The organism is Baekduia sp. (genome assembly GCF_035318805.1).
GTDB lineage: Bacteria > Actinomycetota > Thermoleophilia > Solirubrobacterales > Solirubrobacteraceae > Baekduia.
Map to the genome: position 1 here is coordinate 1 of NZ_DATHDY010000066.1, position 56,438 is coordinate 56,438.

Consider the following 56,438-nt stretch of genomic DNA (forward strand, 5'->3'; position numbering starts at 1 on the left):
CGGGCGCCGGCCTGGTCGGTCTGCCGCCGGCGCCGAGGGGGGATGGTTCGGGCATGAATCGCCACGCTTCGAGGTCCGGGTCGCCTCGTGCCTACATATTCCCCATGAATCGACCCGGACCCTCGACGGACCTCCCGCGCCCCGGCGCCGGCGGACGCCCCGGGGCGCCGGCGCCGCCCGGGCGCTCGCTCTCGTCAGTGCCCCCGAACCACGCGTCGCGGCACGACCAACGCCGGGGCTGAGCGCCATGAGCGCCAGCCCGCACGCCGAGGCCGGCGTCAGTCGTACGTGTAGAACCCGCGGCCGCTCTTGCGGCCCAGCGCGCCGTCGGCGACGAGGGCGACGATGGTGGCGGGCACGGTGGTCCCGATCGCCTCGCCGATTGCCTGGGCGACGTCGAGGCCGACGAAGTCCAGGAGCGCGAGGGGCCCCATCGGGTGGCCGGCGCCGAGCTGCATGCAGGTGTCGATCGCCTCGGCCGACAGGCCGGACTCCTCCTGGAACGCGACGGCGGAGAACAGGTAGGGGAACAGGAGGCGGTTGACGACGAAGCCGGGCGTGTCGGGGACGGTCACCGCGGTCTTGCCGAGGTCCTCGCACAGGCCGGCGGCGCGGGTGCGCGTGCTGACGGTCGCCTCGGCGGGGAAGGCGAGCTCCACGAGCTTCATCTTCGGCACCGGGTTGAAGACGTGCAGGCCGACGAAGCGCTCGGGCGCCCCGCTCGCGGTGGCCAGCTCCTGGACCGAGAGGGAGGACGTCGTCGAGCCGAGCAGCGCGTCCGAACCGACGACGTCGGCCAGCTCCGCCCACAGCGCGGCCTTGGCGCGGGCGTCCTCGACCACGGCCTCGACGACGGCGGTGGCGCCGCTCAGCGCGCCGAGGTCGCAGCCGACCCTCACGTGCGCGGCGTTGACCTCGCCGCTCAGGCGGCCGCACGCCTTCTCGACCACCGCCCGCGCCCGGTCGGCCGAGTCCTCCGAGCGCGCCCAGAGGACCACCTCGCCGTGGCGCGCGGCGGCCGCGGCCAGGCCGCAGGCGATGGCGCCGCTGCCGACGATCCCGAGTCGCTCGTTCATGGGCCGGAGTTCTATCGGGATGCGGTCCGCCGGGCTCCACCGCCTCGATGCGCGAGGGCCCGCGGGCCCTCGCCGTCCTTCGGGCTGGGGAGCCCGGTGGGGCCGCGACACGGCGCCGACGAGGCCGGTCCGCACGTCCCGCCGGCGTGCTCGCTATCCCCAGCGGAATCCGGTGGCGCTCGCCGCCACCGGCAGCGGGCTCTCCGGGAGCCCTTCGGCCGGCGTGACGTCGTTGTAGCCGCCCGGCGCGGTGTCGTTCGGACCGTCGGCGTGGAAGATCGAGGCGAGATGCTGGATCTGGCCGCGACCGACGCCGAGCTCGAACTGGCCGCCGCCGTACATGCCGATGCCGTGCTCCTCACAGTGCTCGTAGGCGGCCAGGAGCGGGCGCAGGCCGCCGAGGCGCGACGGCTTGACGTTGACCATCTTCGGCGGGAACGGCAGGCCGAGAACATCCTCGACGCTGTGGATGTTGGCGTCCCAGGTGATGCGGTCGCGGTGGGGCTCGAGGGCCGGCCACGTCGCGTCGGTGATCGCCGGGTCCTCGATCCACGCGTCCGGGAACGCCTCGGCGACGCGGCGGTAGAGCACGGGGTCGGGCGGGTTGTCGACCACCGAGCCGACGTACAGGCCCTTGAGGTCGACGCTCTCCACGGCGCCCGTGGCCGCCAGCTCGGCGACGAGCGCGTCGTTCCACGACGCCGTCGGGTCGAGCTTGAACTGCAGTGCCGGATACCGGTCGAGCCGCGCGCGCAGCGGCTCCATCGTCGCCGGCTCGCCCAGGCGCAGCGACACGACGAAGCGCACGGGGGAGAGCGGACGACCGAGTGCCTCGTGCAGCGGCACGCCGGCCTGGCGCAGCGCAAGGTCCAGCGCCGCCGACTCGTACGCCCACACGCGGTACTGCCGCGACGCGTCGTGGCGCGCCGGCTCCGGCCAGAGGTCGAGCGTGGCGAGGTGGTCGCAGAACGACTCCAGCGTCCAGGTGCCGGCCAGCGGCAGCGTCGGTCCCGCCGCCTGCAGCGCAGCCTGGTCCTCGGCGTCGTAGCTGACGTCCTCGCCCAGTCCCTCGTGTCCGTCGCCGCCGCGGAAGCGCAGCACGGTCGAGACGCGCGTGAAGTCCGACGACACGTCGCGCTGCAGCCGCTCGAGCGCGTAGTCCTCGATCTCCAGCGGCAGATCGGCGATGCGCTCCCAGAGGCGGCTCACGACGACGGCGCCGCGGCGTCCGCGACCGGCGCGGCCCCACCCGGGCGCTGCTCGAGGCGCGCCACGAGCTCGTCGAGGCGCAGCTCCTCGAGCCCGCGTCCGACGGCGTCCAGCTCGCCGGCGCAGAACTCGACCAGGCCACGGCCCTCCTGGCAGAGGTCCAGCGTCTCGCGCAGGCCCGCCTCCCCGGAGTCCAGCCGCTTGATGATCTCCTCCAGCCGCCCGGTGGCGGCCTCGTAGGTCTGGGTGCTCACGCGCCCTCCTCGGGGTTCTTGATGTCCTCAACATGGGCGCCGACGTCGCCGTCGGCGAAGAAGAGCCGCACGTCGCCCAGCTCGCGCGCCTGCACGGCCGAGGTGACGATCCCGCCCGCGCCGTCGTCGACGATCGCGTACCCGCGAGCGACGGTGCGCTCCGGGTCGTGCGCCGCCAGCGCGCTGGCCAGCGACTCCAGCGCGGTGCGCCGCGCGCGGTCCTCCGGCCCACCCGCCGCGGCGGCCTTGCGCGACAGCGCGAGCGCCCGCCGGCCGGCGCGCTCGGCGTCGTCGTCCAGACGCCGGCGGGCGCTGGCCCGCAGCTCGCGCAGCCGCTGGCGCAGCGCGACGCGATGGCGCTCGATCGCCTGCGCCGGGGCCCGCGACAGCGCCGCCAGGTGGCGCGCGCGGCCGACGACGGCGCGGCGCCCATGGGCCTCCAGCGCCGCGGCGCACCGCGCCAGCGCCTGCCGCGCCTCCAGCGGATGGCACGGCACCGCCGACTCCGCGGCGTGCGTCGGCGTCGAGCAGCTCACGGCCGCCACGTCGTCGATGAGCGTCCGGTCGGTGTGGTGGCCGACCGACGCGATCACCGGCACGCGCAGCATCGCGACCGTGCGGCACAGCGTCTCGTCGCAGAACGCGAAGAGGTCGGCCAGCGACCCGCCGCCGCGCGCGACGATCACGACCTCGACCTCCTCGATCGCCGCGAGGTCCTGGAGCGCCTGCGTGATGCGGGGCGCGGCGTGGCGGTCCTGGACGGGGGCGAAGGCCCAGACCAGCCGGCCCGCCCACCCGCGGCGCCGCAGCCCGGCGAGCACATCGTCGCGCGCTTTGCCGCCCTCACCGGTGACGACGCCGATGCAGCGCGGCAGCTCGGGCAGCGCGAGGGCCTTCTGGGCGGCGAACAGGCCCTCCGCGCCGAGCGCGCGCCGCAGCGCCTCCATCTGCGCGAGCAGGTCGCCCTCGCCGGCGATCCGCAGGCCGGTGACGTCGAAGGAGAACGACGGCGAGGACGTGCGCGACCCCGGGTAGTAGCCGGGCCCGCCGGCGGCCACGACCCGTGCGCCGTCGGTGAACGTGGTCGTCGCGAAGCCAAGCCGCTCGAAGTCGTTGCGCCACATCGAGCACGGCACGGCGCCGTCGCCGTCGCGCAGCTCGAAGTAGACCTTGGCCTTGGACGCGCGGAAGTTCCACACCTCGCCGAAGAGCTGCACCCGCGCGCGCTTGCGCAGCTCGTCGCGGAGCTTCTCGGCGTACGCGCCGACCGGGAACGGGCCGGCCAGGGACGATCCGGCGATGCCGTCGGGACGGGGCTGGACGCTCATGTCGACGCCTCCCCGGCCGCGGGAGCGAGCCCCTGGGCGAGCTGCCGGGTGGGCGGGTCGGCATGCGAGCCCCTGGGCGAGGTCGTCCGCCTCATCTCGTCACCGTCGCCGCCGCCAGGGCGCGTACCACGCCGGCCTTGTCCTCGCCGCACGGGACCGCGACGAGGGTCGTGACGCCGGCCCGCTCGTAGGTCGCCAGCCGCTCGTCGAGCCCGGACGGCGTCGTGGCGATCGCGCCCGCGTCGACCAGCGCGTCGGTCACCGCCGCCGCAGCGCCCGTGCGGTCGCCGCCGAGCATCAGCTCCTGGACCTCGCGAGCGGCGGCGCCGTGCCCGTGGCGCTCGGCGAGGTCGACGTAGAAGTTCTTCTCCTTGGCGCCCATCGCGCCGAGGTAGAACGCCAGCCACGGGCGGACCGCGTCGCGGGCGGCGCCCAGGTCCTCGTCGATCGCAACGGGCACGACCGGCGCCACGTCGATGTCGGCCAGCGAGCGCCCGGCCTCCTCGGCGCCCTCGCGCAGCGGGCCCATCAGCACCTCGGGCTCGGCCGGGTTCAGCAGGAACGGCAGCCAGCCGTCGGCGATCGCGCCGGCCTGGCGGACCGCGCGCGGACCGATCGCCCCGAGGTAGATCGGCAGCGTGTCCTGAACCGGGCGGGTCAGCAGCTTCAGCGGCTTGCCGAGCCCCGTCGGCGGGTGGTCGGGATCGTCGCCGCCCTCCAGCGGCACCTGGATCGGCTCGCGCGCGAGCGTCCGGCGCACGATGTCCACGTACTCGCGGGTGCGGGCGAGGTTGCGCGTGAACGGCACGCCGTACCAGCCCTCGCTGACCTGGGGGCCCGACAGCCCGAGCCCGAGCCGGAAGCGGCCGTCGCTGAGCACGTCGAGCGTCGCGGCGGCCATCGCGGTCGCGGTCGGCTTGCGCGCGGGGATCTGCAGCAGGCCCGAGCCCAGCCCGACGCGCTGCGTGCGGCCGGCCAGCAGCCCGAGGACCGACACCGCGTCCTGGCCCCACGCCTCGGCCACCCAGACGGAGTCCAGCCCCAGCTGGTCGGCGAGCACGGCCAGCTCGACCTGCTCGGTAGGCGAGAACCACGGCCAATAGGCGAGAAACACTCCAGCACGCATCGAGCGCCTCAGGGTAACCACGACGCCGGGCGGGTCGGACCGTCCAGCCGCGGGTGGACACCGCGTAAGCAGGAGCTCGCGTCCCGGTTGGCATCGGCACATGCGCCGTCTCACGCCCGTCCTCGCCCTCGTCGCCGTCCTGAGCCTGCCCAGCGCCGTCGCCCGGGCCGCGGAGCCCGGAACGCCCGGCTCCACGTTCCTGGTCTCCGCCGTCCCCGGCGGGCTCGATCCGCTGGCCACGCCGGTCAACGACTCCGATTTGGAGCGCTCCGGCGTCAGCGCGGACGGTCGCTACGTCGCGTTCAGCTCGGACTCCGACAGCCTCTCGCCCGACGACGACGACGCGGTCGAGCAGGTCTTCGTCCGTGACCTGGTCACCGGCGCCGTCACGCTCGCCAGCCGGGCCGCCGGGGCCGCCGGCGCTCCCGCGCACGTCACCTGCCGTGGGGCGACGATCTCCGACAACGGCCGCCGGGTCGCCTTCGAGTGCTACGGCGCCCTGGATCCCGCCGACACCAACGGCGTCAGCGACGTCTACGTGCGCGACCTCGACGCGCAGACGACCACGCTGGTGAGTCGCGCGGCCGGGCTGGGCGCCGTCGGCGACGCCTACTCCTACGACGCGGCGATCAGCGGCGACGGGCAGTACGTGGCCTTCGAGTCCAACGCCAAGAACTTCAGCGGCGTCGACCCCGACGGCGCGACCGACATCTTCCGCCGCCGCCTCGGCAGCGGCGACGGGATGGCGCTCATCACGGTCCCGCAGGGCGCCGGCGTGCCCCAGCGCTCCTACGGCGCCGCGATCTCCGACAACGGCGACGTCGTCGCGTACACCAGCGGCTCGACCGGGCTGTGGCTCCAGACCGGCGTCAACGACACCAACAACAACTCGGACGTCTACGCCCGGATCGTGTCGGTGGACGAGTCGGTGCTCGTCAGCACCGCCAACGCCGACGCCGCGGCCCTGACCCAGGGCGGAGCCAACAGCGCCAGCGTCAGCGGCGACGGGCTCTACGTCGCCTACGACACGTCGGCCAACAACACCAACACGGCCGACGTCGACTCGGCCTCTGACGTCTTCCGCCGCCGTCTCGACACCGCGGCCGTCGCGCTCATCAGCCGTCCGACCGGCGTCGCCGGCACCAGCGACGGCAACTCCTACTCGCCCAGCCTCGACCAGACCGGCGCCCGCGTGGCGTTCACCAGCTCGGCCACGAACCTCGGCGACGGCGACGCCGATGCCCGCTACGACGCCCACGTCCGCGACGTCGGCGCGGCGACGACCGCGCTCGCCACCCGCGCACCGGGCGCCGCCGGGGCCAAGAGCACCGCCGACAGCAGCATCCCGGCCATGAGCGACGACGCGAGCACGATCGCCTTCCCGATCGACGGCGACGGCGGCCTGCTGCCCGGCCTCGGCTCCGACGCCCGGCGCGTCTACGCCCGCCGCGGGACCGACACGCTGCTGGTCTCCGCCGCTCCCGGCGCCGCGCTGGCCAGCGCCGGCGGCGACAGCCGCGTCGCCGGCCAGGGCGCCATCAGCGCCGACGGCCGCCTGGTGGCGTTCACGTCGGTGGCCGACGGCCTCTCCGGCGAGGACGACGACCGCGTCGCGCAGGCCTTCGTCCGCGACACGGCGACCCGGACGACCGTGCTGGTCAGCCGCGCGAGCGGCGAGCACGGCGCGGCCGCCTCCGCCGACGCGGAGAACGTGGTGCTCAGCGCCGACGGCCGGCGCGCCGCCTTCGTCACGCGCGCCGCGCTCGATCCCGCCGACGTCAACGACCGCGACGACGTCTACGTGCGCGACCTCACGACCGCCACGACGACGCTGGCGTCGGTCGGCGAGGGCGGCGTGCTCGGCAACGGGAACGCCACGGAGCCGGTCCTCGACGCCGACGGCAGCCGCGTCGCGTTCGCGACCGGCGCGAGCAACCTCGGCGACGGCGACGTCACGCCCATGCTGGACGTCCACGTCCGCGACCTCGCCGCCGGCCACACCATCCTCGTCAGCGCGACGCCCGGCGGCGCGGCCGCCAACGGCGAGTCCGGCGCGGCGTCGATCTCGGCCGACGGGGGGCACGTCGCGTTCGAGTCCTACGCCTCCAACCTGGGCGACGGCGACGCCGACACCACCTACGACGTCCACGTCCGCGACCTCGCCGCGGGCACGACCGTGCTGGCCAGCCGCGCCGACGGCGCCGGCGGCGCCAAGGCGGGCGGCGCGGGCTCGCGCAGCCCGTCACTCAGCGGCGACGGCACGCGCGTGGCGTTCGACAGCGACGCCCAGGACCTCGATCCCGCCGTGCCCGACCCGGGCGGGTCGCGCGACGTCTTCGTCCGCGACCTCGTCGCCGGCACCACCGTCCTGGCGGACCGGGCCGACGGCGCCGCCGGCGGCAAGGCGAGCGGGGGCCAGGACCCGGTCCTGTCGGCCGACGGCCGCGTCGTGCTGTTCCACACGTACGACCCGACGTTCGCGCCGACGCTGATCAGCGACGAGCCCTACGCGACGTTCGCCCGCGACCTGGCGGCCGGCCGCACGCGTCTGGCCACGGCGCCGGACGGCGACGCCCCGCTCGGCAACCAGTACCTCGGCGCCGCGGCGGTCAGCGCCGACGGCGGCTGCGTCGCGTTCGTCGCCGCCGGACACGGCCTCGTGCCCAGCGTGAACACCGACAACAGCGAGATCTACGTCCACGTGCTCGGCGGCCGCTGTGGCCTGCCGCCCGTGGGCGAGACGTCCGGCGACACGCCTGCGGCGCCCGTGCCGCCGCTCGGCCCGCCCGCCGTGCGGCCCGACCGCACGGCGCCGCGGATCACCGGCCTCAAGACCACCAACAAGCGCTTCCGCGTGGCCAAGGGCGCGACCGCGGTCAGCGCTGCCGTGAAGGCCGCGAGCAAGCCGCGCGCGCCCGCCGGCACGACCTTCCGCTTCACGCTCTCGGAGGCGGCGACGACGCGGATGGCGATCGCCCGCGAGCTGCCCGGGCGGCGCAAGGGCAAGAGCTGCGTCAAGGCCACCAAGAAGCTCGCGCACGCCAAGCGCTGCACGCGCGCGGTCGCCGCCGGCACGCTGACGCGCAGGCTCCGGGCCGGCGCCGCGAAGGTGACGTTCACGGGCCGGGTCGGGCGCAAGGCCCTGGCGCGCGGCACCTACGTGGCGACGCTCACCGCCACCGACGCCGCCGGCAACCGCTCCACGTCGGCGCGCGTGCGGTTCGTCGTCGTGGCCGCGTGATCCGCGCTCAGCCTGTCGCGGCCAGCCGGCCGCCGACGAACTGCGCGAGGCCGGCGATCCGCTGGCGGACCTCCGCGTAGCCGCGGTCCTTGAGCCCCTCGACGATCTCGTCGGGCTCGAACAGGCGGATGCCGCTGCGGGCGCCGGCGAGGTCGTTCATCGCGCGCCCGGGCGCCGACTGCAACCGGCAGCTCGTCAGGATCGCGATGCGCCCGCCGGGCGTCAGCACGCGCGTCATGTGGTCGAGCGCCGCATCGGGGTCCTCGAACAGGTGGAGCGCCGCGAAGCAGCAGACGGCGTCGAAGCTCGCGTCGCGAAACGGCAGCCGCACGGCGTCCCCGCGGACGTAGGCCACGACCTCGCCCGCCCGCCCCGTGTCGGCCACCGCGCGTGCGAGCATCGTCGGCGAGGCGTCGATCCCGACGGCCAGGCCGCCGTCGCCGACGATCCCGGCGAACTCGCGCGTGAAGTTCCCGGGCCCGCAGGCGACGTCCAGCACGCCGTCGCCGGGCGTGAGCCCGAGCAGCAGCCGCGCGATCCGGTGCTCGTCGCGCATCCCGCTGCCGAACGCGCCCTTCAGCACGCGTCCCCAGGCGGGCCGCCACCAGCGCTCGTAGACCGCCGGCAGCGTGCGCGACAGCATCAGCCGCTGGGCCGGGGTGGACGGCATGGAGCCGCCGTCGCCGATCAGGTCGAGGTAGCCGTGGCGGACGTCGGGCGCGGCGGGCCGGGCCGCGGGATCGAGCAGCGGCAGCGCGCGCGCCACCGGATCGGGCAGCGCTGCGTCGCGCGCCGCCCGCACGGCGTCAGACGACCGTGGTGTGCGGCTCGGGGTCCTCGGACCCCGCGCCGCCGATCGCCGCATCGGGATCCGTGACCGACGGCAGCGGCTTCATGCCGGGCTCGGCGTGGTGCCCGCGGACCTCGCCGGTGACGCCCAGCGCGGTCAGGCGCCAGATCTCCCGCTCGCCGAGCACGCGCGCCGGATCGTCCTTCGGCAGGTCGACGATCAGCCGCGCGATGCGGTTGCGCAGCTGCAGCGCGAAGTGCGGCGTGGACGCGCCCATGAGCTGGCGGACGTCGTCGACGGTGACCTTGCGCGTGAGGCGCTCGGGGTTCTCGGCCTGGCTCATGGTTTGGGGGAGGGGCTCGCGCGCTCGTTGACGGGGACGATCTCGAGGAGTGCGTCGATGCGCGACTGGGAGTCCACGGACAGGGCTCCTTCGTCGCCGACGATCCAGCCGTGATTGTAGACGCCGCGCACCGGATCCCTGGTGTAGCCGGGCTGCACGTCCAGCAGGTAGCCCTGCAGCGCGGGCGGCAGCGCGGCCGGGTCGTCGCTGACCAGCAGCGGGCCGTAGGTGCCGCTGGCCGACAGCGGGGCGGCGGCGGCGGCGTCGCCGGGCCGCTTGGTGCTGGCGAACACGAACCCGTGGCCGGGGTCGACGACGCCCCAGCCGAAGTTGCCGTCCACGAACCGCGCGAACGCCACCGAGCTCGCGGCCGGGCTCGGGCCGGAGATGCGCGAGACGGTGCCCAGGCGCCGCAGCTGCGCCAGCGCCTTGTTGGACACGACGCTCTCGGGCCCGAGCACGTAGATCTTGGGCTGCTGGTGGGCGGCGATCGCGGCGCGCGTGTCGCGCGGCACGTCGTCCTTGTTGGTGAAGAGGATCGGGTCGCCCGCCTTGGCGGCCCAGGCGGCCGCGGGCATCGCGTACTCGGGCGAGTCGGCCGGGACGACGACGACGCGATCGCTGGTCGTCCCGCGCGCGGCGGCCTGGAAGGCGTCGATGGCGCGGGCGATCGCCGGGGCGTCGGCCCCGCGCAGGTCGGTGGTCCGCATGCCGTTGAGCTCCGGCACGTCGCCCACGCGCACGACCTGGGCGCCGCCGGCCTGCTTGGAGCCCGTCGGCGCCAGCGCGGCGAGCGCGCTCTTGGTGGCCGCGGGGAGCTCGTCGGGCCCGTGGGCGTAGAGCAGCGGCGCCCGGATGGGAGAGCTCATCAGCACCGAGGCGGCCAGGCCGACGCGCCAGTCGCGGTCGTCGGCGAGGACGACGGCGCGCGGGCGCGTGACCCGCGAGGAGCCGGAGTAGACCGCGCGCGCCACGGCGGCGGCGTCGGCGACCGGGTCGGCGCCGCCCACGCGCGTGGTGTTCTTGGTCGCGAAGACCGGGAAGCCGAGGTCCGCGGCGGCGGTCGTCTCGGTGCCCTTGGCGCCGATCTCGGGCTGCTTGGCCTTCGTGGTGGTGGAGTCGGCGCCGCGGCCGCAGCCGGCCGCGACGACGGCGAGCGCGAGCAGCGCCGCGGCGGTGGACCGTGGGGCACGCATGCGCGGCAGGCTACGACCTCGCGCCGCCGTCACGCGCCGCCGGCGGCCATCGTCGGTGTGTCCGCGCCCGAACGGTCGGGGTCGTGAACCTCATGCGGTAGGTCGACCCAAGAGCTTGCAACCGGTCATGCGGGACATGGATGTGCACGTTTCGTCCCAGTCGTGTAGGTTGCCGATCACGCCGAACCGCTGGTGAGGAGCCAGTGGGCGGGGGACCCAAGTTGTGTGGGGCGAATTGCACGGTGAATCCGTGCGAAGCGCAGGCTCTTTCCGCGCTAGCCCGTCAGCTAACCCCGTAGGCCGACGAAAGAGGAATCGACCTTGCGGGCATCTGCCGTTGTGCTGACGATCGTCGCATCGCTGGTCGCCGCACCTGCGGCGATGGCGCAGACGACGGCCGGCACGACCGACACGAGCAGCACGACCGCCCCGGCCCCCACGGCCCCGGTGGTTCCCACCGGCGGCGCCGCCTACGGCGAGCCGAACCCCGCCACGGTCCAGCTCACGCCCGAGCAGACCGCGACGATGCTGCCCAACGGCTACGCCGCCGCGCCCGTGAGCGCGCCGCAGGAGGTCAAGGACGCCATCGCGGCGGCCAACCTCATCATCGGCAAGCCGTACGTCTACGGCGGTGGCCACAACGCGCGGTTCACCTCGCGCGGCTACGACTGCTCCGGCACCGTCTCCTACGCGCTGCACGGCGCCGACCTGCTGACGAGCCCGCTCGACTCGAGCTCGTTCATGAAGTGGGGCGCCAAGGGCGCCGGCACCTGGATCACGGTCTACACGAACCCCGGTCACGCGTTCGCCGTCATCGCCGGCCTGCGCCTCGACACGAGCGCCGCCGGTGACTCGGCGGGCGGCAAGGGCCCCCGCTGGCGCCCCGCGCTGCGCAGCACCAAGGGCTTTACCGCCCGTCACCCCAACGGGTTCTAGGTCGTCTGGCCGCCGCGCCGGCGGCCAGGTCTGGACGCGGGCGGGGTAGGCTAGAGCTGACCCCGATCCTGCGATCAGTATGGAGGCCCGATGCCGGGCGTTAGTGGCCGTTTCTCGACGGTCGTCAAAGCGAAGATCTCGAAGCTGCTGGACCGCGCTGAGGACCCGGCGGAGACGCTCGACTACAGCTACCAGAAGCAGCTGGAGTCGCTGCAGAACGTCAAGAAGGGCATCGCGGACGTCGTCACCGCGAAGAAGCGGCTGCAGATGCAGTCGACCAAGCTCGAGCAGTCCGTGGTCAAGCTCGACACGCAGGCGCGTCAGGCGCTCTCGCAGGGCAACGAGGAGCTCGCCCGCGTCGCGCTGGAGAGAAAGAACGTCGCGCAGACCGAGCTGCAGGGGCTCGACCAGCAGGTCACCGAGCTGGAGGCCCAGCAGCAGAAGCTGGTCGACTCCCAGCAGAAGCTGACCACCAAGATCGAGACCTTCCGCACCAAGAAGGAAGTCATCAAGGCGCAGTACTCCGCCGCCGAGGCGCAGGTGCGCATCTCCGAGGCCGCCACCGGCGTCGGGGAGGAGATGGCCGACGTCGGTCTCGCGATGCAGCGCGCGGTCGACAAGACCGAGCAGATGAAGGCCCGCGCCGACGCGGTCGGCGAGCTCGAGGCCTCCGGCGCGTTCGACGACCTCACCCAGCTCGGCTCGGGCGAGGACGACATCGACCGTCAGCTCAAGGAGCTCTCGAGCACCGCCACGGTCGACGACGAGCTGGCCAAGATGAAGGCCGAGCTGGGTCCCGGCGCCGCCGGCGACTCCAAGCAGCTCGAAGAGGGCCAGGCATGATCGTCCGCATCTCCGAGGACGGCCAGTACGAGCTCGACGACGCGCACCACGCGAAGCTCAACGAGCTCGACGACGCGGCCGTCGCCGCGGTGGACCGCGACGACGAGGACGCGTTCCACTCGTTCTTCGAGGAGCTGCTGCAGTACGTGCGGACCAACGGCACCAGGATCGCCGACGACGACCTGCGCTCGTCGGAGATCATCTTCCCCCCGGCCGACCTGTCGTTCGTGGAGGCCGGGCAGGACTTCACGGGCGACGGCCTGGTGCCCGACCCGCCCAGCAGCACCACGGCCTAGGAGCAAGAGGTCCGGCCGGCGCGGCGTCCTTCGGGGAAGGGCGCCGCGCAGCCCGGCGTGCGCGGGCCCGCCCCGCATGGACGCGCGCCGCGTGGGTACCAGGACTGCACGCTCGCGGCCCGCCGCGGCGGTCGCAGCGCCCCTTGCCCGATGATGCGCGTCCAGGACATCCCCCGAGACTCCCTCGCCCCTGCCGTCGGGCGGCACATGCTCGACGACCTCGACGGCACGGTCGCGTCGCACGTCGCCGACCAAGCTCGTCTCCTCGTCTCCGAAGTCGTCACCAACGCCGTGCGTCACGGCGAGGGCGACATGGTGCGCGTGATGCTCGACGCCGACGGCGGGGGCGTGCTGCGGTGCGAGATCACCGACGACGGGCACGGCTTCGTCCCCGCCGCGCGCACCAAGGCGGCCACCGAGGTGGGAGGCTGGGGCCTGCACCTCGTGGAGGCCCTGTCGCGCGACTGGGGCGTCCGCGAAGGCCGTACCCACGTCTGGTTCGAGCTCGGCGCCGACTGACGCCGCCTCGGGCGCTCCCTAGATCGGGATGCCCCAGAGGGGGAACCAGCGCTCGAGCTCGGGCTCGACCGGGAGCTCGGTGCCCAGCTGCGCCTTGACCTGCAGCTCGCGCTCGGTGTCGCGCTGCTGGTCGCCGCGGGCGGGCACGAAGGGGTACCAGGTGCCGCGCTTGTAGTTGTAGATGAAGTAGACGGGCCGGCCGTCGGACTGCTCGAACGCGAAGACCGACGCCAGCACGCGGTTGCCGTAGCCGCCGATCGCCAGCGCGTCGGAGACCGCGTTGACGCCGACCGCGAGGTCCTCGATGTCGTCGTCGTGCAGGATCATCCAGCGGTAGCCGTAGCTGTCGTCGCTGGTCGTCAGCGTCGTGCCGGTCTCCTCGCCGGTGCCGCGCACGACCTCCTCCATCTCGGAGGCGATCTGCTGGAAGTCGCCGGTCGCCAGCGGCTGGAAGACGATCGCGGCCCGGCCCCGGTTCTTGATGCCGGGACCGGACTCGAGGGCCACCGCCGCGGTCGTGATCGCGAACAGCCGGTCGGGCGCGGGACCCTTGACCTTGCTGCGGCCCAGCAGCGCGTCGAAGAGGCCCATGGGCTAGGACGCCAGCGCGGTGCGCACGGGACCGCCGCCCTGCAGCTGGGACTCCAGCCGCGACAGCGCCGCGATGCGCTGCTCCATCGGCGGGTGGGTGGAGAAGATGTTGTAGATCGACTCCTTGACCTTCACCGGGACGATGTAGAACGCGTTCATCTCGGCGTGGGCGCGCAGGTCGTTCTGCGGGATGCGCTCGTTGATGCCGCTGATCTTCAGCAGGGCGGAGGACAGCGCGCTCGGGCGGCCGGTGATGACCGCGGCGCCGCGGTCGGCGGCGAACTCGCGGTAGCGCGACAGCGTCCGCATGAGGAAGAAGCTCACCACCCAGACGATGGCCGACACGAGGATGATCACCATGAAGCTCGGGCCGTCGTCATCGTCGTCGGAGTAGCCGCCCCCGCCGTACCCGCCGCCGAAGAGGAAGCCGAACTGGACGATCATCGACGCGACCGAGGCGAAGAAGCCCGCCAGCGTCATGATCATCACGTCGCGGTTGACGATGTGGGTGATCTCGTGGGCCATGACGCCCTCGAGCTCGGCGGGGGAGAGCAGGTCCATGATGCCCGTCGTCGCGCAGACCGTGGCGGCCTTGGGCGAACGGCCCATCGCGAACGCGTTGGGCACCGGCGTCGAGACGACCGCGATCTTCGGCTTCGGGATGTCGGCCTGCACGCACAGGCGCTCGATCATCGCGTGCAGCTCGGGAGCCTCCTGGGGGGAGACCTCCTTGGCGCCGACCGAGCGCAGCGCGAGCTTGTCGGAGGCGAAGAACTGGAACGCGAGCAGCGCGCCGCAGCCGATCGCGGCGACCGCACCACCGACGCTGGCGAACAGCACCGCGGCGAAGACGACGTAGACCAGCCCGAGCAGGAGCATCGTCACGAGCATCCGGATCTGCAGACCGGTGTCGCGACCGAACGAGGTGTTCATGCGGGGAATGGTAGTCCTGTTGCCTTAGGGAACCATGAAGGTCGTACGCACGGTGCCTTGCAGGTTCGACATGCGGGCCGCCTACCATGCCCGATCGCATGCGCCTGCGCCACGTGCTGGCCGGTGCTGTCCTACCGCTGGTGCTCTGCGCGTCGCTGTGGCTGGTCTTGCCGCTCGGCTCGGAGGCGTCTCCGCAGGGCCGCGCCGCCTCCCTCCAGAAGAAGATCGATACGACCCGCGGGAAGATCGGCCGCCGCAAGGGCACCGAGCACGTCCTGACGTCCGACATCCAGCGCTGGTCGACGCGCATCTCCAAGCTGCAGGGGTCGATCAGCACGCTGCAGACGCGCGAGCAGCGCATCCAGGCCGACCTCGACGCGCGTCGCAACGAGCTCGTGAGCACCCAGAAGCAGCTGCGCTCCGAGCGCGCGCGCCTGGCCCGGCTGCGCGCCCGGCTGGCCGAGGGCCGCAGGATCCTCTCGCGCCGGCTGGCCGAGCTCTACGAGGCCGACAAGCCCGACCTCGTCACCGTCGTCCTGAACTCGAAGGGCTTCGCCGACCTGCTGGAGCGCGGCGAGTTCCTCGGCCGCATCCAGGAGCAGGACAACAACGTCATCAAGCTCGTCCGCGACGCCAAGGCCGATGCGACCGCGACCGCCGCGCGCCTCGACAAGCTCGAGCGCCGCCAGCAGCAGCTGACGACGATCGTCCTGCAGCGCCGCGACCAGGTCGCCCAGGTCAAGCAGCAGCTGATCGACACGCGCGTCGGCTACCAGCAGACGCGCAACGACAAGAAGAACGCCCTCGGCAAGGTGCGCACGGAGCGCAAGTCGCTGGAGACCCACCTCGACGAGCTCCAGAAGGAGTCCGACAAGGTCCAGGCGCAGCTCCAGGGCGGCGGCAGCCTGCCCGCGGGCCCGATCAAGGGCGGCAGCGGCCGTTTCATCTGGCCGGTCAACGGCCCGCTCACCTCACCCTTCTGCGAGTCCCGCGCCTGGGAGTCCTGCCACCCGGGCATCGACATCGCCGTGCCCACCGGCACCCCGATCCGCGCCGCCGACGGCGGCCGCGTCGCGATCGCCGGCTGGGTCGGCGGCTACGGCAACTACACCTGCATCCAGCACACGGCCTCGCTGTCGACGTGCTACGGCCACCAGTCGGTGCTGAAGGTCAGCGTCGGCCAGTCGGTGTCCAAGGGCTCGGTGATCGGGCTTTCGGGCTCGACCGGGCACTCGACAGGGCCGCACCTGCACTTCGAGGTGCGCGTCAACGGCGCGGTGCAGAACCCGATGAACTACTTGTAGGACTTGGGTGGCCGGCGTTCCGCGCGGGCATGGGCCATCGAGGGACGAATGAATCTCGTACAGCGAGATTCATTCGTCCCTCGACGCTCCCGGCGCTCGGCCAAGCGCCGGCGGACGCTCGCTGACGCCCCGCCGAACGCCGGCGGAGGACACCAGGCGCCGACGCACCGTCCGCGCTCTTGTCGGTGATCCGGACCACGCCTCGCACGGCCGGCGCGCTCGCGCGGGACGCCACGAGCGCCGGCAGGCGGTGCCGCTACGCCCCCAGCGCCCGTCCCAGCCACCGCACCGCCATCCCCTGCAACTCCGGGTCGTGCTGGATCGAGCGGTGATGGCCGCCGCAGACGACGACCAGCTCCGAGCCCGGCGCCGCCGCGTGCAGTGCCCGCGACAGCTCCACCGGGACGACCTCGTCGCCCTCGGCGTGCAGCAGGAGCACCGGAACGGCCGCCGCGTCGAGCGCGCGCGCCGCATCCGTCTCGTCGTGCCGCCCCAGCAGCCCGACGACCGCGTCCCGATCCGCCGCGAAGCCGAACCGCTGCGCGCGCACGCCCACCGACAGCCCGACCGCCGACGCCGGGCAGATCGCCACGACGGCGCCGGCCCGCGCCCCCGTGGCCGCCACCAGCGCGAAGTACCCGCCCATCGACGACCCGCGCAGCCCGACGGCCGACACGCCGCCGCGCGCCCGCAGCACGTCGGCCATGAGCGCCACGTCGTCGACCGCGCGGCCGTCCAGCGCGCCGCCGGACTCCCCGTGCCCCCGCGCGTCGAACGCCAGCGCCGCCAGGCCACCCGCGGCACATGCGCGGGCGAAGTCGAAGTGGCTCTCCTTGCGCGAATCGGCGCCGTGGAGGACCACCACGCCGGCGGCGGCGACCCCCTGCGGAGCGAAGCGGGCCCAGGCCAGCCCGTCGGTCGTGCCGGTCTCCACCGGTGGCTCAGCTCGAACGGTGCGCATGGCGTGGCATCATGCCGCCCGCCGATGGCGACGACGCAGACCCCCATCTCCCACGTCTGGCCGCTGGGCACGACCCTCGACGCCGAGGGCGTGCTCCAACTGGGCGGATGCGATGCCCGCGAGCTCGCGCGCGAGTTCGGCACGCCGGCCTACATCGTCGCCGAGGACGACCTCCGCACGCGCGCCCGCCGCTTCCTCGCCGCGTTCGCGCAGCGCACCGACGACTTCGAGGTCCACTTCGCCTCCAAGTCGTTCCCCGCCACCGCGGTCCTGCGGCTCTTCGCCGAGGAGGGGCTGGCCTGCGACGTGGCGTCCGGCGGCGAGCTGCACCTCGCGCTCAACGCCGGCTTCGACCCGGCCAAGGTCCACCTGCACGGCAACGCCAAGAGCGTCGCCGAGCTGCAGATGGCCCTCGACGCGGGGATCGGCGACATCGTCGTCGACAACATGGACGAGCTCGAGCGCCTCCAGCGGCTGATCCCGCCCGGCCGCCGGCAGCGGATCCTGCTGCGCATCGCGCCCGGCGTCAGCCCCGACACGCACCCCAAGATCTCCACCGGCGGCCCGAACACCAAGTTCGGCTTCAACCCGGCCGACGCGCAGATCGCCATCGAGCGCGCGCAGGCCTCCGACAGGCTCGACCTCGACGGCCTGCACTTCCACATCGGATCGCAGATCCTCGACCTCGAGCCGTTCCGCGCCGCGCTGGAGGCGGTCGTCGCACTGGGCGACTTCAGGACCTACAACATGGGCGGCGGCCTCGGCGTCGCCTACACGCACGAGCAGTCGGCGCCCGGCATCGACGACTACGTCGCACGCAAGGTCGACCTGATCCGGGAGATCGCCGGCCCCGGCAAGCGCATCGCCGACGAGCCCGGGCGCGCGCTCGTCGCGCACTCGACGGTGACGCTGTACGAGGTGCAGTCGGTCAAGCACAACGTCGCGACCTGGGTCGCGGTCGACGGCGGCATGTCCGACAACCTGCGCCCGATGCTCTACGAGGCCCGCTACGAGGCGATGGTGGTGGGGAGGTCTGACCAGCACGGCACGATCTGCCACCTCGCCGGCAAGCACTGCGAGTCCAGCGACGTGCTGATCCACGACGCCGACCTGCCGGACCCGCGGCCGGGCGACCTGATCGCCATCCCGGTCACCGGCGCCTACGGCCACGCGATGGCCAACAACTACAACGGCCAGCCCCGGCCACCCATCGTCTTCGTCTCCGGAGGCAACGCCCGCGCGGTCGTGCGGCGTGAGACCTACGAGGACCTGACGCGGAGGGATGTACATGCCGAGGCATTCCCGAAGGAACGCAATGGCTGACTCATTCGCCGGTGGTCGGAATGCCTGAGCCCTTCCGGATCGGCCTGCTCGGCCGCGGCACCGTGGGCGGCGCGTTCGCCGACCTCGTGGCCGAGCGCGCCGACCACGTCGCCAACGTCACCGGCCTGCGCCCCGAGATCTCGGGCGTCCTGCGCCGCAGCGAGGGCGACTTCGACGAGATCGTCGCCAACTCCGACCTGATCGTCGAGCTGATCGGCGGCCTGGAGCCGGCGCGCGAGTACGTCCTGCGCGCGATGGCCGCGGGCAGGCACGTCGTCACCGCCAACAAGCAGCTGCTGGCCGAGCACGGCGAGGAGCTGTGGGCCGCCGCGCGCGAGCACGGCGTGCAGCTGCGCTTCGAGGCCGCGGTCGGCGGGGTCGTCCCGGTCGTCCGTGTGCTGCAGGAGTCGCTGGCCGCCGCCCACGTCGAGCGCCTGCACGGCATCGTCAACGGCACCACCAACTTCATCCTCAGCCGCATGGCCCAGACCGGCGCCAGCTACGAGGAGGCCCTCGCCGAGGCCCAGCAGCTGGGCTACGCCGAGGCCGACCCGACCGACGACGTCAGCGGCAAGGACGCCGCCGCGAAGATGGCGATCCTCGCGCGCCTGGCGTTCGACACGCCGGTCAGCCTGGCCGAGATCCCCTACGAGGGCATCGAGCACCTGACCGCCGATGACATGGAGTACGCGCGTGAGCTCGGCCTCGGCCTCAAGCTCATCGGCACCGCCGAGCGCGTGAACGGCGGCCTGAGCGTCCGCGTCCACCCGGCGTTCCTCTACGGCGCCCACCCGCTGGCGTCGATCAACGGCCCGTTCAACGCCGTGACGATCGAGTCGCCCGCGATCACCGAGATCACGCTCAGCGGCCCCGGTGCCGGCGGCCCGCAGACGGCCAGCGCCGTCCTCGGCGACGTGGTCAGCGCGATGATCCCGCCCGCCTCGGGGGTGGGCGGGACCGATTCCCAGCGCCTGGAGCTGATCTCCGACGTCACCGGCGCGTTCTACCTGCACGTCGACGTCGCGGACGAGCCGGGCGTGCTCGCGCAGCTCGCCCAGATCCTGGGCCTGCAGGGCATCAGCGTGAAGTCCTTCGTGCAGAAGGGGCTCGGCGCCGACGCCCGCCTCGTGATGGTGCTGCACCCCGTGCTGGAGTCCCGGCTGTTCGCGGCGGTCGACCTCATCGCCGGCCTGGACTTCGTCCGGGCCCGGCCGCGCGCGATCCGCGTCATCGACGAGGAGTTCTAGGACCCATCATGCCCGGCCTCATCGAGCGCTATCGCGACCGCCTGCCGTTCGCGCCCGGCGACCCCATCGTGTCGCTGCAGGAGGGATCGACGCCGCTGGTGCCCGCGCCCAAGCTGGGCGAGCGCGTCGGCGCCGAGGTCTTCCTGAAGATCGAGGGCGCCAATCCGACCGGCTCCTTCAAGGACCGCGGGATGACCTGCGCGGTCTCCGACGCCGTCCGCAACGGGTCCGAGGCGGTCCTGTGCGCCTCGACGGGCAACACGGCCGCGTCGCTGGCCGCCTACGCGGCGCGCGCCGGGCTGCGGGGCGCGGTCATCGTGCCCGAGGGCAAGATCGCCACCGGCAAGCTCGCCCAGGCACTCATGCACGGCGCGCGCGTCATCGCGCTGCGGGGGAACTTCGACGTGGCGCTCAAGCTCGTGCGCGAGGTCTGCGACCGCCAGCCGATCGGCCTGGTCAACAGCGTCAACCCGTTCCGGATCGAGGGGCAGAAGACCGCGTCGTTCGAGATCCACGACGCGATCGGCGAGATCGACGCGCTGTGCATCCCGGTCGGCAACGCGGGCAACGTCACCGCCTACTGGAAGGGCTTCCAGGAGATCGGTCAGTCGCCGCGGATGCTGGGCTTCCAGGCCGCGGGCTCGGCGCCGCTGGTCGAGGGGCGCGTGATCGAGGACCCGGAGACGATCGCCAGCGCGATCCGGATCGGCAACCCGGCGCGCTGGGAGGAGGCGATGGCGGCGATGACCTCGTCGCACGGCATGGTGCGCGCCGTCACCGACGACGAGATCCTCGACGCGTACCGCTTCCTGGCCGCCGGCGAGGGCGTGTTCTGCGAGCCGGCGAGCGCCGCAGGCGTCGCCGGCCTCTTGAAGTACGGCGCCCCCGAGGGCGTCGCGCGGATCGTGTGCATCCTGACCGGCCACGGGCTCAAGGACCCGCAGACGGCGCTCATGCAGGCCGGCTCGGTCGTGCCCTGCGAGCCGGAGCTGGACGCCGTCGAGCACGCGGTCCTGGGGTAAGCACGTCTCAGGCCGGGGGCGTCAGCCGCCTGACGCCGGCGTGTGATCTTCGGCGTGGACGTGTGTCCTGGGGATGGCCGCTCTGCGCGGCAGGTTCACCCATGCTGCCGCCCGAGGACTTCACCATCACGGTTGGACGCCATCGCGAGACCGTGACGGTCGCGCTGGCCGGCGAGCTCGATCTCGCCTCGGCGCCACTGCTGGGCGACCACCTCACGGCGGTGCGTGAGGAGCGGCCCGGCACGCTCATGCTCGATCTCGGCGAGGTGACGTTCATGGACTCCAGCGGGGTGGTCCTGCTGCTGTCGGCGTCGCGCCACTGCGAGCGCGACGGCGTCACGCTGGTGATCTCGCACGTGCCGCCGGCGGCCCGGCGGGTGCTGGAGGTCTGCGGCGTGGTCGCGGCGCTGCCGCTCGCGGAGTCGGAGGCTTCGGGCCCGCACGACCTGCGCGCCGGGTAGGGTTCCGGCGCTCATGGAGCGTCGTCGCCTCGTCCGCGTGCCCGCGTCCTCGGCGAACCTCGGCCCGGGCTTCGACGCGCTGGCCGCCGCCCTGTCGCTGCACACCGAGATCGAGGTCGTGGAGACCGGTCGGTTCGCCGTCGTCACGGACCTCGCGATCGCGAAGGACCGCCGCAACCTCGCGGTCCGCGGCTTCGAGCGCCTGCACCCGCCCGACGACTTCGAGTTCCGGATCCGCTCGTCGATCCCGCTGTCGGGCGGCCTGGGGACGAGCGCGGCGGCGTACGTCGGCGGCCTCATGGCGGCCGACCACCTCTTCGAGCTCGACGCCGACGTGTTCGCCCTGGCCAGCGAGCTCGAGGGCCATCCCGACAACGTCGCCGCGGCGCTCCACGGCGGCTTCGTCGTGTGCGCGGACGGCTCCACGACCCGCTTCGACGCCCCCGCGGGCCTGGAGGCCGTGCTGGTCGTGCCCCACGACCCGGTCCGCACCAAGGAGGCCCGGGCGGCGCTGCCGAAGGTCGTGCCGATGGCCGACGCCGTGGCGAACGTCGCCCACGCGTCGCTGCTCATGCTGGGGCTGTCACGGGGTGACTGGGACCTCGTGAGCCGGGGGCTGGCCGACCGGCTGCACCAGCCCTACCGCGCGCATCTGTTCCCGCGGTCGATGGAGGTCGTGGAGCGCGCGCCGGCGCTCGGCGCGCTGGGCGCGACGATCTCGGGCGCGGGCCCGACGGTGCTGGTCTGGTGCCACTACGAGCAGACGGGCGGGGTGATGGAGGGCCTGCGACGCGAGGTGGGCGGGTGGGCCCAGGTGCTGCGGGCGCCGTTCGAGCCGCACGGGGCGGACGTGCGCGAGTTGTAGGGGTTGGTCGTCCGGGGCCGGTGGCGTTCCGCTCGGCGCGCTGGCCGGGGCCGGTGGCCGGGGCTGGTGGCGTTCCGCTCGGCGCGGTGGCCGGGGTGCGGTGGCCGGGGCTGGTGGCGTTCCGCTCGGCGCGCTGGCCGTGGTGCGGTGCGTGGTCCGTCGGCGATGACGGGGAGGTTGGCAGTGGGCGCGGGCGCTCTCGGTCTGCCGCGGGCGCCGCGGTGCGGGAGATCGTTCGGGCGTGAATTGCCGCGCGGCGGTCCGGGTCGATCCGTGAGGGATAATCCAGCGTCCAGCGACCTGGGTCCCCGATGACGCCTTCGAGGGACGAATGAAACTCGTACAGCGAGATTCATTCGTCCCTCGACGCCCCGAGGCGCGCCGATCGACGCCCGCGGCGCGCCAATCGACGCCCGCGCCGCCCACCGAGGCACCTCCGGCCCCCGCGGAGGACAGACCAGCGCCGAGGCACCGGTCACGCACTCGTCATTGCCCCGGACCGCGCCCCGCACCCGCACGCCACGCCTCGAGCTGGGCGCCAACGACGCTCGCGCGCCCGCGGAGCACCGAGGCCCCAACGACGCCCGCGCCGCCCCTCACGCGTGGATCGTCACCGGCGTGCCGAGCCGCACCTGGCGCATCAGCCGGTGCAGCGCCTTGTTGCTCGCCCGCACGCATCCGTGCGACACGCGCTTGCCGATGACCGAGGTGTCCGGCGTCGCGTGGATCGCCACGCGGTCGCCGCCGCCCCAGCCCTGGGCGATCTTCGGCTGGTGGGCGGTCAACGCGAGGATGCAGCAGCCGTAGGGCGTGCCGGGCTTGACCGTGAGCCGGTCGGTGACCGCGAACTTCCCGCGGGGCGTCGGGGTCGCCGCGGTCCCGATCGCCACCTTGTAGGTGTCGGTCGCCTTGCCGCGGTGAAAGACCGTCAGCTGCCGCTCCGACAGGTCGATCACGAGCGTGCGCGGCTGGCTGAACAGCGCGCCGGCCTTCACCGGGAGCCAGCCGACGTGATGCTTGCGCACCGACGTCCGCACCATCACCCAGCCGGGCTTGCGCCCCGCGACCGCGAGGATCCGCGGTGACTTGAACTCCGTCCTGGTCCCCAGCGTCGCGACAACGCGCCCGCCGGGCTTCGTCCGCAGCTGGGTGCGGTGACGGACATGGAACGCCAGCGGCCCCTTGAGCTTGGGCGCCGCCGGCGCCTGCGCCGACGGCGTCGTGTCCGCCGGCGCCGGCGCGGGCGCGGGCGTCGCCTCGGCCGTCGGAGCCTGCGGCTCGGTGTCGGCGCCGCAGCCGGCGACGGTGGCGCCACCGAGGGCGAGCGCGGCGCCGCACGCCAGCACGGTCCGGCGAAGGGTCATCGCGCGGGGGAGACGACCTGCGCCGCGTCGAGCAGCGGCTTGAGCTGCTTGCGCGCCGCGGTCAGGCGCAGGCGGCCGAGCAGCTCGTCGGCGAGCCGGAGGTAGTCGCCGCCGAGGTCCGGGCGGTGGTCGACGATCGAGACGGCCCGCTCGGCCGACTCGGCGTAGGCGATCGACTGGCGGATGACCGTCTCCAGGAGCTTGTCGCCGACGTGCTCCTTCAGCGACGCTTGGGACTCGCGCGAGTGCACGGTGCGCATGTCGGCGATCGTGAACGCGACGCCGAGCCACTCGAGGTCGGGGTTGAGCCCGTCGCGCGCGAGCTCGATGACTTCGAGCGCCTGCTCGACGCCCTGCAGCGCGAAGTACTGCGCCTCGGCGCTGAGCAGCGCATGGTCGGCCGCGACCAGCGCGTTGACCGTCAGCAGCCCGAGGTTCGGCGGGCAGTCCAGGAAGATGACGTCGTAGCTGTCGGCCAGCGGCTTGAGCGCGCGGCGCAGCGTCAGCTCGCGGCCCATCTTGCCGGCGAGCGCGACCTCGGCCTCGGCGAGCGACAGGTTGGCCGGGATGACGTGCACCCCACCGGGCGACGTGTGCACCGCCGCCTTGGCCTTGGCCTGGCCGACCAGGACGTCGCGGATCGTCGGCTCGGCCTCCGGATCGACGTCGAAGTAGTCCGACAGGTTGCCCTGCGGGTCGAGGTCGACCGCGAGAACCTTCAGCCCCGCGCGCTGGAACGTGTCGGCGAGATGGCGTACGGCCGTCGTCTTGCCCGTGCCGCCCTTCTGCGAGAGGACGGCGATCCGCTCAGCCATGGCGGATCGCTCCTCCGCAGGGCCGGTCGTTCGCGAAGCGCGCAGTCGTCACCGCCATGAGAGGCGGGGATTCTAGGCGAACGATCCCGTGGGACCGTCCGCCTGCCCGAATGTCCTGCTCACCCGGCGGTCGCGATGCCCGGCGCGGTGGCCGGCCCGCTCTCGGCGAGCGACTCGTCCGTGAACACGAGGTAGTGCAGCCGGTAGCGCCCGACGACGATCTCGTCGCCGTCGGCCAGCGCCCGCCACTCCACGCGCTCGCCGTTGACGAACACGCCGTTGAGGCTGCGGTCGTCGAGCACCCGCACGCCGTCGGGCTGGCGCACGATGAGCGCGTGCCGGCGCGAGACGGTCGGGTCGTCGAAGCGCACGTCGGCGGCCAGGCTGCGCCCGACCCGCGTCCACTCCTTCTCCAGCTTCACGGTGCGCAGGCGCCCCGCGTCGTCGTACGCCAGGTACTGGCCCGGCTCGGTCACCTCGGACCGTGCCGACACCAGCAGCTCCGCCCGTTCCTCCGGCGTCGGCGCCTCCGTCGACCGGCGCTGGAACCGACCACCCGTAAACAGCGACGCGCGCACGAAGCTCGCACCGCTGCAGCCCGGGCAGGCCGGGAGCTCGTCGGCTGCGGCGAGCGTCACCACATAGCCGCATTTCTCACACCGGAACGACCCCGTTCCTGCCAGGGTCCCCGTCGTCAAGGACTCCATCATCGACCACTTCCTCTCTGCCGGCTGGCGACCCGCTCTGACCGACTGTACTGCCAGATCGGCATCCAAAAAACCCCGACGGTCAATCCTTTGACAATGCGACCACAACACAAGTTTGTGGCCCAGACCGTCTCCACAAGGGAACCCGGCCAAACTTGTCCGTGGACGGACGGTCCGGTGCCTGGCGCACTGCTGCACGGTGCGCTGCCGCGGGAGGAGCACCCATCCGGGTGGCGAACCTCGGCCCATGGCCCGCACCTCCAGGACCCTGTCGGAGCCCGACCTCGAGCTCGCGCTGCTGCGCAAGTCCGTCGGCACGTTGATGGCGGGCCGTCACGCCTGCGCCGACTGCGGGCGCACCCCGCTGGTGGGCGAGCGGATGTACCACTTCGGCCGCTCGGCGACCGTCTGCGCGCTGTGCACGCCGCTGCGCCGGGCCGAGCCCGATGCGGTCGAGCTCGTGCGCCACTTCGAGCGCGGGCACACCGTGCGGCGGGTCACGCGACACGCTGCGTGAGCGGACGTCGCGGGTAGACTGCTCGCCCGTGGATCCCGTCGAAGTAGAAGTCACCATCGCGCGTCCGCGCCGGGAGGTCTTCGCCTACCTCCAGGACGTCGCGAACCACGCCGAGTTCAGCGACCACTACCTCGTTCGGTGGCATCTGACGCGCGAGGACACGCTCGGCGAGGGGGCCGGCGCCCGCTTCAAGCTGAAGGCGCGGTTCACGCGCTACGCCTGGGCCGACGTCACCTTCGTCGAAGTGCAGGAGCCGCGGCTGATCGTCGAGCGCGGCCGCGGCGGCAAGTACAACCGCATCCTCAACCGCGGCGTGTACGAGCTCGAGGAGGTGCACGGCGGCGCGTCCACGCGCGTCACCTACACCTTCGAGACCAAGCCGAAGCTGTTCTCGGACCGCTTCCAGGAGTCGATGGGCCGGCGCGGCTGGTACAAGCGCAAGAGCCGCAAGGCGCTGCGCCGCATGCAGGCGATCCTGGAGGAGGGCCGCGACCGTGGAGCGCGCGTCACGCTCGCCGACGGGCCGCGCAAGCCGTTCTCGAACTTCCGCTTCCGTCCCGAGGCCTTCCGCCCGGGCGCCAATCGCTAGAGTCCGCCGCCGCCATGCCGCTTCGCCGTCTCGTCACCACCACCGCCGCCGTGCTGACCGCCGCCGGCGCCCTCGCCGCGTGCGGCCAGTCCGAGGAGCCGCGCCACGCCGCGACCGAGGGCGTCTACGTCAACACGGGCGAGTTGAAGTACCAGGTCCAGATCTCACGGCAGCTCACGGCGCGGGACTTCGAGGACCGCGACTACCTCGTGGGGCTGCCCGCCGGCGCCCAGACGCTCGGCAAGGGCGAGGAGTGGTTCGCCGTCTTCATCCGCGTGTTCAACTCGACGAAGGCGCCGCACCCGTCCGCGCAGAAGTTCGTGATCCGCGACACGACCGGCAAGGAGTTCCAGCCGGTCGCGCTCGACACGGCCGTCAACCGCGTGGCCTACCGTCCGGAGGTCGTCCACGGCGGCGACCAGATCCCGGTTCCCGGCTCGCTGGCGCGCGAGAACCTCACGCAGGGCGGCATGATCCTCTTCAAGGTCCCCAGCGCGTCCTACGCCAACCGTCCGCTGGAGCTGCACATCGCTCCGCCGGAGGGTGGCGCAGAGGCGACGGTCGACCTCGACGTATAGGGCAAGGCCGCAGAGCATCACCCCTTGAGCCCCGCCAGGAGCACCTGGCGGGCGACGGGCGCGGCGGTGTCGCCGCCGGCGCCCGCGCTCACGAGCAGCACGCCGACCGCGATGCGCGGATGGCCGCTGCCGGCGGGGGCGTAGGCCGAGAACCACGCGTCCGTGTCGGTCGTGTCCTGCTGCTGCTCGGCGGGGCAGGACTCCGGGTTCTCGGGGTCGGGCTCGCACGCCTGCGTGGACTTCAGCTCCGCGGTCCCGGTCTTGCCCGCGACGCGGACGTCGCCGATCGCCGCCGCGGTGCCGGTGCCGTTGCGCACGACCGCGAGCATCAGCCGCTCGACCTGGCGGGCGACGCGCGCCGTCGTCGCCTCGTGCGTCGGCGCCTCGCCGTCCCACTTGTCGGGGTCGAGCGTCACGTCGGGGCGGCGCCCGCGCAGGCCGATGGCCGACGCGACGATCGCCATCTGCAGCGCCGTGGCCTGCACGCGACCCTGGCCGATCGCCGACGAGCCGACCGCGAGGTCGTCGCCGATCTCGGCCGCCGGCGGGATCGACGCGGTCGCCGCGCCGGTGATGCCGGTCGGACGGTTGAAGCCGAAGCGCTCCGCCGCCGCGACGAGCTTCTGCGCGCCGAGCTTGGCGCCCAGCGGGGCGAACACCGAGTTGCACGACAGCGCGAAGGACCGGACGAGCGTGCCGCCGCAGGACTCGCGGTTGGCGTTCTGCAGCTCGACGCCGCTGAGCGTCGCCGACGTCTGGATCGGGAACGTGTCGGTCGGCTTGGCGACGCCCGCCTCCAGCGCGGCGGTGGCCGTGATGATCTTGAAGGTCGAGCCGGGCGGCTGCAGGCCGCTGAAGCCGATCCCCGCGGCGGCGAGGATCTCGCCGGTGCGGGGGCGCACCGCGACGACGCCGCCCAGCCGGCCGGCCAGCGCCGTGACCGCCGCCTCCTGGACTGCGGGCGCGATCGTCGTGCGCACCGCGGCCCCCTCGCGCGGCGCGCGCTCGGCCAGCAGCCGCGCGCCGGCGCGCAGCTGACCGCCGGGGACGCCCGAGAGCTGCTCGTCGAAGGCGCGCTCCAGGCCCGTGATGCCGACCTGGGCGTCGGCCGGGTAGCCCAGCCGCTCCGCCCGCTCCGTGCGGTCGGCCGGGATCGGGCCGAGCGCGCCGACGATCGCCGCGGCGGTCGCCCCGAGCGCGGACGTCCGGTTCACGCCCTGGGCCAGCGGCGTGCCGTCGCGGGCCAGCAGGTCGGCGCGGTCGGGCAGCGTGGTGGTGCGGCGCAGCTCGTCGCCGGGGGCGAGGCCGGGGAAGACGAGGCTGGGCCGCCAGGCGATGCGGGCGGCGTCGCCGTCGCGGACGACGTCCAGGTGCAGGACCCCGCGAACCGCGCCGAAGGCGCGGGTCTGCACCACGACGGGCAGGCGCCAGCGGCCGTGGCCCTCGTCGGTGGCCCGGCCCGTGTCGACCGCCGTGGCGGTGGCCGTGTCGATGGCCGCGCGGTAGCGGCCGGCGAAGCTCGCGGCGGGATAGCGCTTCTGGGCGCCGCCGTCGATCTCGCGCCGCATGCCCGTCCAATCGCTGCGCTCCCACGCCAGGGCGTAGCGCTGCACGGTGTCCTTCTCGCTCGGTCCGCCCGTGCTGGCGCAGACGACCGCGACGCCCAGTCCCACGACGACCACGGAGCCCACGGCGACCATGCGCCGCCGCCGGGTCGTCGAGTCCTGGGCGCGGCTGGACGGCATGAGCGTTGCAAGGTACTGACGCGGCCCGCGGGTAGGGTGCGCCAACGTTGACGCGCATCGACTGGCTGATCGTCGCCTTCACGCTCGTGATGGCCACCATCGGGTGGCGCCAGGGCTTCGTCGCCGGAGCCTTCGCGCTGGCCGGCTTCGTGGCCGGTGCCTTCCTCGGCAGCCGCCTGGGACCGGCGCTGCTGCCCGACGGGTCGTCGTCGCCGTACGCGCCGCTCGTGTCGCTGGTGGCCGCGGTGACGGGCGGATCGATCCTGGCCGGCCTGCTCGAGACCGCGGGCTTCCTGGTACGCCGCAGCGTCCCGATTCCCGGCGTGAAGGCGCTCGACGGGCTGCTCGGCGCGGTGCTGAGCGTCGCGATCGCGCTCGGGCTGTCGTGGATCGCGGGCGCGGTCGCGCTCCAGACGCCGGGCGCCCGCCAGCTGCGTGCCGACATCCAGCGCTCGGAGATCCTGTCGCGCCTCAACGACGTGCTGCCGCCGTCGGGGCCGGTCCTCAACGCCCTGGCGCGCTTCGATCCGTTCCCGCACATCGACGGGCCGGAGGCCGATGTGCCGGCGCCGACCGCGCGGGTGGCCCGCGAGCCGGGGGTGCGCTCCGCGGCCGGGAGCATCGTGCGGGTGCTGGGGACCGCGTGCGGCCTGGGCGTGGAGGGCTCGGGCTGGGTGGCGGGCGACGGCCTCGTGGTGACCAACGCGCACGTGGTGGCCGGGGAGCAGGACACCGTCGTCCAGCGCGTGGGCACCGGGCCGAGGCTCGACGCGGTGGCGGTCGCGTTCGACCCCACCAACGACGTCGCGGTGCTGCGCGTGACCGGGTTGGGCGGTGCGCACGAGCTCTCGCTGGCCGCCGACCCGCCGGTGGGCGCCGCGGCCGCGATCCTGGGCTTCCCGCAGAACGGGCCCTACCGCGTGCGCGCGGGACGGTTGGGTCAGACGCGCGCGGTCGTGTCCCAGGACGCCTACGGCGCCGGGCCCGTGACGCGCCAGATGACGACCTTCCGCGGGACGGTGCAACCCGGCAACTCGGGCGGCCCGCTGGTCGACACGCAGGGCCGCGTGCTGACGACCGTGTTCGCGAAGGCGACCGGCACCTCGCGGCGCGGCGGCTACGGCGTGCCGAACGCGATCGTGCGCCGCACGCTGGCCGGCGCGGCGCCGTCGGGGTCGAAGGTCTCGACCGGCCCGTGCGCCGGCTGACCGGGTCGCGCCGCGAGTGTCACGACTTCGCCACAGGCCCACAAGGCGCGCTTCGCGACCGCTACGCTGCGGCGTCACATGGCCAAGACCCTCGTCATCGCCGAGAAGCCGTCCGTCGGGCGCGACCTGGCGCGCATCCTCCCGGGCCCCTTCGAGAAGAAGTCGGGCGCGGGGGAGAAGACCGAGCGCTGGCTCGAGGGGCCCGAGCACATCATCAGCTGGGCCGTCGGCCACCTCGTGCAGCTCGCCGAGCCCGACGAGTACGACGACAAGTTCAAGAAGTGGCGCATGGCCGATCTGCCGATCGTCCCGGCGAAGTTCAAGCTCGTCGTGCGCGACGAGCGCTCCCAGAAGCAGATGGCGGTCGTCAAGACGCTGCTGCGCCGCGACGACGTCGACAACGTCATCAACGCCTGCGACGCCGGCCGCGAGGGCGAGCTCATCTTCGCCTACCTCTTCGAGAAGGCCGGCGCCAAGAAGCCGGTGCAGCGCCTGTGGCTGAACTCGATGACCAACGACGCGATGCGCGAGGGCTTCGCGAACCTGCGCGACGGCGCCGAGCTGAGCAAGCTCGAGGACGCCGCGCGCTCGCGCTCGGAGGCCGACTGGATCGTCGGCATGAACGCCACGCGCGCGGCGACGATCCGCCTGCGGTCGTCGTTCGACGGCGCCGTGTCGCTGGGCCGCGTGCAGACGCCGACGCTGGCGATCCTCACGCGCCGCGAGGAGGAGATCCGCGCGTTCGTGCCCGAGCCGTACTGGCTCGTCGACGCGCAGTTCGCCGCCACCGGCGACCGCGCCTACGAGGGCCGCTTCCACGCCGGCGCCCACCCGCGGATCGCCACGGCCGAGGAGGCCGAGGCGGTCGCCGGGGCCGTGCGCGGCCAGCCTGGTCAGATCACCAAGCTCGAGAAGACGACGCGCCGCGAGAAGGCGCCGCTGCTCTACGACCTGACGTCGCTGCAGCGCGAGGCCAACACCCGCTTCGGGTTCTCCGCCCGCCGCACGCTCGGCGCGGCGCAGCGCTGCTACGAGGAGCACAAGGCGCTCACGTACCCCAGGACGAGCTCCCGGTACCTGACGTCGGACATGGTGCCCGAGCTCAAGGAGGTCGCGGGCCACGTCGGCGAGCACCCCGAGTACAGCAAGTCCGCGCAGTACGTCACCGGGCTGGACCTGCTGCCGCTGGGCCGCGTCGTCGACGACGCGAAGGTCGGCGACCACCACGCCATCATCCCGACCAACGCGTCGCACAAGCTCGAGAAGATGAACGACGACGACCGCCGGATCTACGACATGGTCGCGCGCCGGTTCCTCGCCACGTTCCATCCCGAGGCCGTCTTCGAGAACACGCGAGTCGAGACGACCGTGGCCGAGCACGTCTTCCGCACCCGCGGCAAGGTCCTGGTCGTGCCGGGCTGGCGCGGTGTCTACGGCGAGCTGGCCGACGACGGCGGCGCGCGCGACGACGAGGACGAGGGCCGCGACCAGTCGCTGCCCAAGCTCGAGCAGGACGAGGCCGTCGACACCACGGCCGTCGAGGTCCTCGCCAAGGAGACCAAGCCGCCGCGGCGCTACTCCGACGCGTCGCTGCTGGGCGCGATGGAGACCGCGGGCAAGCTGGTCGACGACGACGAGCTGCGCGAGGTCATGAAGGAGTCGGGCATCGGCACGCCGGCGACGCGCGCGGCGATCATCGAGCGCCTGATCGACGTGGGCTACGTCGAGCGCGACGGCCGCGCCCTGGTGCCCACCGAGAAGGGCATGAACGTCATCCGGCTCCTCGACGGGCACGCGCTCACGTCGCCGTCGCTGACCGGCGACTGGGAGCGCCGCCTGGCCGAGATCGAGGCCGGCGAGCAGGACCGCAAGAAGTTCATGGCCGACATCGCCATGTTCGCGGGCTCCACCGTCGGCGAGCTGGACACCAAGCTCAAGGACGTCCGCATCCCGCGGGCGAACCTCGGCCCGTGCCCGATCTGCGGCCGCGACATCGTGGAGAACCGCAAGGGCTATTCCTGCTGGGGCCGCGAGGATCCGGGCTGCGGCTTCGTGATCTGGAAGTCCAAGGCCGGCAAGAACCTGCCGCCGGCCGTGGCGAAGGAGCTCATCGCGCGCGGCAAGACCGAGAAGCCGGTCACCGGCTTCAAGGGTCGCAGCGGCCGCTCGTTCCGCGCACGCCTGGCGCTCGTGCAGAATGAGGAGGGCCGCATGCGCGTCGAGTTCGACGAGCCGTGGGCCAAGGAGGGCTTCAAGGAGGCCCAGGCCGACGAGATGGCGGCCGCTGCGGCCGAGACCGCCGAGGCCGCGAGCGCCCGCGATGCCAGCGCGGCGGCGTAGAAGGCCCCTGAAAATCAGGCGGTCCTGGCCGCAGCGACTTTTTCAGGGGCCTTCCAGGACCCTGCTGCTGGCCGGCGCGGCTGCGGCCGTGCCGCTGGCCGGCGCGGCGCCGGCGTGGGCCAACGACGGCGGGTCGATCACGCACTCGGCGGGGCAGACCAGCGCGACGATGGAGTGGGACAAGGCCGAGTACGGGATCGCGAACCCGCGGCTCGTCGTCGTGCGCGAGGGCGTCCGCTACGACATCACGATCGCCGACGTGTGCGAGGAGGGCTGCATCGTCGCCCCCGACGGCGCGCCCGACCCCGCGACCTCGGCGGTCAAGGTCGCCGACCTCGACGCCGACGGCGAGCCGGAGGTGCTGGTCGACACGTTCTCGGGTGGCGCGCACTGCTGCCTCACCGCGCGCCTGCTGACCTTCGACGGCACCGGCTACACGCCCAAGGACGTCTCCTACGGCGACGTCGGCTACGCGCTGAAGGACGCCGACGGCGACGGCCGCCCCGAGCTCGTGGGCTACGACCCGCGGTTCTCGGCCGTGTTCACCGCGTTCGCGGCGAGCGCGTTCCCGCCCCAGGTGCTCCAGGTGCAGAAGGGGACGACGGTCGACGTGACGCGCCGGTTCCCGTCGCTCGTGCGCGCCGACGCGAAGCGGCGGCTGGCGGACCTACGGAAGGCCCGGCGGGGCGACGACGTGCGCGGGATCCTCGCAGCGTACGTCGCCGACCAGTACCTGCTGGGCAAGGGGAAGGTCGGAACGGCCGAGGTCGACCGCCAGCGCCGGGCCGGCCGCGTGAGCACGGGGTTCAGGAAGGAGCTGCTGCGGCGGCTCAAGGGGTGGAGGTACCGGTCCGCGGCCCTGAGCGGCACCGCCGCCTGACCTCAGGTGGGAATTGACGCGGGCCGGCATCCAGCCGGCCCGCGCGCACCCTGGGGATGAGGGGGTGCGATCTGTGCGGGTCCCTGTGCTCGAACCCGCGTGAACCCCCGGCTACCTGCGCGAAGCTCACACCAAACACCGGAGCGAGCGGCGACTGTCCGGCGTTCGGAAGCGGGACGTCGGGTGGCGGTGCCACCCTGTCGGACCCGCATGCCTCTGCACCTCGTCACCGGACCCGCCAACGCCGCCAAGGCGCGCACCGTCCTCGCCGCCGCCCGCGCCCGCGCGGCCACCTCGCCGCTGCTCGTCGTCCCGACGTTCGGCGACATCGAGACCTACCGGCGCGAGCTCGCCGAGGACGGCGCCGTCCTCGGCGTCCGGGTCGAGCGGTTCAGCGGCCTGCTGCGCGAGCTGGCCTTCCGTGGCGGCGTCCCCGGCGGCGCGCTGTCGGCGCTCCAGCGCGAGCGGGTCGCCGCCGCGGCCATCGCCGCCACGCCGCTGCAGCGCCTCGCCGCCGCCGCCGCGACGCCCGGCTTCGCGCCCGCCCTGGTCGCCTTCGCCGAGGAGCTCGGCGAGGCCCGCATCGAGCCGCCGCGGTTCGTCCGCGCGGTCCGCGACTGGGCGGGCGACGACGCGAGCCGGCGCGCCTACGCCGACGAGCTGGGCGCCCTCGTGCTCGCCTATCGCCGTGCGCAGGAGCGCACGGGCCGCCGCGACCGCCCGCAGCACGTCACGACCGCCCTCGACGCGCTGCGCCTGGAGCCCGACCGCTGGGGTGGCACGCCCGTCCTGCTCTACGGCTTCGACGACCTCTCGCCCCTGCAGCGCGACGTCGTCGACACGCTCGCCAACGCGGTCGGCGCCGACGTGCTGCTCTCGCTCACCTTCGAGCCCGGGCGCACGGCGTTCGCCGCGCGCGCCACGCTGCATCAGGACCTGCTCGCGCTCGGCGCGACCGAGGAGATCCACCCGGCGTCGGCCGACTACTACGCGCCGGGCGCGCGCAGCGCCCTGCACCACGTCGAGCGCTCGCTCTACGAGCCCGATCCCGAGCGGGTCGACCCGGGCGAGGCGATCGTCGCCCTGGAGGGCGGGGGAGAGCGGGCGGAGATCGAGCTCGTCGCCGCCGAGGTCGCGCGGCTGATCCGCGCCGAGGGCGTCGCGCCCGAGGAGGTCGCGGTGGTCCACCGCGGCCTCGACAGCGTCGCGGCGCTGGTCGACCAGGTCTTCCGCGCCTACGACCTCCCGGCGGCCGTGCGCCGCCGCATCGCCGTCGGGCACACGGCGCTCGGCCGCGGGCTCGTCGCGATGCTGCGCTGCGCGCTGCTGGACGCCACCGCCGACGACCTCCTGACCTGGCTGCGCACGCCGGGCGTCCTGCGCGTGCCCGCGTTCGCCGACCGGCTCGAGTCCCGGGCACGCCGGCAGGGCGCCCGCACCGCCCGTGAGGCGCGAACGTTGTGGGAGCAGGAGCACTGGGAGCTCGAGGCGCTCGACCACCTCGCGCAGGCGTACGCCCGGGGCGGCGTCAAGGCGCTCGGCGAACGGGTGGAGGCCGAGGCCGCCGCGCTGCTGGCCGCCCCGTGGCGCCGCTCGGCGCCCGTCCTCGACGAGGAGGGCGAGCTCGACGCGCGCGTCGCCGCGCAGGTCCGCCGCGCGCTGCGCGAGCTGGCCGCGCTGCCGCCCGACCTGCAGCCCGACCCCGCCGCGCTGGCCGCGACGCTCGACGGGCTGGAGGTCTTCGTCGGCGCCGACGCCGGCCCGGGGCGCGTCACGGTCACCCAGCCGCAGAGCCTGCGCGCCCGCCGGGTCCGGGCGCTGTTCTGCATCGGCCTGCAGGAGGGCGTCTTCCCGGCACCGACGACGCCCGAGCCGTTCCTCGGCGACGACGAGCGGCGCGAGATCAACGCGGCGTCGGGCCTGCGGCTCGCGCTGCACGAGGACGCGCTGCACGTCGAGCGCCTGTTCTTCTACTCCGCGGTCTCGCGGCCGACCGACCTGCTGGCGCTGAGCTGGCACGCGGCCAACGACGAGGGCGCGCCCTCGGTGCGGTCGCTGCTGGTCGACGACGTCGCCGACCTGCTGCCCGAGGGCTGGGCCGACCACCCGCGGCGGCGCGAGCTCGGCGCCGCCGGCTGGCTGGCCGTCGGCGCGCCGACCGACCGCGAGGCCGCCCGGTTCGCCGCCGCGGCCGCCCCGCCGGCCGAGCCGCCGCACATCGGCCACCTCACCGCACCCGCCGCGCTCGGCCCGCTGCGCGAGCGCCACACGTGGTCGGCGTCGCAGCTCGAGGTGTTCTCCTCGTGCCCGGTCAAGTGGTTCGTCGATCGCCACCTGCGGCCCGAGGCGCTCGTGCCCGACCCCGAGCCGATGATCCGCGGCGAGCTGGCGCACCGCGTGCTCGAGCACGCGCTGTCGTCGCTCGTCGGCGTCGGCGGCCTGTCGCCCGAGCGGCTGCCGGAGGCCCGCGCCCTCGTGCACGCCGCCCTGGACGAGCACGCCGACGACTTCCGGATCTCGCCGAACCCCGAGCGGCTGCGCAGCGCGCTGCGCCGGCTGGAGGTCGACCTGGTGCGCTACCTCGAGTACGCCGCGCACGCCGGCAGCGCGTTCCGGCCGTCGCACTTCGAGGTCAAGTTCGGGATGGCCGAGGACCCGCATCCCGCGCTGGAGCTCGACGGCGGTGCGCTGCGCCTCGCCGGGCGGATCGACCGCATCGACACCGATCCATCCGGTCGCGAGGCGATCGTCTACGACTACAAGGGCAAGACCGCGACCGCGCAGGCGCGCTGGCTGGAGGAGGGCAAGCTCCAGATCGGGCTGTACCTGCTGACCGTGCGCCACGTGCTGGGGCTCGAAGCGGTCGGTGGCCTCTACCAGCCGCTCGGCGCGACCGACGGGCGCCCGCGCGGCGCCGTGCTGGCCGAGGCCGACCCGGGACTGGACACGGTCAAGACCGACCGCGTCGACGAGCACGAGCTCGAGGCGCTGCTGGAGCAGTGCGCGGCGGCCGCGCGTGACGCCGTTGCCCGGATCCGCGCCGGCGCGCTGGAGCCCGCGCCCGACAAGTGCGCCTACAGCGGCGGCTGCGCCCATCCCACGATCTGCCGGTGCGTGACCGCGTGAGCGGCGGCGTGCAGGCGCGCGGCGCGCTCTACGACGACGCCGGCCGGATGGTCGGCCGCGGCGGACTGCCGTTCACCGATGAGCAGGCCGACGCGATCCGCCGCCGCGAGGGCCCGCTGCTGCTGTCGGCCAACGCCGGCTCGGGCAAGACCTCCGTGTTGAGCGAGCGCTTCGTGCGCTCGGTGCTGGAGGACGACGTCGAGCCAGGGCGCATCCTGGCGATCACGTTCACCGACAAGGCCGCGGGCGAGCTGCGTACGCGCGTGCGCGGGCGGTTCGTGGAGCTGGGGCGTCGCGACCGCGCGCGGGACCTCGACGCCGCGTGGATCTCCACCTTCCACGGCCTCTGCGCACGGATCCTGCGCGCCCACGCGGTGCGCGCGGGGCTCGATCCGGCGTTCGGCATCCTGGAGGAGGCCGAGGCACGCGACGTGCGCGGTGGCGCCTTCGAGCGCGCGCTGGCCGACTTCCTGGGCGCTGACCGGCCGGACGCGCTGGACCTCGTCGCGGCCTATGGCGTCGACGCGCTGCAGGCGCGCATCGCGGGCGCGCACGACCAGCTGCGCAGCGCGGGGATGACGCGGCCGGCGCTGCCGCCGGTGAGCGCGGCGCCGCCGGACGCCGGCGCGCTGACCCGGGCCGTGGACGCCGCGGACGGCGAGCTGGCGGTCGACGACACCCGCCGCTCGGTGATCGCGGCGCGCGCGGCGATCGCGCGGTGCCGCGACCTGCTGGCCGCCGGGGCGACCCCCGACCTCGCCGGCCTGCAGGGCGCGGCGTTCAAGCCGGGCAACACGAAGGCCCTGCAGGGCGACGGGTGCGCGGCGTACCTCGAGGCGCTGGAGGCCTACACCGCCGCGCGGCGCGACACGCTCGCGGCGCAGGCCATCATCCTGCTCGACGAGCTGCTGGGCCGCTACGCCGGCGCCTACGCGGAGGCCAAGCGTGCCCGCGCCGCGCTGGACTTCGACGACCTCGAGCTGCTCGCGCGCGACCTCCTGCGCGCGACGCCCGCGATCCGCGGCAGCTACGCGGCGCGCTTCGAGCGCGTGATGGTCGACGAGTTCCAGGACACCAACGCGACGCAGCTCGACCTGCTGGAGCTGCTCGGCGGCGACCGCTTCGTCGTCGGCGACGAGCTGCAGTCGATCTACGGCTTCCGGCACGCCGACGTGCGGATCTTCCGCCGCCAGCGCGCGGAGCTCGCCGAGCGCGGCGCGGCGGCCGAGCTGGCGGCGAACTTCCGCAGCCGCCCGGACATCCTCGGCGTCCTGGACGATGCGATGGGCGAGCTGCACGGCGCCGCGCACGTCCCGTTCGTCGCCGGACGCGGCACCGCGGGGCAGCTCGACGGCCCGCTGGTCGAGCTGCTGCTGACCGACGCCGAGGCGGTGGAGGCGTGGCCGCCCGAATCGGTGGCCTCGCTGCCGCAGGCCAACGTCAAGCGCCGGGCCGAGGCGCGCGTCGTCGCCGCGCGCGTGGCACAGCTGATCCGCGAGGAGGGCGTCTCGGCGGCCGACGTCGTGATCCTGCTGCGCGCGGCGACCGACATGGCGGTCTTCGAGCGCGCGCTCGAGGAGGAGGGCCTGTCGACGCTGGCCGCGGGCGGCCGTGGCTACTGGGGCCGCCAGCAGGTGCTCGACCTCTGCGCCTACCTCGGCACGCTCGCCAACCCGCGCGACGAGCTGGCGCTGTTCGGGCTGCTCGCGTCGCCGCTGGTCGGCCTCAGCGCCGACGGGCTGGCGATCCTGGCGCGCACCGCCAAGGCGGGCGCGCGCTGGGACGCGCTGTCGGCCGCGTTCTGCGCCGAGGAGACGTCGTCGCTGCTGGAGACCCTGCCCGACGCCGATCGCGACGCGCTGACCAACTTCTGCCCGTGGTTCGCGCAGGAGCGGGCGCGGGCGCCGCGCCGCGGGCTGGACGAGCTGCTGGCGCGCGTGGTCGACCGCACCGGCTATGACCTGCACGTCCTCGGGCTGCCCGGCGGCCGGCGCCGGTGGGCCAACGTGCTCAAGCTGCAGCGCCTGGCCGCGGGCTTCGAGGGCCGGCGGGGCCGCGACGTGCGCGGGCTGATCGACCTCGCCACCGCCGAGCTGGAGGCGGAGGCGCGCGAGACCGACGCGCCGGTCGAGCTCGGCGACGCGACCGCCGTGCGCCTGATGACGATGCACGCGGCCAAGGGACTGGAGTTCGGCGTCGTCGTGGTCGCCGACCTGGGGCGCACCGGACGCAGCGACACCGACGACCTGCTCGTCGGCGGCGACCGCGTCGGGCTGCGCCTGCGCACCGTCGACGGGGCCTCGGCCAAGGCCCTGGACTGGGACGCCCTGCGCGACGAGCAGCAGGCCGCCGACAGCGAGGAGGAGCGCCGCATCCTGCACGTCGCGATGACCCGCGCCGAGGAGCGCCTGATCCTCAGCGGCACGTTCGAGGCCGGCAAGTGGCTCGGCGCGCCCGCGCCCGCGGTCGCGCCCCTGCGCTGGCTGGCGCCGCGTCTGGCGGCGGGCCTCGCCGGCCTGCTCGAGGGCGCCGACGACGACCCCCAGCTCGCCGATCCCGACCCGCTGGCGCCGCGGCCGCGCGTCGGCGTCACGGTGCATCGGGCGCCGCCGCCGACCGCAGCCGGGACGCTGGCCCCTGTCGCCGCCGAAGCGGCCGGCCCCGGCCTGCCCGAGCCGCCGGAGCCCGCCGGCGACGGCCAGCTGACGCTCGACCTGTTCGCCACGGCGCCCGCAGAGGCACCGTCGCCCGCGCCGCCCGAAGGGGGACTGTCCCCCGAGCGCGCCGCCGCCCCGCGACCGCTGCCGGCCACCCTCAGCTACACCTCGCTCGCCGCCTACGACCGCTGCGCGTACCGGTGGTACCTCGAGCGGATCCTGCGCCTGCCGCCCGACGACGCCGGTGGCGCGGTCGCCGCGGCGCGCCCGCCGGGTCCGGTGCCCGACGGCCTCGACGCGCTGATGCGCGGCTCGCTCGCCCATGCCCTGCTCGAGGACGTCGACTTCGCCGCCCCCGCGGCGCCGACCGCCGAGGCCGTCCGGGCCGCCGCAGGGCTGCGGGGCGCCGAGGTCACGGACGCCGACGTCGCCGACCTCCGGGCGCTCGTGGCGGCGTTCGCCGACGGCCCGCTCGCGGCGCGCCTCGCCGCGGCGCCCGACGTCCGGCGCGAGCACGGCTTCGTCGTCGGCCTCGGCGACGCGGCCGCGCCGCTGCTCAACGGCGTGATCGACGTGCTCGCCTTCGAGGCCCACGGCGGCGCGCTGATCGTCGACTACAAGTCCGACGTCGTCGGGCCCGACGCCGACCTCGAAGCCCACGTCGAGGCCGACTACGGCGCGCAGCGCCGCATCTATGCGCTCGCCGCCCTGGGCGCCGGCGCGCCCGACGTCGAGGTCTCCCACCTGTTCCTGGCCCGGCCCGAGGAACCGGCGACGGTGATCTACGACCGGGCCGACATCCCGCGCCTGCGCGCCGAGCTCGATCTGCTCATCGCCGGCATCGCCGCGGGCCGGTTCGTGCCGAGCGAGCGTCCTCACCGCTCCCTGTGCCTGACTTGTCCCGGCCGCCGGGCGCTGTGCCACCACCCGGAGGAGCTGACCCTGCGGGAGGAGCCGGCGCCGGTGGTGTGAGGGACGGGGGACCGCCGCGCCCGGCGCTCTGCGCCCGCTCCAGCTCTGCGTCGAGCTCCGCGCCGAACAGGAACGCGCACGACGACAGCCACAGCCACAGCAGCAACACGATCACCGCGCCCGCGGCGCCGTAGGCGGCGCCGTACGTGCTGAAGTGCTTGATGTAGATCCCGAAGCCGATCGAGGCGATGATCCAGATCGCGACGCCGGCGACCGCGCCGGGCGAGATCCAGCGCAGGCGGCGCGGCTCGCGGTCGGGCGCGTAGGCGTAGATCAAGGCATAGGCGATCAGCGCGGCGCTCAGCGCGAGCGGCCAGCGCACGATCGCCCACACGGTCGCGGCCGTCCCGCCCAGCCCGATCGTCCCGAGCAGGTCCTCCGCGATCCCGCCGCCGACGAACAGCGCGCCGATGACCACCAGCAACAGCACGACGATGACCAGCGTCATCCCCAGATCGTTGAGCTTGCGCCCCACGAACCCGCGATCCTCGTCGACGCCGTAGACGCGATTCAGCGCGCGCCCCGCGGCCCCGAACGCGCCCGATGCGCCGTTCAGCGCGATCAGCACCGACACCACGAGCGCCACGGACACCGCGCCGCCCGACGCGCTGACGATCTTGTCCACGACGGAGCGCACCGCGTTCTGGGTCGCCTCGTCGGCGCCCTGGCGCGCGACGTAGTCGACGGCTTCGGACACCGTCTTCTGGTCGCCGATGAGCGAGAACAGCGACGTCGCCAGCACGATGCCGGGAAACAGCGACATCATGGCGTAGTACGTCAGCGCCGCGGCGGCGTCCGTCATCTCGTGACGGCGGAACGCGGCGAACGCGCGCTTCGCTACGCCGGGCAGCGAAGCGCGCGGAGCCCCAAGAGCGTCGTCAGAGGCGATTCCGGCCACCGAGACGTAGGCCGTAGCCACCCGTCCCGACGCCGCTGATGAGCACGAGGACGGCCGCGATGATGCCGACGATCACGGGAAGGCCAAGCGCGAGGCAGAGCCAGTAGACGAGCGCTGCCAGCAGGATTGCGATGAGAACTCCGATCATGCCGGTGAGCGTTCCCGCCCGGAGGATCCGCTATTCGTGGCGTTGGCCGTCGCTCAACAGCGCGTGCCCGTCGGTGACCGCCGCGGCCACGTCGAGGACCGTGCGGTTGTTGGATCGCGCGTGCGCGCGGATCCGGTCGAAGGCGGTGCGGTCGCCGATGCCGTGGCGCTCCATGAGGATGCCCTTCGCGCGCTCGATCAGGGCCCGGCGCTCCAGGGCCGACTCCAGGCGCACGATCTGCTCGCCCAGGCGGGCGTTCTCGGCGTGGCGGCTCAGCGCGACCTCGATCGCGCTCTGCACGGCCTCGGGATCGCCGTCGCGCACGGCCGCGTACAGGCCGCGCTCGGCCGCGCGGCGCACGAAGTCGTGGTCCTCCTCGTTGAGCAGCGCGATGACCGGGCCGGCGGCGAACGCCGTGATCTCCTCGATCAGGTCCAGCGCGTGCTCGTCGTCGTGGTGCACGACGACGACCGACAACTCAGGATCCTCCCGCGCGACCGCCTCGGTCACCTGGGCGAGATCGACGGCCGTGGCGGTGACGTCGTGGCCGAGCCGACCGAGCATCCGCGCGGTGCGCTCCAGCGCCTCCTGATCCTCGTCGGCGGCCAGGATGCGCAGGCCGTCCGCTGGCGTGTTCACTGGCCTATAATAGGTCGCGGACCCCGGGCCGTAGCCCCGCTCGGCGAGTTCATCCTTCTGCGCCCCATCACCCCGGCGCGTGCTCATCTCTTTCTGAGGTCTTGTTGCACGACGCCGCCCGATCCGAGGAGGAACGCCTCCTCTTCACCCGCCTCGCACAGACGCGCGACCCCGCGCTGCGGGACACGCTGGTGGAGCGCTACCTGCCGCTGGCCCGCCAGCTGGCGCGGCACTATCAGCGGCCCGACGAGTCGATGGACGACCTCGTCCAGGTCGCCTCGCTCGGCCTCGTCAAGGCGATCGACCGCTTCGACCCCAGCCGCGGGGTCGCGTTCTCGAGCTACGCGGTCCCGACGATTCTCGGCGAGATCAAGCGCCACTTCCGCGACCGCACGTGGTCGGTGCGCGTGCCGCGCGACCTGCAGGAGATGGCGCTCCGCGTGGAGCGCGCCGTGGGCGAGCTCACCCGCGAGCTGCATCGTCAGCCGTCGGTCCACGAGCTGGCCAAGCACGTCGGGATCTCCGAGGAGTCGGCGCTCGAGGCCCTCGAGGCCGCCGGCGCCTACCACGCGACCTCGCTCGACACGCCGCGCGGCGCCGAGTCCGAGAGCGGTGACACGCTCGCCGACACCCTCGGCGGCGAGGAGGACGGCTACGACCGCGCCGAGGATCGCGCGACCATCGACCGCCTGATGCGCACGATCACGCCGCGCGAGCGCGAGGTGCTGCGCCTGCGGTTCGAGCAGGACCTGACCCAGGCCGAGATCGGCGAGATCATCGGCGTGTCGCAGATGCAGGTCTCGCGGCTCATTCGCCAGTCGGTGGCCCGGCTGCGCCTCGCCGCGCAAAGCGCCCCGTCGCCGTAGGCGCCACGCGCGCGGCCGACGCAACCTCCCGCACCAGCCGGTCGCGCAGCAGCGCGAAGCCGACGGCGGCCGAGATCGCCGAGAGCAGGCGCCGGTTGTCGGCGTCCAGCGGCTCGATCTCGTCGAAGACCATCACCAGTAGGCCGAGCACCTCTCCGGCCACGGCGATCGGGAGGCCCGCGGCGTGCAGGCCCTCGGGGACGCCGAGGACGCCGGCGGTGGTCGCGTCCAGCCACGCGCCCTCGACGTCGCGCAGCGCCCGGCCCAGCTGCGGGTGCGCGGCCACCGTCAACGTGCACGGCCCCAACGCGCCGCGGCGCGTGCCGCGCAGCGCCAGGCGGCCGCTCACGGAGGTCGCCAGGCCGACGTCGACGGCCTGCGTCTGGCGGATCACCACGTCGAGCGCCGACCCGATCACGTCGGTCCCCGACTCGTGCTGGAAGTCGGCGGCGAGCGCGGCCAGCGCGTCGAGCCAGCGGTCGTGGCGCTCGTCGCGCCGGCGCAGCCGATGCAACTCGGCCTCGGCGAGCGCGAGGGCGGCGCGCGCCTCGTGCTCGCCCGCCGACTCGATGCCCACCACGGCGACAACGGGGCGCTGGCCGGGCGCGACCGGCAGGCGGTAGACCACCGAGCGCGCGGACGGCAGCGCCGGGCCGCCGCCCCACGGCGGGTGGTCCAGCTCGGCGGCCGGCAGGTCACGGACGAAGTGCTCGCGCAGCGCCGCGCCGGTCGGCGCGTGCTCGGCGACCGGACCAAGCCCGGCGCCGGGCGCCGGCGCGCCGTCGATCGCGCGCAGCGCCGCGTTGCCCCACTCCAGCCGCAGCGGCGCCGGACCCGACACGAGCGCCACCGGCACGGGCGCCAGGTGCACCGCCGCCCGGAACGCCTCCGGCGGCAGGGGGCGACCGCCGTCGAGCCGGCCGGCCGCGCCGATCGCCACCGCCAGCGGCGCGCCCTCGGCCGCGGCGCGCCGCACCGCGACCACGCTCACGGCGTCGGCCAGCGCATACCGTCGCGGCCCGTCGCCGACGCGCACGGGCTGCGGGAAGCCGAAGCGGCGCTCCCAGGTCCGCAGCCGCTCGCGCGACACACCGGTCAGCTCGCTGAAACGCGTCGCGCTGACCGTCTGTCCACCCCTGTCCACCGTGGTCACGGCAACATTGTTGCCGCTAGGGCGGTTGACCAAGCGTGTCCACCTTGCATCGGCATCCCCAAAAGTGAGGATGGACGCATCCCCAAAAGTGGGGATGCCGGCCATCCGCGCCGAACGCGACGGATCGGGCCGGTCGCCATCGATGGGGGATGGCGGGGACAGAGGACCAAGGGGAGACGATGCACCCGACGACGGCAGGGACGGCGGGCGGCGACGATGTGCGTGCGCTGCTGCAGCGGTGGCACTCGGCAGGGGATCGCGACGCGCGGGACGAGGTGGCGGCGCGCATGATGCCGCTGGCCCGCAGCCTCGCCCGGCGCTACGCCAACAAGGGTGAGCCGCTCGACGACCTCGAGCAGGTCGCGTGCGTCGGTTTGATCAAGGCCATCGACCGCTTCGACCTCAGCCGCGACGTGCGCTTCGCGACCTACGCGGTCCCCACGATCGCCGGCGAGCTGAAGCGCCATTTCCGCGATCGCGGCTGGATGATGCGCGTGCCGCGCGAGGTCCAGGAGCTCAGCGGGAAGATCGGCGTCGCGCGCGACCGCCTGGTCTGCGACCTCAGCCGCTCGCCCACGGCCAAGGAGCTGGCGCTCGCGCTCGGCACCGACGAGGAGCGCGTGCAGGAGGCGCTGGCCGCGGCCGAGGCGTACCGCACGCTCTCGCTCGACCAGCCGTTCGGCGACGGGACCGGCCCGCTGGAGGCCATCGGCGACGACGACCTCGGCTTCGAGCGGGCCGAGGCGCGCGCGATGCTGGCGTGCGGCCTGCAGCAGCTCGCTCCGCGTGAGCGTGAGATCGTGCACCTGCGCTTCTTCGAGGGGCTGACCCAGCGCGAGATCGCCGAGCGGATCGGCATCTCGCAGATGCACGTGTCGCGGCTTCTGCGCCGCACAGTGCAGCAGCTGCGCGAGCGCATCGCGCTGCCGCAGGCCGCTTGAGATCCGCGGCGGGCGGCTAGAACGTCGGACGCCATGTCCGACGACGCCTCCAAGCGCGACGCCCGCAGGGACGAAGGCGAAGCGGAGCGGCTCGACCGCGAGCTGATCGAGCTGCTCAACGAGCTGCGCGTCGTGATGCCCGGTGTGCAGGTCCTCTTCGGCTTCCTGCTCACCGTCCCGTTCCAGCAGGGCTTCCATCAGATCGACGCGTTCCAGCGCGACGTCTACTTCGCCACGCTGTTGCTCACCGCGGCGTCGTCGGCGTTCCTGATGGCGCCCTCGGCCTTCCATCGCCTGACGTTCCGCGCCGGCCAGAAGCCCTACCTCGTGCAGCTCGGCACGCGCCAGGCGATCGTCGGCATGGCGCTGCTCGCGCTGGCGATGAACGGCGCGGTGCTGCTGCTCACCGACATCCTGTTCCACAGCCTCACGGTGGCGATCACCGTGGCGTGCTCGGCAACCCTGTTCGCGTGGCTCTGGTTCGGTGTTGCGTTGCGCCGGCTCGCCTCGGGCAAGACGGAGTGGTGACCGCCAAGCAGCCGCCCCCCGCGGCGATCCTCGACGCCTCCAGCGCCTCGGCGGTCTTCGGCTCATCGACGAGCTCCGTCGGCGCCTGGACGAGACGCCGATCGGGTAGGCCGGGGTTCCATGCGCACCATCCCCCTCCTGGAGGTCCCGCAGCCGGTCGAGCCGGCCACGCCGATCGTGCCCGAGTCACCGCCGTCGGTCCCGGCCGACCCTGTTCCGCCCAGCGAGCCGGCGCCGCCGGGTCAGCCCGTGGGGCCTGACGTCCCGGAGCCCGACACGCCCCGCGAGGATCCGATCGAGCCGCCCCCGGACCCCGTCGAGCCGGTACCGGCCGGGGAGTAGGCTCGCTTCTCATGGGCTTCGACCAGTACCACGAGCCACCGGACGAGCTGCCCCCGGCGACGCGCACGTTCGCTCGCCTGTGCGCCTCCCTGACCGAGGAGGCGGAGGCCATCGGCTGGTACGCCCAGCGGCTCGCCGTCGAGAAGGACCCCGAGGCGCTGGCGGTCATGGCCAACGCCGTGGGGGAGGAGTACAAGCACTTCTCGATGGACCTCGAGTTCCTGCTGCGCCGCACCCCGGAGTGGCGGAAGATCGCGGAGGGCGTGCTGTTCCAGCCCGGCGACATCGTCACGCACGGCGACGTCGCCGAGGAGTCCGCCGAGGACGACGGCGGGCCGCCCGTGCCCGGCGCGCCCGCCGTGGGCGGCGGCCCCGGCGGATCGCTCGGCATCGGCAGCCTGAGAGGTGAGGGCCTGTGAGCGATCATCTCCTTCGCGCCCACGCCCCGATCACCGACGACGGCTGGCAGCGCATCGACGAGGAGGCGCAGGGTCGCCTCCGGCCCGGGCTCGCCGCCCGCCGCCTGGTCGACTTCGAGGGTCCGCTGGGCTGGCAGTACTCGGCCACGAATCTCGGTCGCGTCGAACCCGTCGACGCCGGCGGGCTCGGCGACGTGGAGGCCCGCCGCCGCCGCGTGCTGCCGCTGGTCGAGCTGCGGGCGCCGTTCCGCGTGTCGCGCGAGGAGCTGCGCGCCGGCGACCGCGGCGCCGAGGACGTCGACTTCGACGACCTCGACGAGGCTGCCCAGCGCATGGTCGTCGCGGAGAACACCGCGGTCTTCCACGGCTGGGACGCCGCGGGCGTCGCCGGCATCGCGCCGTCCTCGCCCCACGACGCGATCACCTGCGGCGAGGAGATCGATCGCTACCCGAGCCACGTGGCGCGCGCGGTCGAGCTCCTGCTGCGCAGCGGCGTCAGCGGGCCCTACGGCCTCGCGCTCGGGCGCGAGGAGTACACCCGCGTCATCGAGGCCGCCGAGCACGGCGGCTACCCGCTGCTCGACCACCTGCGCAAGATCCTCGACGGCCCGATCGTCTGGGCGCCGGGCGTCAACGGCGGCGTGGCGGTGAGCATGCGCGGCGGCGACTTCCTGCTCGAGAGCGGCCAGGACCTCTCCGTCGGCTACGACGCCCACGACGCCGACGCGGTGTCGCTCTACCTCGAGGAGTCCTTCAGCTTCCGGATCGCCAGCCCGGAGGCGGCTGTGGCGATCGTGCCGTAGCGGGCCGCGGGCCGGCGCCGCTGCTGGTGGTGTGCCGGCCGCCCTCTCGAGCAGGGCGCTCAGCCGATGTTCAGCACTGTCGGTAACGCTTGGGCCGCCTGCGACCAAGAACGGACATGAGACCCGACGAGCTGCCCCGGATCGCTCAGGACCCCGCGGCCTTCGAGGCGTTCTACCGCGACCACGTCGAGGCCATCCTGCGCTTCGTCACGCGTCGCGTAGACGACCCGCACCTTGCCGCCGACCTCACCGCAGAGGTGTTCCTCGCGGCGATCGACGGCGCGGACACCTACCGTCCCGCCGGCGGCACGCCCGGCGCCTGGCTGTTCGGCATCGCCCGCAACGTCGTGTCGTCCGAGTGGCGCCGCGCCGCCCGCGAGCGACGCGCGCACGCCCAGATCCAAGGCCGGCGGCTGCTCGACGACGACGACGTCGCCCGCATCCAGGAACGGATCGACGCGCAGGCTCAGGCCCGCGACCTGCATGCCGCAGTCAGCGGCCTGCCCGAGGGCGAGCGCGCGGTGTTCGAGCTGATCGCGCTCGACGGTCTCAGCACCCCGGAGGCCGCCGCGGTCCTCGGCATCCGCAAGGTGACCGCGCGCGTGCGGCTGCACCGCGCTCGCACCGCTCTGCGCGGCCAGCTCTTCGACGACGACTCAGCCACGACCACACGACTCATGGAGGCCTGACCTCATGTCCATGTCCAACCACTTCGAAGAGCGCCTGCTCCAGCAGCTGCGCCAGGTCGTCACGGAGCGCCCCGCGCCGACGCGCGCGGTCGCCGCGCCGACGCCGCCCCGCACGCATCGCCGCCGCTTCGTCCTGGCCGGCGCCGGCGGCGTCGCGGCCGTGGCCGCGACCGTGGCGGTCATCGCCAGTAGCGGCGGCGTCACCGAGTCCGCCTATGCGGTCACCCCGCGTGCCGACGGTAGCGTCACCGTCAAGATCAGCAGCCTCAGCGACGCCGACGGGCTGCAGCGCGCGCTCCGCGCGGCCGGCGTGCCGGCGGTCGTGCGCTACGACGCCGCCACGACCTGCCCCGCACCCGCCGCCGGGGATGAGCGCGGGACCGTCGAGCAGCACACGACCACCGGCGACGCCTCGGGCCCCAGCCTCGACTCGGCCGGCGTCGAGCCCGCCGCCGGCGCGGCCAACGGCCCCAAGGTGTCCAGCAGCGTGCGGACGGGCCCCGACGGCACGACGTTCACGATCGACCCCGGCCCGCTCGCCTCCGGGGACAAGGTGTACATCACCGCCCCCGACGGCACGGCGCGGTCGCTCGGGCTGCACATCGGCAAGGACGCGGCGGGCGCCTGCGCGCCGGCGCCGTCCGGCCGCTAGGGGTGCCGTAGGCGGCCAGCGAGGCCGAGGCCCACGATGGCCAGCCGTCGCCGCCGGAGGTGGGTCCCCAGTCGCGATAGCGACACAGTCTCCTAGGGAAACACTGGCCCAGAGGGCCAGGTTCCCTTGCGGGTCTTCGCCCAGGGGGCGAAACCCGCGGCGGATCAGGGACCCACGCTCCTAGCGCGACTTCGGGCCTCAGACAGCCTCTGCGCAGGCCGGACCTCCCGCGGCGGAAGCACCAGCCGCGGAAGGCGCCGGCCTGTTGCGGTCGCCCGACTGGCCCTAAGCCAGCCCCTCCGCCGCGTACTCGCGCAGGTATCCCTCGAACAGCCGCCGGTGTCCCTCCTCGTCGCGGAGGATCGCGATCACCATGTCGTTGGTCACCGGGTCGACGCCCTCGGTCGCCTCGATGATCGCGTTGTAGTGCTCGATCGCGCCGGTCTCGGCCTCGATCACGCCCTTGATGACGTGGACCACGTCGGTCTGGTGGTCGGGCGGCTGCAGGTAGGTCTGCTCGGGCGTGAAGTCCATCGACCCCGGGACGACCCCGTAGAGCTCCTTGATCCGCGCGGCGAACTGCTGCGCGTGACCCAGCTCCTCCTGGATGTCGCCGCTGAGCGACTCGATGATCTCCTGGGCACGCACGCCGTCGGGGTTGACGGAGTTCGTGATGTAGCTCATGACCGTCTCGAGCTCCATCCAGTAGGCCTTCTTGAGCATCTGCACGATCTGCTCGCGCTGCGTGGACTTGTCGTCGGCCAGGATCCCCTGGCTGGCGTTTCGTGTCGTGCTCATGCGATGACGTCTACCCCCAGGACCCGTCCGACGAATCAAGCTCCAAGGCGTAGCGGTCCCAGCGGCGTTCCGCAAGAAACCCTGCGAGAGGTGTGCAAACCACCTCTCGTGGGGCACACTTGCTCGTCCATGCCTCGTTCGATCTGGACCGGCGCCATCAGCTTCGGGCTCGTCACCGTGCCCGTGAAGCTGTACAGCGCGGTCAACCGCAAGACGGTCCGTTTCAACCAGCTCAACGCGAAGACCGGATCGCGGATCAACCAGAAGCGCGTCGACGCGTCGACGGGGGAGGAGGTCAACTACGAGGATCTCGTCAAGGGGTATGAGATCTCGTCGGACCGCTACGTGGTGATCGAGCCCTCCGAGCTCGAGGCCGTCGAGCCCAAGAAGACGAAGACCATCGACATCGAGGACTTCGTCGACCTCGAGGACATCGACCCGATCTTCTACGACCACCCGTACTACCTGGCGCCCGGACCGGGCGGCACCAAGCCGTACGTGCTCCTGTTGGCGGCGATGCGGGAGACCAACAAGGTCGCGATCGCCAAGGTCGTCATCCGCTCCAAGGAGAGCCTCGTCGCGATCCGGCCCATGGCCGACCACGACGTGCTGGAGATGGCGACGATGCTCTTCGCCGACGAGATCGTCGATCCCGACCGGCTCGACGACATCCCGTCCGCCGAGGAGGTCGAGACCTCCGAGCGCGAGCTCGACATCGCCAAGCAGCTGGTCGAGTCGCTGGCCGGGGACTTCGAGCCCGACAAATACAAGGACACCTACCGCGAAGCGGTCCTCGACATGATCGAGCGCAAGGCGGCCGGCGAGGAGATCGCCGTCCAGCCCGAGGCCGAGGAGGTCGCGCCGGCGCCCGACCTCATGAGCGCGCTGAAGGCGAGCCTCGACGCGGTCCGCGAGCGCACCGGCGACGCCGACGCCGAGGCCGACGGCAACGGCGACCAGCCCAAGCGCAAGCGCGCCCCCGCTGCCTCCAAGCCCAAGCCGAAGAGCAAGGCCAGCGCCAAGAAGTAGTTGCCGGCGCGCGGTGGCGGGTATGCCCGCGCCACGATGCCGAGCACGAGCGCCCAGAAGCCCCGGCTCCGCAAGGTGGACTGCTCGGGCCCAGGGCTGCGTCGCGTGCGCCGCGGCCGCGGGTTCTCGATCCTCGACCGCGACGGCGAGCGCGTCGAGGAGCCCGAGGTCCTGACCCGCGTCAACGAGTTGGTGATCCCGCCGGCCTGGGACGACGTGTGGATCTGCCTCTATCCGGGCGGCCACATCCAGGCGACCGGTGTCGACCAGAAGGGGCGCAAGCAGTACCTCTACCACCCGCGATGGCGGGAGCGCCGCGACATGGCCAAGTTCGAGGACATGGTCGTCTTCGCCCGCGCGCTCCCCGCGCTGCGCGAGCGCGTGGAGGCCGACCTGGCGCGCGGCGGCCACTCGCGCGACCACGTCCTCGCGCTGGCGGTGCGGCTGCTGGACCGCGGCTTCTTCCGGATCGGCTCCGAGGACTACGCGGTCACCAACGAGACGTTCGGCCTGGCGACGATGAAGAAGCGCCACGTCCGGGTCGACGGCGACCACCTGTACTTCGACTACCCCGCCAAGCACGGCAAGCGGCGCGTGCAGGCGGTGATCGACGGCGACCTGGCCGCCGACGTGCGCACGCTGAAGCAGCGCCGCGGCGGCGGCGACGAGCTGCTGGCCTACAAGCACCACCGCCGCTGGGTCGACGTCCGCTCGGCCGACATCAACGCCTGGCTGAAGGAGGTCACCGAGGAGGACATCAGCGCCAAGGACTTCCGCACCTGGGGCGCCACGGTGCTGGCCGCGCTGGGCCTCGCCGTCAGCCCGGTCCCCGACAGCAAGGCGGCGCGCAAGCGGGCGATGGCGCGCGTCGTCAAGGAGGTTGCGCACTACCTCGGCAACACGCCGGCGGTGGCGCGCGCGTCCTACATCGACCCGCGCACGTTCGACCGCTACGCCGACGGCATCACGATCGCCGGCGCGCTGCCCGAGCTGGCCGAGGAGGGCGACGGCACCGCGATCCAGGGCGACGTGGAGTCCGCCGTGCTCGAGCTGATCACCGGCGAGGAGTCGCCGGCGCTCGCCCCGCCCGGGGGCGAGGTGGCCGCCGAGGCGGCCTAGGAGGTCGGCGCCTCTTCCTCGTCGAGCGCGGCCAGCGCCTCGTCGCGGCTGCCGCGGATCGTGAAGATCTGGTCCAGGCCCGTGATCTCGAACGTCTTGGCGATGTTCTGGTCGACGTTGACGATCGTCAGGCGGCCGTCGCGGGAGCGCAGGCGCTTCACCGTGCCGATCAGGACGCCGAGCGCGGTCGAGTCCAGGAACGTGGTCTCGCCCAGGTCGACGACGATGCGCGACTTGCCGGCCTCCATCGCCTCGCCCAGCGCCGTCTTGAGCTCGGGCGCGGTGAACAGGTCGATCTCGCCGCAGACGGCCACGACCTGCGTGGCGGCATCGACGGCGTCCTGGGTCAGTGCGAATTCCGGTGGCATCTGTCCCCCTAGTGTGACGTATCGCTGCGGAACGCGAGGTGCAGAAGCAACTCCGAGCCGTCGGTGCGGACGTCGTCGGCGACCCGCTGGAAGACGTTGCCGATGCCGGGCAGCGAGGCGGCGTCGACCAGGGCCTGGGCGCCTTCGGCCGGCAGCGGCCCGATGCGGAGCGATAGCCCCTCGGGCTCGGCGTGGACGTGCACGGTGACGCGCCCGTTGGCGGTGTGCCCGGGCGCGTGCGCCGCGACGGCGTCGGTGAGCAGCAGCGCGTCGTCGAGGCGGTCGATCGGGCACTGCGCGCGCGCGGCGAGCATCCCGACGACGCGGCCGAGGACCGGCCCGAGCAGCTCGGCGCGGCGGACGGTCAGCGTCGCCTCGTTGACGGTGGGCGGCTCGGCGCTCACGCGGGCTCGCCTTCCGGCGTGCGCTCCAGCTCGAAGGTCATGCGCACCTCGGTCTGCTCACGGTCGTTGGTTCCGAGCTCCAGGGTGGAGGCGAGCGTGGCGATCAGCGGGAGCCCGAGCCCGAGGCCGGGCGAGTCGGGGCGCGGCAGGATGCCGCGGCCCTCGTCGCTGACGACCACGGTGAGCGCCCCGTCGCGCAGCCCCGCGGAGACCGCCATGGGGCCGTCGTCGCCGTCGGGGTAGGCGTGGACGACGACGTTGGTGCACGCCTCGGTGACGGCGAGCTTCACGTCCGCGAGGGCGTGGTCGGGCACGTCGAGGGCATCGCCCAGGCCGCCGAAGGCATGGCGAACGACGGCCACGTTCTCGGCGCGGGCCGGCAGAGTCAACTCGAAGTCGGGCGTCAGAAGCTCCTGGTGGCGATCGTGCCGGGCCGTCCGGGGCCCGGGGTTCTCATCGGCTGCCAATATGCCCACCCGGTCGTCGTACTAGTCGCAGATCGCGCCCGCACGCGCGACGGGCCCGGAGCATAGACGTTCGAGTCTTCTGCCAAGGCACCTGCCTGTGATCGGCAAGCACGTCGAGCCGCCCGAGGGCAGCTCGACGTGTGTGGGGGAGGTCATCGCGTCGCACCGGGGCAGGGTCCGGCGCTTCCGTGACGCGACATGGGGCGGGAGCATCGTTCCCGCGACCTCGGTATGCCCGGCGTCAGGGGCCTCAAACGAGATGCTCATCCGACGTAGGCCCGCGGACGAAGAGGCTGGTCCCGCGGGGTTTCCGCCGTGGTCCGCGGAGGCTGTACGCGATCGCGTACGTCTGTCCAATCTGGAGTGGTCTTGCTACTCTGCCGCTTCCTCCAAGGCCTGGGGAGCCCGCGCCGACGGCGATCACGGGCCAGCCTCAGGCCCCGTGCCCCCGGGCCGCCACGGGACACCTCATGACGATCTCCGCACTGCCTCAGGCCGACGGCCTGTACGACCCCCGCTACGAGCACGACGCCTGCGGTGTCGCCATGGTCGCGCGGCTGGACAACCAGCCCGACCACGGCGTCATCGACCGCGCGCTGACCGCGCTCGACAACCTGGAGCACCGGGGCGCCGAGGGCGCTGACGTCCGCACGGGCGACGGCGCGGGCATCCTCGTCCAGCTCCCCGACGCGTTCTTCCGCGGCGTCGTCGACTTCGCCCTGCCGCCGCGTGGTCAGTACGGCGTGGCCGTCTGCTTCCTGCCGCGCGACGAGGCACAGCGCCGCAAGCTGGAGGAGCTGCTGGAGCTCAACGTCCGCATCGAGGGCCAGCAGCTGCTCGGGTGGCGCGACGTGCCGGTCGACCTCGAGCACGTCGGCGACACGGCCAACAGCTCGCGCCCGCACATCCGCCAGCTGTTCGTCGGCGCCGGGGAGGGTGGGCCGTATCGCGAGGACCAGGACGCGTTCGAGCGCAAGCTGTACGTGATCCGCCGGATCGTCGAGCTCGCGGCGGGCCCGGACTTCTACGCCCCGAGCTTCTCCTCGCGCACGTGCGTCTACAAGGGGATGCTGATCTCGCATCAGCTCCGGCACTTCTTCCCCGACCTCAAGGACGAGCGCTTCGTCTCCGCGCTGGCCCTGGTGCACAGCCGCTTCTCCACCAACACGTTCCCGTCGTGGGACCTCGCGCACCCGTTCCGCGTCATCGCCCACAACGGCGAGATCAACACGCTGATGGGCAACGCGAACTGGATGCGGGCCCGCGAGTCGCAGCTGGCCTCGGAGCTGTTCGGCCTGGACCTCCAGAAGGTCATGCCGATCGTGCGGCCGGGCGGCTCGGACTCCGCGACGTTCGACAACGTCCTCGAGCTGCTGATGCTCGCCGGCCGGTCGCTGCCGCACGCGGCGATGATGATGATCCCCGAGGCCTACGCCGACCGGGACGACCTGCCCGAGCACCTCAAGGGCTTCTACGCCTTCCACTCGTGCCTCATGGAGCCGTGGGACGGCCCGGCGTCGGTCTGCTTCACCGACGGCACCGTCGTCGGCGCGACGCTCGACCGCAACGGCCTCCGGCCCGGGCGCTGGACCGAGACCAAGGACGGCTACATCATGCTCGGCTCCGAGACGGGCATGCTGCCCGTCGACCCGGCCGACGTCGTGCGCCTCGGCCGGCTCGCGCCGGGCAAGCTGTTCCTCGTCGACCTCGAGGCCGGCCGCATCGTGGAGGACCACGAGGTCAAGGAGCAGGTCGCCACGGCCAAGCCCTATGGCCGCTGGTTCGAGGAGAACGTCGTGCGCTTCGACGACCTCGCGCCGCGCCAGGGCGCGCCGCTGAGCCAGCCGCTGCGCAACCTGCAGCTCGCGTTCGGCTACAGCCAGGAGGACCTGCGGATCCTCATGGCGCCGATGGCCAAGAACGCCGAGGAGCCGCTGGGCTCGATGGGCAACGACGCGGCGCTGGCCGTCCTGTCGGACCAGCGTCCCTCGCTGTTCACCTACTTCAAGCAGCTGTTCGCGCAGGTCACCAACCCGCCGATCGACCCGATCCGCGAGTCGATCGTCATGTCGCTGGGCACCGGCGTCGGCGCCGAGGGCAACCTCCTCGACGAGTCGCCCGAGCACGCGCGCCAGCTGGTCATGAGCCAGCCGATCCTGCGCAACGACGAGCTCGAGACGCTGCGGGCGATCGACCACCCGTGGTTCAGGTCGCACACGATCGACATCACCTGGGCGGTGCAGGACGGCCCCGAGGGGCTGCATGCGCGCCTGGCCGAGATCTGCGACGAGGCCCACGACGCGGTCGCCACGGGCGTCAACGTCCTGATCCTCAGCGACCGCGGCATCGGCCAGCGCCGCGCGCCGATCCCGTCGCTGCTGGCCGTCGCGGCCGTCCACCATCACCTGGTGCGCCTCGGCACCCGCCTGCAGACCGGCCTGGTGCTGGAGTCCGGCGAGCCGCGCGAGGTGCATCACTTCGCCACGCTGATCGGCTACGGCGCGAGCGCCGTCAACCCGTACGTCGCGTTCGAGACCGTCGACGCCCTCGTCGCCGAGGGCCGTGTCGGCGACATCGACTCCTCCGACGAGGCGCAGCGCGCGGTCGTCAAGGCGCTCGGCAAGGGCCTGCTGAAGACGATCTCCAAGATGGGGATCTCGACGATCCAGTCCTACTGCGGCGCGCAGATCTTCGAGGCCGTGGGCCTCGAGAAGCCGCTGATCGACCGCCACTTCTGCGGTACCGCGTCCCGGATCGGCGGCATCGGCCTCGACGAGCTGGCCCAGGAGGCGCTGGACCGCCACGCGCGCGGCTACGGGACGCGGGCGGCCGTGTCGGCGGACGAGCTCCTGCCCGTCGGCGGCGTCTACGCGTGGCGCCGCGACGGCGAGCACCACATGTGGAACCCGGAGACGATCGCGGCGCTGCAGCACGCCGTGCGCCCGGACACCGATCCGGCCCGTTCCGCCCAGGACAAGTACGACGAGTACGCGAGGATGGTCAACGAGCACGCCGCGCGCAAGGCGACGCTGCGCGGCCTGCTGAAGCTCCGCGCCGATCTGGAGCCGATCCCGCTCGACGCGGTCGAGCCCGCCCAGGAGATCGTCAAGCGCTTCGCCACCGGCGCGATGTCGCTGGGCTCGATCTCCACCGAGGCCCACGAGAACCTCGCGATCGCCATGAACCGCCTCGGCGGCCGCTCGAACACGGGCGAGGGCGGGGAGGACCCGCGGCGCTTCGAGCGCGACGAGAACGGCGACCTGCGCCGCTCGGCGATCAAGCAGGTGGCGTCGGGTCGCTTCGGCGTGACGATCCACTACCTGGTCAACGCCGACCAGCTGCAGATCAAGATGGCCCAGGGCGCCAAGCCCGGCGAGGGCGGCCAGCTGCCCGGCTACAAGGTCGACGCCTACATCGGCTCGGTGCGCCACACGACGCCCGGCGTCGGCCTGATCTCGCCGCCGCCGCACCACGACATCTACTCGATCGAGGACCTCAAGCAGCTCATCTACGACCTGCGCTGCGCCAACCCCAAGGCGCAGGTGTCGGTCAAGCTGGTCTCCGAGGTCGGCGTCGGCACGGTCGCCGCGGGCGTCGCCAAGGCCAACGCCGACCACGTGGTCATCGCCGGCCACGACGGCGGCACGGGCGCCTCGCCGCTGAGCTCGATCGTCGCGGCCGGCGCGCCGTGGGAGATCGGCCTGGCCGAGACGCAGCAGACGCTGCTGAAGAACGACCTGCGCTCGCGCATCGTCGTCCAGACCGACGGCCAGCTCAAGACGGGTCGCGACGTCGCGATCGCCGCCCTGCTGGGCGCCGACGAGATGGGCTTCTCCACGGCCCCGCTCATCGCCACCGGCTGCATCATGATGCGCGCCTGCCACCTCAACACCTGCCCGGTCGGCATCGCCACGCAGGATCCCGAGCTGCGCAAGCGCTTCAAGGGCACGCCCGAGCACGTCGTCAACTTCTTCTTCTTCGTGGCCGAGGAGCTGCGCGGCATCATGGCCTCGCTCGGCATCGCCAAGATGGAGGACATGATCGGTCGCGTCGACCTCCTCGAGGCCGACCAGGCGATCGACCACTGGAAGGCGCGCGGGATCGACCTCACGCACCTGCTGACGTTCCCGCGCGACGTGGCGCCCGACGCGCCGCGGCACCGCACCCAGCCGCCGCCGCCGGTGCTCGACGACGCCCTGGACCACGTGCTCCTGGAGCGCGCCCGCCCGGTCGTCGAGGGCGGCGACGCGAGCGTGCAGATCGACGTCGGCGTGCGCAACGTCAACCGCTGCGTCGGCGGCATGCTGTCCAGCCGCATCGCGGAGCTGCACGGCCGCGACGGCCTGCCGACCGACAGCGTCCAGGTCCGGTTCACCGGCTCGGCCGGCCAGAGCTTCGGCGGCTGGCTGGCTCCCGGCGTGACCTTCACGCTGCACGGCGACGCCAACGACTACACCGGCAAGGGCCTCTCCGGCGGCACCGTCGTCGTGACCCCGCCCGAGGGCGTGACCTTCCGGGCCGAGGACAACGTCGTCGTCGGCAACACGGTGCTCTACGGCGCGACGTCGGGCAAGGCGTTCTTCCGCGGTCAGGCCGGCGAGCGGTTCGCGGTCCGCAACTCGGGCGCCAGCGCCGTGATCGAGGGCGTGGGCGACCACGGCTGCGAGTACATGACCGGCGGGCGCGTCGTCGTCCTCGGGCAGACCGGGCGCAACTTCGCGGCCGGCATGAGCGGCGGCCTCGCGTTCGTCTTCGACGAGGACGGCGGGTTCCGCTCCCGGGTCAACCCGACGCTGCTCGACCAGCTCGAGGA

Annotated in this window: 51 protein-coding genes, 2 pseudogenes and 1 riboswitch (1 of these 54 running past the window's edge); of the genes and pseudogenes, 30 read left to right on the top strand and 23 right to left on the bottom strand. The window is 73.5% G+C overall.

What is annotated here, in order from left to right; translation table 11 throughout:
• Positions 1 to 278: 278 nt before the first annotated feature.
• From VK501_RS15015 to VK501_RS15035, 5 genes are all read right to left on the bottom strand, one after another.
• Positions 279 to 1,076, bottom strand: a complete 798-nt coding sequence (locus tag VK501_RS15015; protein ID WP_324338660.1) for a 3-hydroxyacyl-CoA dehydrogenase family protein — start codon at positions 1,074 to 1,076, stop codon at positions 279 to 281.
• 153 nt (positions 1,077 to 1,229) lie between these two features.
• Complete coding sequence (locus VK501_RS15020; RefSeq protein ID WP_324338662.1) at positions 1,230 to 2,285, bottom strand: hypothetical protein; 1,056 nt, start codon at positions 2,283 to 2,285, stop codon at positions 1,230 to 1,232.
• Entirely contained in the window at positions 2,282 to 2,539 is a 258-nt protein-coding gene (gene xseB, locus VK501_RS15025) for an exodeoxyribonuclease VII small subunit (protein WP_324338664.1), read from the bottom strand. The genes VK501_RS15020 and xseB overlap by 4 nt, the downstream gene beginning before the upstream one ends.
• Positions 2,536 to 3,867, bottom strand: coding sequence for an exodeoxyribonuclease VII large subunit (xseA, locus tag VK501_RS15030; RefSeq protein ID WP_324338666.1), 1,332 nt, complete (start codon positions 3,865 to 3,867; stop codon positions 2,536 to 2,538). Before xseA ends, xseB begins: the two co-directional genes overlap by 4 nt.
• A 91-nt stretch (positions 3,868 to 3,958) precedes the next feature.
• Positions 3,959 to 4,993 carry an LLM class F420-dependent oxidoreductase gene (locus tag VK501_RS15035; RefSeq protein ID WP_324338668.1) on the bottom strand — a complete coding sequence of 345 codons (1,035 nt, stop codon included), beginning with the start codon at positions 4,991 to 4,993 and terminating at the stop codon, positions 3,959 to 3,961.
• Between the two features lie 100 nt (positions 4,994 to 5,093).
• Here VK501_RS15035 and VK501_RS15040 point away from each other — a divergent pair, with 100 nt between their 5' ends.
• Entirely contained in the window at positions 5,094 to 8,234 is a 3,141-nt protein-coding gene (locus tag VK501_RS15040; RefSeq protein ID WP_324338670.1) for a hypothetical protein, read from the top strand.
• 7 nt (positions 8,235 to 8,241) lie between these two features.
• On the opposite strand, the gene VK501_RS15045 is transcribed toward VK501_RS15040, so the two are convergent.
• From VK501_RS15045 to VK501_RS15055, 3 genes are read right to left on the bottom strand one after another with little or no spacing between them, the layout of a single operon-like run.
• Positions 8,242 to 9,036, bottom strand: coding sequence for a class I SAM-dependent methyltransferase (locus VK501_RS15045; RefSeq protein WP_324338672.1), 795 nt, complete (start codon positions 9,034 to 9,036; stop codon positions 8,242 to 8,244).
• A gap of 4 nt (positions 9,037 to 9,040) precedes the next feature.
• Complete coding sequence (locus tag VK501_RS15050; RefSeq protein ID WP_324338674.1) at positions 9,041 to 9,367, bottom strand: hypothetical protein; 327 nt, start codon at positions 9,365 to 9,367, stop codon at positions 9,041 to 9,043.
• A complete protein-coding gene (locus VK501_RS15055) occupies positions 9,364 to 10,563 on the bottom strand; it encodes a cell wall-binding repeat-containing protein (protein ID WP_324338675.1) in 1,200 nt (399 codons plus the stop codon). Before VK501_RS15055 ends, VK501_RS15050 begins: the two co-directional genes overlap by 4 nt.
• A 169-nt stretch (positions 10,564 to 10,732) precedes the next feature.
• A riboswitch (cyclic di-AMP (ydaO/yuaA leader) is annotated at positions 10,733 to 10,880 on the top strand.
• Between the two features lie 22 nt (positions 10,881 to 10,902).
• Here VK501_RS15055 and VK501_RS15060 point away from each other — a divergent pair.
• From VK501_RS15060 to VK501_RS15075, 4 genes are all read left to right on the top strand, one after another.
• Positions 10,903 to 11,499 (top strand): hypothetical protein, encoded by a 597-nt coding sequence (locus VK501_RS15060; RefSeq protein WP_324338676.1) that lies wholly within the window; start codon positions 10,903 to 10,905, stop codon positions 11,497 to 11,499.
• A gap of 90 nt (positions 11,500 to 11,589) precedes the next feature.
• Positions 11,590 to 12,342: a PspA/IM30 family protein gene (locus VK501_RS15065; RefSeq protein ID WP_324338678.1), complete on the top strand. Its 753-nt coding sequence runs from the start codon at positions 11,590 to 11,592 to the stop codon at positions 12,340 to 12,342.
• Positions 12,339 to 12,638 (top strand): PspA-associated protein PspAA, encoded by a 300-nt coding sequence (pspAA, locus tag VK501_RS15070; protein WP_324338680.1) that lies wholly within the window; start codon positions 12,339 to 12,341, stop codon positions 12,636 to 12,638. Before VK501_RS15065 ends, pspAA begins: the two co-directional genes overlap by 4 nt.
• 207 nt (positions 12,639 to 12,845) lie before the next feature.
• Entirely contained in the window at positions 12,846 to 13,157 is a 312-nt protein-coding gene (locus VK501_RS15075; RefSeq protein ID WP_324338682.1) for an ATP-binding protein, read from the top strand.
• A gap of 18 nt (positions 13,158 to 13,175) precedes the next feature.
• On the opposite strand, the gene pspAB is transcribed toward VK501_RS15075, so the two are convergent.
• Both pspAB and htpX read right to left on the bottom strand, forming a co-directional pair.
• Entirely contained in the window at positions 13,176 to 13,748 is a 573-nt protein-coding gene (gene pspAB / locus VK501_RS15080; RefSeq protein ID WP_324338683.1) for a PspA-associated protein PspAB, read from the bottom strand.
• A gap of 3 nt (positions 13,749 to 13,751) precedes the next feature.
• A complete protein-coding gene (gene htpX, locus VK501_RS15085) occupies positions 13,752 to 14,681 on the bottom strand; it encodes a zinc metalloprotease HtpX (protein WP_324338685.1) in 930 nt (309 codons plus the stop codon).
• Between the two features lie 98 nt (positions 14,682 to 14,779).
• Here htpX and VK501_RS15090 point away from each other — a divergent pair, with 98 nt between their 5' ends.
• Positions 14,780 to 15,985 carry a murein hydrolase activator EnvC family protein gene (locus tag VK501_RS15090; protein WP_324338686.1) on the top strand — a complete coding sequence of 402 codons (1,206 nt, stop codon included), beginning with the start codon at positions 14,780 to 14,782 and terminating at the stop codon, positions 15,983 to 15,985.
• Positions 15,986 to 16,241: 256 nt separating this feature from the next.
• Here VK501_RS15090 and VK501_RS15095 read toward each other — a convergent pair whose 3' ends face one another.
• A complete protein-coding gene (locus VK501_RS15095; RefSeq protein ID WP_324338688.1) occupies positions 16,242 to 16,919 on the bottom strand; it encodes an alpha/beta hydrolase family protein in 678 nt (225 codons plus the stop codon).
• A gap of 51 nt (positions 16,920 to 16,970) precedes the next feature.
• On the opposite strand from VK501_RS15095, the gene lysA reads away from it, so the two are divergent.
• From lysA to thrB, 5 genes are all read left to right on the top strand, one after another.
• Positions 16,971 to 18,269, top strand: coding sequence for a diaminopimelate decarboxylase (lysA, locus tag VK501_RS15100; RefSeq protein WP_324338690.1), 1,299 nt, complete (start codon positions 16,971 to 16,973; stop codon positions 18,267 to 18,269).
• A gap of 20 nt (positions 18,270 to 18,289) precedes the next feature.
• Positions 18,290 to 19,516, top strand: coding sequence for a homoserine dehydrogenase (locus tag VK501_RS15105; RefSeq protein WP_324338693.1), 1,227 nt, complete (start codon positions 18,290 to 18,292; stop codon positions 19,514 to 19,516).
• Positions 19,517 to 19,524: 8 nt separating this feature from the next.
• Positions 19,525 to 20,538 (top strand): threonine synthase, encoded by a 1,014-nt coding sequence (gene thrC, locus VK501_RS15110; protein ID WP_324338695.1) that lies wholly within the window; start codon positions 19,525 to 19,527, stop codon positions 20,536 to 20,538.
• A 101-nt stretch (positions 20,539 to 20,639) separates the two neighbouring features.
• Positions 20,640 to 20,999, top strand: a complete 360-nt coding sequence (locus VK501_RS15115) for an STAS domain-containing protein (protein WP_324338697.1) — start codon at positions 20,640 to 20,642, stop codon at positions 20,997 to 20,999.
• A gap of 13 nt (positions 21,000 to 21,012) precedes the next feature.
• Positions 21,013 to 21,864, top strand: coding sequence for a homoserine kinase (thrB, locus tag VK501_RS15120; RefSeq protein ID WP_324338700.1), 852 nt, complete (start codon positions 21,013 to 21,015; stop codon positions 21,862 to 21,864).
• A gap of 596 nt (positions 21,865 to 22,460) precedes the next feature.
• Here thrB and VK501_RS15125 read toward each other — a convergent pair.
• The 3 genes from VK501_RS15125 to VK501_RS15135 form a co-directional block, all read right to left on the bottom strand.
• Positions 22,461 to 23,228: a L,D-transpeptidase gene (locus VK501_RS15125; protein ID WP_324338701.1), complete on the bottom strand. Its 768-nt coding sequence runs from the start codon at positions 23,226 to 23,228 to the stop codon at positions 22,461 to 22,463.
• Positions 23,225 to 24,043, bottom strand: coding sequence for a ParA family protein (locus tag VK501_RS15130; RefSeq protein WP_324338703.1), 819 nt, complete (start codon positions 24,041 to 24,043; stop codon positions 23,225 to 23,227). Before VK501_RS15130 ends, VK501_RS15125 begins: the two co-directional genes overlap by 4 nt.
• Positions 24,044 to 24,162: 119 nt before the next feature.
• A complete protein-coding gene (locus VK501_RS15135) occupies positions 24,163 to 24,999 on the bottom strand; it encodes an FHA domain-containing protein (RefSeq protein WP_324338916.1) in 837 nt (278 codons plus the stop codon).
• On the opposite strand from VK501_RS15135, the gene VK501_RS15140 reads away from it, so the two are divergent.
• From VK501_RS15140 to VK501_RS15150, 3 genes are read left to right on the top strand one after another with little or no spacing between them, the layout of a single operon-like run.
• Complete coding sequence (locus tag VK501_RS15140) at positions 24,998 to 25,267, top strand: hypothetical protein (protein ID WP_324338705.1); 270 nt, start codon at positions 24,998 to 25,000, stop codon at positions 25,265 to 25,267. The two genes, VK501_RS15135 and VK501_RS15140, sit on opposite strands and share 2 nt — an antisense overlap.
• Positions 25,268 to 25,295: 28 nt before the next feature.
• A complete protein-coding gene (locus VK501_RS15145) occupies positions 25,296 to 25,856 on the top strand; it encodes an SRPBCC family protein (protein WP_324338706.1) in 561 nt (186 codons plus the stop codon).
• 14 nt (positions 25,857 to 25,870) lie between these two features.
• Positions 25,871 to 26,434, top strand: a complete 564-nt coding sequence (locus tag VK501_RS15150) for a hypothetical protein (protein ID WP_324338707.1) — start codon at positions 25,871 to 25,873, stop codon at positions 26,432 to 26,434.
• 17 nt (positions 26,435 to 26,451) lie between these two features.
• Here VK501_RS15150 and VK501_RS15155 read toward each other — a convergent pair whose 3' ends face one another.
• Positions 26,452 to 28,179: a penicillin-binding transpeptidase domain-containing protein gene (locus VK501_RS15155; RefSeq protein WP_324338709.1), complete on the bottom strand. Its 1,728-nt coding sequence runs from the start codon at positions 28,177 to 28,179 to the stop codon at positions 26,452 to 26,454.
• A gap of 47 nt (positions 28,180 to 28,226) precedes the next feature.
• On the opposite strand from VK501_RS15155, the gene VK501_RS15160 reads away from it, so the two are divergent.
• From VK501_RS15160 to VK501_RS15180, 5 genes are all read left to right on the top strand, one after another.
• Positions 28,227 to 29,387, top strand: coding sequence for a MarP family serine protease (locus VK501_RS15160; protein ID WP_324338712.1), 1,161 nt, complete (start codon positions 28,227 to 28,229; stop codon positions 29,385 to 29,387).
• 78 nt (positions 29,388 to 29,465) lie between these two features.
• Positions 29,466 to 31,727, top strand: coding sequence for a DNA topoisomerase 3 (locus VK501_RS15165; RefSeq protein WP_324338714.1), 2,262 nt, complete (start codon positions 29,466 to 29,468; stop codon positions 31,725 to 31,727).
• A gap of 88 nt (positions 31,728 to 31,815) precedes the next feature.
• On the top strand, positions 31,816 to 32,607 hold the full coding sequence (locus VK501_RS15170) for a hypothetical protein (protein WP_324338717.1): 792 nt from the start codon (positions 31,816 to 31,818) through the stop codon (positions 32,605 to 32,607).
• Between the two features lie 210 nt (positions 32,608 to 32,817).
• A complete protein-coding gene (locus tag VK501_RS15175) occupies positions 32,818 to 35,733 on the top strand; it encodes a PD-(D/E)XK nuclease family protein (protein ID WP_324338719.1) in 2,916 nt (971 codons plus the stop codon).
• On the top strand, positions 35,718 to 39,362 hold the full coding sequence (locus VK501_RS15180; RefSeq protein WP_324338721.1) for a UvrD-helicase domain-containing protein: 3,645 nt from the start codon (positions 35,718 to 35,720) through the stop codon (positions 39,360 to 39,362). The genes VK501_RS15175 and VK501_RS15180 overlap by 16 nt, the downstream gene beginning before the upstream one ends.
• Positions 39,363 to 39,405: 43 nt before the next feature.
• Here VK501_RS15180 and VK501_RS15185 read toward each other — a convergent pair.
• The 3 genes and pseudogenes from VK501_RS15185 to VK501_RS15195 all read right to left on the bottom strand — a co-directional run.
• Positions 39,406 to 40,281: pseudogene (locus VK501_RS15185) on the bottom strand (YihY/virulence factor BrkB family protein); the annotation flags it as partial.
• Positions 40,241 to 40,408, bottom strand: coding sequence for a hypothetical protein (locus tag VK501_RS15190; RefSeq protein ID WP_324338724.1), 168 nt, complete (start codon positions 40,406 to 40,408; stop codon positions 40,241 to 40,243). The gene VK501_RS15190 and the pseudogene VK501_RS15185, both read right to left, overlap by 41 nt.
• 30 nt (positions 40,409 to 40,438) lie before the next feature.
• Positions 40,439 to 41,047 carry an ANTAR domain-containing response regulator gene (locus VK501_RS15195; RefSeq protein WP_324338725.1) on the bottom strand — a complete coding sequence of 203 codons (609 nt, stop codon included), beginning with the start codon at positions 41,045 to 41,047 and terminating at the stop codon, positions 40,439 to 40,441.
• Positions 41,048 to 41,148: 101 nt separating this feature from the next.
• Here VK501_RS15195 and VK501_RS15200 point away from each other — a divergent pair, with 101 nt between their 5' ends.
• On the top strand, positions 41,149 to 41,913 hold the full coding sequence (locus tag VK501_RS15200; protein WP_324338726.1) for a SigB/SigF/SigG family RNA polymerase sigma factor: 765 nt from the start codon (positions 41,149 to 41,151) through the stop codon (positions 41,911 to 41,913).
• Here the strand turns inward: VK501_RS15200 and VK501_RS15205 are convergent.
• A complete protein-coding gene (locus tag VK501_RS15205) occupies positions 41,855 to 43,066 on the bottom strand; it encodes a MerR family transcriptional regulator (RefSeq protein WP_324338728.1) in 1,212 nt (403 codons plus the stop codon). The two genes, VK501_RS15200 and VK501_RS15205, sit on opposite strands and share 59 nt — an antisense overlap.
• A 179-nt stretch (positions 43,067 to 43,245) precedes the next feature.
• On the opposite strand from VK501_RS15205, the gene VK501_RS15210 reads away from it, so the two are divergent.
• From VK501_RS15210 to VK501_RS15240, 7 genes and pseudogenes are all read left to right on the top strand, one after another.
• Positions 43,246 to 44,007, top strand: coding sequence for a SigB/SigF/SigG family RNA polymerase sigma factor (locus VK501_RS15210; protein ID WP_324338730.1), 762 nt, complete (start codon positions 43,246 to 43,248; stop codon positions 44,005 to 44,007).
• Between the two features lie 33 nt (positions 44,008 to 44,040).
• Positions 44,041 to 44,535: a DUF6328 family protein gene (locus VK501_RS15215; protein WP_324338731.1), complete on the top strand. Its 495-nt coding sequence runs from the start codon at positions 44,041 to 44,043 to the stop codon at positions 44,533 to 44,535.
• Between the two features lie 120 nt (positions 44,536 to 44,655).
• Positions 44,656 to 44,877, top strand: coding sequence for a hypothetical protein (locus VK501_RS15220; protein ID WP_324338733.1), 222 nt, complete (start codon positions 44,656 to 44,658; stop codon positions 44,875 to 44,877).
• 11 nt (positions 44,878 to 44,888) lie between these two features.
• Positions 44,889 to 45,200, top strand: a pseudogene (locus tag VK501_RS15225) (hypothetical protein); the annotation flags it as partial.
• Between the two features lie 92 nt (positions 45,201 to 45,292).
• The gene (locus VK501_RS15230; RefSeq protein ID WP_324338737.1) at positions 45,293 to 46,099 is read left to right on the top strand and encodes a family 1 encapsulin nanocompartment shell protein; all 807 of its coding nucleotides are present in this window, start codon (positions 45,293 to 45,295) and stop codon (positions 46,097 to 46,099) included.
• Positions 46,100 to 46,215: 116 nt separating this feature from the next.
• A complete protein-coding gene (locus tag VK501_RS15235) occupies positions 46,216 to 46,788 on the top strand; it encodes a sigma-70 family RNA polymerase sigma factor (protein WP_324338739.1) in 573 nt (190 codons plus the stop codon).
• Between the two features lie 4 nt (positions 46,789 to 46,792).
• Positions 46,793 to 47,440 carry a hypothetical protein gene (locus VK501_RS15240; protein WP_324338741.1) on the top strand — a complete coding sequence of 216 codons (648 nt, stop codon included), beginning with the start codon at positions 46,793 to 46,795 and terminating at the stop codon, positions 47,438 to 47,440.
• A 285-nt stretch (positions 47,441 to 47,725) separates the two neighbouring features.
• Here the strand turns inward: VK501_RS15240 and VK501_RS15245 are convergent, their stop codons facing one another.
• Positions 47,726 to 48,238 (bottom strand): ferritin-like domain-containing protein, encoded by a 513-nt coding sequence (locus VK501_RS15245; protein WP_324338743.1) that lies wholly within the window; start codon positions 48,236 to 48,238, stop codon positions 47,726 to 47,728.
• A gap of 129 nt (positions 48,239 to 48,367) precedes the next feature.
• Between VK501_RS15245 and VK501_RS15250 the strand changes: the two genes are divergently transcribed.
• Together VK501_RS15250 and VK501_RS15255 are read left to right on the top strand one after the other, a co-directional pair.
• Entirely contained in the window at positions 48,368 to 49,267 is a 900-nt protein-coding gene (locus VK501_RS15250; RefSeq protein ID WP_324338745.1) for a Ku protein, read from the top strand.
• 36 nt (positions 49,268 to 49,303) lie between these two features.
• Positions 49,304 to 50,386, top strand: a complete 1,083-nt coding sequence (locus VK501_RS15255) for a DNA topoisomerase IB (protein WP_324338747.1) — start codon at positions 49,304 to 49,306, stop codon at positions 50,384 to 50,386.
• On the opposite strand, the gene VK501_RS15260 is transcribed toward VK501_RS15255, so the two are convergent.
• Genes VK501_RS15260 through VK501_RS15270 form a run of 3 tightly spaced genes read right to left on the bottom strand, consistent with a single transcriptional unit; the run spans position 50,383 to position 51,634 of the window.
• Positions 50,383 to 50,754, bottom strand: coding sequence for an STAS domain-containing protein (locus tag VK501_RS15260; protein WP_324338749.1), 372 nt, complete (start codon positions 50,752 to 50,754; stop codon positions 50,383 to 50,385). The genes VK501_RS15255 and VK501_RS15260 overlap by 4 nt on opposite strands.
• Positions 50,755 to 50,762: 8 nt before the next feature.
• A complete protein-coding gene (locus VK501_RS15265) occupies positions 50,763 to 51,158 on the bottom strand; it encodes a hypothetical protein (protein WP_324338751.1) in 396 nt (131 codons plus the stop codon).
• Positions 51,155 to 51,634 (bottom strand): ATP-binding protein, encoded by a 480-nt coding sequence (locus tag VK501_RS15270; protein ID WP_324338752.1) that lies wholly within the window; start codon positions 51,632 to 51,634, stop codon positions 51,155 to 51,157. Before VK501_RS15270 ends, VK501_RS15265 begins: the two co-directional genes overlap by 4 nt.
• Positions 51,635 to 52,095: 461 nt before the next feature.
• Between VK501_RS15270 and gltB the strand changes: the two genes are divergently transcribed.
• Positions 52,096 to 56,438, top strand: partial view of a glutamate synthase large subunit gene (gene gltB / locus VK501_RS15275; RefSeq protein ID WP_324338754.1) — the 5' portion only. The gene runs 205 nt beyond the window's last position; 4,343 of the gene's 4,548 nt are visible here — the first part of the coding sequence; it begins with the start codon at positions 52,096 to 52,098; its stop codon lies off the right edge, out of view.

Bases quoted from the DNA above. Each gene is read 5' to 3' on its own strand.
- VK501_RS15235 (WP_324338739.1), top strand. From the start codon at position 46,216: ATGAGACCCGACGAGCTGCCCCGGATCGCTCAGGACCCCGCGGCCTTC.
- VK501_RS15175 (WP_324338719.1), top strand. From the start codon at position 32,818: ATGCCTCTGCACCTCGTCACCGGACCCGCCAACGCCGCCAAGGCGCGC.
- VK501_RS15115 (WP_324338697.1), top strand. From the start codon at position 20,640: ATGCTGCCGCCCGAGGACTTCACCATCACGGTTGGACGCCATCGCGAG.
- VK501_RS15165 (WP_324338714.1), top strand. From the start codon at position 29,466: ATGGCCAAGACCCTCGTCATCGCCGAGAAGCCGTCCGTCGGGCGCGAC.
- VK501_RS15240 (WP_324338741.1), top strand. From the start codon at position 46,793: ATGTCCATGTCCAACCACTTCGAAGAGCGCCTGCTCCAGCAGCTGCGC.
- VK501_RS15140 (WP_324338705.1), top strand. From the start codon at position 24,998: ATGGCCCGCACCTCCAGGACCCTGTCGGAGCCCGACCTCGAGCTCGCG.
- htpX (WP_324338685.1), bottom strand. From the start codon at position 14,681: ATGAACACCTCGTTCGGTCGCGACACCGGTCTGCAGATCCGGATGCTC.
- VK501_RS15260 (WP_324338749.1), bottom strand. From the start codon at position 50,754: ATGCCACCGGAATTCGCACTGACCCAGGACGCCGTCGATGCCGCCACG.
- VK501_RS15050 (WP_324338674.1), bottom strand. From the start codon at position 9,367: ATGAGCCAGGCCGAGAACCCCGAGCGCCTCACGCGCAAGGTCACCGTC.
- VK501_RS15155 (WP_324338709.1), bottom strand. From the start codon at position 28,179: ATGCCGTCCAGCCGCGCCCAGGACTCGACGACCCGGCGGCGGCGCATG.
- VK501_RS15210 (WP_324338730.1), top strand. From the start codon at position 43,246: ATGCACCCGACGACGGCAGGGACGGCGGGCGGCGACGATGTGCGTGCG.
- VK501_RS15015 (WP_324338660.1), bottom strand. From the start codon at position 1,076: ATGAACGAGCGACTCGGGATCGTCGGCAGCGGCGCCATCGCCTGCGGC.
- VK501_RS15220 (WP_324338733.1), top strand. From the start codon at position 44,656: ATGCGCACCATCCCCCTCCTGGAGGTCCCGCAGCCGGTCGAGCCGGCC.
- VK501_RS15215 (WP_324338731.1), top strand. From the start codon at position 44,041: ATGTCCGACGACGCCTCCAAGCGCGACGCCCGCAGGGACGAAGGCGAA.
- xseA (WP_324338666.1), bottom strand. From the start codon at position 3,867: ATGAGCGTCCAGCCCCGTCCCGACGGCATCGCCGGATCGTCCCTGGCC.
- VK501_RS15245 (WP_324338743.1), bottom strand. From the start codon at position 48,238: ATGAGCACGACACGAAACGCCAGCCAGGGGATCCTGGCCGACGACAAG.
- VK501_RS15040 (WP_324338670.1), top strand. From the start codon at position 5,094: ATGCGCCGTCTCACGCCCGTCCTCGCCCTCGTCGCCGTCCTGAGCCTG.
- thrC (WP_324338695.1), top strand. From the start codon at position 19,525: ATGCCCGGCCTCATCGAGCGCTATCGCGACCGCCTGCCGTTCGCGCCC.
- VK501_RS15035 (WP_324338668.1), bottom strand. From the start codon at position 4,993: ATGCGTGCTGGAGTGTTTCTCGCCTATTGGCCGTGGTTCTCGCCTACC.
- VK501_RS15065 (WP_324338678.1), top strand. From the start codon at position 11,590: ATGCCGGGCGTTAGTGGCCGTTTCTCGACGGTCGTCAAAGCGAAGATC.
- pspAA (WP_324338680.1), top strand. From the start codon at position 12,339: ATGATCGTCCGCATCTCCGAGGACGGCCAGTACGAGCTCGACGACGCG.
- VK501_RS15105 (WP_324338693.1), top strand. From the start codon at position 18,290: ATGCCTGAGCCCTTCCGGATCGGCCTGCTCGGCCGCGGCACCGTGGGC.
- pspAB (WP_324338683.1), bottom strand. From the start codon at position 13,748: ATGGGCCTCTTCGACGCGCTGCTGGGCCGCAGCAAGGTCAAGGGTCCC.
- VK501_RS15125 (WP_324338701.1), bottom strand. From the start codon at position 23,228: ATGACCCTTCGCCGGACCGTGCTGGCGTGCGGCGCCGCGCTCGCCCTC.
- VK501_RS15150 (WP_324338707.1), top strand. From the start codon at position 25,871: ATGCCGCTTCGCCGTCTCGTCACCACCACCGCCGCCGTGCTGACCGCC.
- VK501_RS15130 (WP_324338703.1), bottom strand. From the start codon at position 24,043: ATGGCTGAGCGGATCGCCGTCCTCTCGCAGAAGGGCGGCACGGGCAAG.
- thrB (WP_324338700.1), top strand. From the start codon at position 21,013: ATGGAGCGTCGTCGCCTCGTCCGCGTGCCCGCGTCCTCGGCGAACCTC.
- VK501_RS15250 (WP_324338745.1), top strand. From the start codon at position 48,368: ATGCCTCGTTCGATCTGGACCGGCGCCATCAGCTTCGGGCTCGTCACC.
- VK501_RS15190 (WP_324338724.1), bottom strand. From the start codon at position 40,408: ATGATCGGAGTTCTCATCGCAATCCTGCTGGCAGCGCTCGTCTACTGG.
- VK501_RS15075 (WP_324338682.1), top strand. From the start codon at position 12,846: ATGCTCGACGACCTCGACGGCACGGTCGCGTCGCACGTCGCCGACCAA.
- VK501_RS15055 (WP_324338675.1), bottom strand. From the start codon at position 10,563: ATGCGTGCCCCACGGTCCACCGCCGCGGCGCTGCTCGCGCTCGCCGTC.
- lysA (WP_324338690.1), top strand. From the start codon at position 16,971: ATGGCGACGACGCAGACCCCCATCTCCCACGTCTGGCCGCTGGGCACG.
- VK501_RS15135 (WP_324338916.1), bottom strand. From the start codon at position 24,999: ATGGGCCGAGGTTCGCCACCCGGATGGGTGCTCCTCCCGCGGCAGCGC.
- VK501_RS15090 (WP_324338686.1), top strand. From the start codon at position 14,780: ATGCGCCTGCGCCACGTGCTGGCCGGTGCTGTCCTACCGCTGGTGCTC.
- VK501_RS15255 (WP_324338747.1), top strand. From the start codon at position 49,304: ATGCCGAGCACGAGCGCCCAGAAGCCCCGGCTCCGCAAGGTGGACTGC.